54 protein-coding genes and 1 riboswitch (2 of these 55 running past the window's edge) are annotated in these 54,845 nt (G+C 68.6%); of the genes, 29 read left to right on the top strand and 25 right to left on the bottom strand.

Annotated elements, in window-relative coordinates; all coding sequences use genetic code 11:
- The 4 genes from ACS5PN_RS29965 to ACS5PN_RS29950 all read left to right on the top strand — a co-directional run.
- On the top strand, nt 1–147 hold the end of the coding sequence (locus ACS5PN_RS29965; protein WP_439467679.1) for a 5-formyltetrahydrofolate cyclo-ligase. 438 nt of this gene lie to the left of the window's left edge; only the last 147 of its 585 coding nucleotides appear in the window; the start codon falls outside the window, past its left edge; it ends in the stop codon at nt 145–147.
- A 679-nt stretch (nt 148–826) separates the two neighbouring features.
- Nucleotides 827–1,051, top strand: a complete 225-nt coding sequence (locus ACS5PN_RS29960) for a DUF1161 domain-containing protein (RefSeq protein WP_439467678.1) — start codon at nt 827–829, stop codon at nt 1,049–1,051.
- 10 nt (nt 1,052–1,061) lie between these two features.
- Nucleotides 1,062–2,378 carry a Xaa-Pro dipeptidase gene (gene pepQ / locus ACS5PN_RS29955; protein WP_439467677.1) on the top strand — a complete coding sequence of 439 codons (1,317 nt, stop codon included), beginning with the start codon at nt 1,062–1,064 and terminating at the stop codon, nt 2,376–2,378.
- Entirely contained in the window at nt 2,378–3,400 is a 1,023-nt protein-coding gene (locus ACS5PN_RS29950; protein ID WP_439467676.1) for a hypothetical protein, read from the top strand. The genes pepQ and ACS5PN_RS29950 overlap by 1 nt, the downstream gene beginning before the upstream one ends.
- On the opposite strand, the gene ACS5PN_RS29945 is transcribed toward ACS5PN_RS29950, so the two are convergent.
- A complete protein-coding gene (locus ACS5PN_RS29945; protein WP_439467675.1) occupies nt 3,380–4,369 on the bottom strand; it encodes an RNA polymerase subunit sigma-70 in 990 nt (329 codons plus the stop codon). The genes ACS5PN_RS29950 and ACS5PN_RS29945 overlap by 21 nt on opposite strands.
- Before the next feature lie 150 nt (nt 4,370–4,519).
- Here ACS5PN_RS29945 and ACS5PN_RS29940 point away from each other — a divergent pair, with 150 nt between their 5' ends.
- The gene (locus ACS5PN_RS29940) at nt 4,520–5,314 is read left to right on the top strand and encodes an SDR family NAD(P)-dependent oxidoreductase (protein WP_439467674.1); all 795 of its coding nucleotides are present in this window, start codon (nt 4,520–4,522) and stop codon (nt 5,312–5,314) included.
- Here ACS5PN_RS29940 and ACS5PN_RS29935 read toward each other — a convergent pair.
- On the bottom strand, nt 5,311–7,560 hold the full coding sequence (locus ACS5PN_RS29935) for an exo-alpha-sialidase (protein ID WP_439467673.1): 2,250 nt from the start codon (nt 7,558–7,560) through the stop codon (nt 5,311–5,313). The genes ACS5PN_RS29940 and ACS5PN_RS29935 overlap by 4 nt on opposite strands.
- Before the next feature lie 223 nt (nt 7,561–7,783).
- Here ACS5PN_RS29935 and ACS5PN_RS29930 point away from each other — a divergent pair, with 223 nt between their 5' ends.
- Nucleotides 7,784–8,308 carry a hypothetical protein gene (locus ACS5PN_RS29930; protein WP_439467672.1) on the top strand — a complete coding sequence of 175 codons (525 nt, stop codon included), beginning with the start codon at nt 7,784–7,786 and terminating at the stop codon, nt 8,306–8,308.
- 163 nt (nt 8,309–8,471) lie between these two features.
- Here ACS5PN_RS29930 and ACS5PN_RS29925 read toward each other — a convergent pair whose 3' ends face one another.
- From ACS5PN_RS29925 to ACS5PN_RS29900, 6 genes are all read right to left on the bottom strand, one after another.
- On the bottom strand, nt 8,472–8,936 hold the full coding sequence (locus tag ACS5PN_RS29925; protein WP_439467671.1) for a low molecular weight protein-tyrosine-phosphatase: 465 nt from the start codon (nt 8,934–8,936) through the stop codon (nt 8,472–8,474).
- A gap of 11 nt (nt 8,937–8,947) precedes the next feature.
- Nucleotides 8,948–11,227, bottom strand: a complete 2,280-nt coding sequence (locus tag ACS5PN_RS29920) for a TonB-dependent receptor plug domain-containing protein (protein ID WP_439467670.1) — start codon at nt 11,225–11,227, stop codon at nt 8,948–8,950.
- Nucleotides 11,228–11,300: 73 nt separating this feature from the next.
- Nucleotides 11,301–12,134, bottom strand: a complete 834-nt coding sequence (gene metF / locus ACS5PN_RS29915; RefSeq protein WP_439467669.1) for a methylenetetrahydrofolate reductase [NAD(P)H] — start codon at nt 12,132–12,134, stop codon at nt 11,301–11,303.
- Complete coding sequence (locus ACS5PN_RS29910) at nt 12,131–12,877, bottom strand: TlyA family RNA methyltransferase (RefSeq protein WP_439467668.1); 747 nt, start codon at nt 12,875–12,877, stop codon at nt 12,131–12,133. The genes metF and ACS5PN_RS29910 overlap by 4 nt, the downstream gene beginning before the upstream one ends.
- 177 nt (nt 12,878–13,054) lie before the next feature.
- Nucleotides 13,055–14,473, bottom strand: coding sequence for an adenosylhomocysteinase (ahcY, locus tag ACS5PN_RS29905; protein ID WP_439467667.1), 1,419 nt, complete (start codon nt 14,471–14,473; stop codon nt 13,055–13,057).
- A gap of 76 nt (nt 14,474–14,549) precedes the next feature.
- Nucleotides 14,550–14,626: riboswitch (S-adenosyl-L-homocysteine riboswitch) on the bottom strand.
- A gap of 8 nt (nt 14,627–14,634) precedes the next feature.
- Complete coding sequence (locus ACS5PN_RS29900; protein WP_439467666.1) at nt 14,635–15,543, bottom strand: AraC family transcriptional regulator; 909 nt, start codon at nt 15,541–15,543, stop codon at nt 14,635–14,637.
- Between the two features lie 156 nt (nt 15,544–15,699).
- Between ACS5PN_RS29900 and ACS5PN_RS29895 the strand changes: the two genes are divergently transcribed.
- Entirely contained in the window at nt 15,700–16,701 is a 1,002-nt protein-coding gene (locus ACS5PN_RS29895) for an aldo/keto reductase (RefSeq protein ID WP_439467665.1), read from the top strand.
- Here ACS5PN_RS29895 and ACS5PN_RS29890 read toward each other — a convergent pair.
- From ACS5PN_RS29890 to ACS5PN_RS29855, 8 genes are all read right to left on the bottom strand, one after another.
- Entirely contained in the window at nt 16,698–17,300 is a 603-nt protein-coding gene (locus ACS5PN_RS29890; RefSeq protein WP_439467664.1) for a LysE family translocator, read from the bottom strand. The two genes, ACS5PN_RS29895 and ACS5PN_RS29890, sit on opposite strands and share 4 nt — an antisense overlap.
- 115 nt (nt 17,301–17,415) lie before the next feature.
- On the bottom strand, nt 17,416–18,639 hold the full coding sequence (locus ACS5PN_RS29885; RefSeq protein WP_439467663.1) for an MFS transporter: 1,224 nt from the start codon (nt 18,637–18,639) through the stop codon (nt 17,416–17,418).
- A 4-nt stretch (nt 18,640–18,643) separates the two neighbouring features.
- Nucleotides 18,644–20,143 (bottom strand): hypothetical protein, encoded by a 1,500-nt coding sequence (locus ACS5PN_RS29880; RefSeq protein WP_439467662.1) that lies wholly within the window; start codon nt 20,141–20,143, stop codon nt 18,644–18,646.
- A gap of 52 nt (nt 20,144–20,195) precedes the next feature.
- Nucleotides 20,196–20,543, bottom strand: a complete 348-nt coding sequence (locus ACS5PN_RS29875) for a hypothetical protein (RefSeq protein WP_439467661.1) — start codon at nt 20,541–20,543, stop codon at nt 20,196–20,198.
- The gene (locus ACS5PN_RS29870) at nt 20,540–20,932 is read right to left on the bottom strand and encodes an Imm1 family immunity protein (protein ID WP_439467660.1); all 393 of its coding nucleotides are present in this window, start codon (nt 20,930–20,932) and stop codon (nt 20,540–20,542) included. The genes ACS5PN_RS29875 and ACS5PN_RS29870 overlap by 4 nt, the downstream gene beginning before the upstream one ends.
- Nucleotide 20,933: 1 nt before the next feature.
- On the bottom strand, nt 20,934–21,368 hold the full coding sequence (locus ACS5PN_RS29865) for a hypothetical protein (protein WP_439467659.1): 435 nt from the start codon (nt 21,366–21,368) through the stop codon (nt 20,934–20,936).
- Nucleotides 21,369–21,388: 20 nt separating this feature from the next.
- A complete protein-coding gene (locus ACS5PN_RS29860; protein ID WP_439467658.1) occupies nt 21,389–22,468 on the bottom strand; it encodes a DNA glycosylase AlkZ-like family protein in 1,080 nt (359 codons plus the stop codon).
- A 1-nt stretch (nt 22,469) separates the two neighbouring features.
- Nucleotides 22,470–24,230, bottom strand: a complete 1,761-nt coding sequence (locus ACS5PN_RS29855) for a diguanylate cyclase domain-containing protein (protein WP_439467657.1) — start codon at nt 24,228–24,230, stop codon at nt 22,470–22,472.
- A 165-nt stretch (nt 24,231–24,395) separates the two neighbouring features.
- Between ACS5PN_RS29855 and yajC the strand changes: the two genes are divergently transcribed.
- The 4 genes from yajC (at nt 24,396) to ACS5PN_RS29835 (ending at nt 30,231) form a co-directional block, all read left to right on the top strand.
- Entirely contained in the window at nt 24,396–24,719 is a 324-nt protein-coding gene (yajC, locus tag ACS5PN_RS29850; RefSeq protein WP_439467656.1) for a preprotein translocase subunit YajC, read from the top strand.
- Nucleotides 24,720–24,786: 67 nt separating this feature from the next.
- A complete protein-coding gene (gene secD / locus ACS5PN_RS29845; protein ID WP_439467655.1) occupies nt 24,787–26,670 on the top strand; it encodes a protein translocase subunit SecD in 1,884 nt (627 codons plus the stop codon).
- 12 nt (nt 26,671–26,682) lie between these two features.
- The gene (gene secF, locus ACS5PN_RS29840) at nt 26,683–27,717 is read left to right on the top strand and encodes a protein translocase subunit SecF (RefSeq protein ID WP_439467654.1); all 1,035 of its coding nucleotides are present in this window, start codon (nt 26,683–26,685) and stop codon (nt 27,715–27,717) included.
- A 45-nt stretch (nt 27,718–27,762) separates the two neighbouring features.
- On the top strand, nt 27,763–30,231 hold the full coding sequence (locus ACS5PN_RS29835) for a DUF1631 family protein (protein WP_439467653.1): 2,469 nt from the start codon (nt 27,763–27,765) through the stop codon (nt 30,229–30,231).
- A 112-nt stretch (nt 30,232–30,343) separates the two neighbouring features.
- Here ACS5PN_RS29835 and ACS5PN_RS29830 read toward each other — a convergent pair whose 3' ends face one another.
- From ACS5PN_RS29830 to ACS5PN_RS29820, 3 genes are all read right to left on the bottom strand, one after another.
- Nucleotides 30,344–30,796, bottom strand: a complete 453-nt coding sequence (locus tag ACS5PN_RS29830; protein ID WP_439467652.1) for a DUF494 family protein — start codon at nt 30,794–30,796, stop codon at nt 30,344–30,346.
- A gap of 86 nt (nt 30,797–30,882) precedes the next feature.
- Complete coding sequence (gene dprA, locus ACS5PN_RS29825; protein ID WP_439467697.1) at nt 30,883–31,971, bottom strand: DNA-processing protein DprA; 1,089 nt, start codon at nt 31,969–31,971, stop codon at nt 30,883–30,885.
- Between the two features lie 99 nt (nt 31,972–32,070).
- Nucleotides 32,071–33,231, bottom strand: a complete 1,161-nt coding sequence (locus ACS5PN_RS29820) for a LysM peptidoglycan-binding domain-containing protein (RefSeq protein WP_439467651.1) — start codon at nt 33,229–33,231, stop codon at nt 32,071–32,073.
- Between the two features lie 116 nt (nt 33,232–33,347).
- On the opposite strand from ACS5PN_RS29820, the gene def reads away from it, so the two are divergent.
- The 11 genes from def (at nt 33,348) to ACS5PN_RS29765 (ending at nt 44,126) form a co-directional block, all read left to right on the top strand.
- Nucleotides 33,348–33,884 (top strand): peptide deformylase, encoded by a 537-nt coding sequence (gene def, locus ACS5PN_RS29815; protein ID WP_439467650.1) that lies wholly within the window; start codon nt 33,348–33,350, stop codon nt 33,882–33,884.
- A gap of 5 nt (nt 33,885–33,889) precedes the next feature.
- Nucleotides 33,890–34,822 carry a methionyl-tRNA formyltransferase gene (fmt, locus tag ACS5PN_RS29810; protein WP_439467649.1) on the top strand — a complete coding sequence of 311 codons (933 nt, stop codon included), beginning with the start codon at nt 33,890–33,892 and terminating at the stop codon, nt 34,820–34,822.
- A 58-nt stretch (nt 34,823–34,880) separates the two neighbouring features.
- On the top strand, nt 34,881–35,726 hold the full coding sequence (gene htpX / locus ACS5PN_RS29805; protein ID WP_439467648.1) for a zinc metalloprotease HtpX: 846 nt from the start codon (nt 34,881–34,883) through the stop codon (nt 35,724–35,726).
- 47 nt (nt 35,727–35,773) lie between these two features.
- A complete protein-coding gene (locus tag ACS5PN_RS29800; RefSeq protein ID WP_439467647.1) occupies nt 35,774–36,148 on the top strand; it encodes a hypothetical protein in 375 nt (124 codons plus the stop codon).
- A gap of 118 nt (nt 36,149–36,266) precedes the next feature.
- Nucleotides 36,267–37,025, top strand: coding sequence for a head GIN domain-containing protein (locus tag ACS5PN_RS29795; RefSeq protein WP_439467646.1), 759 nt, complete (start codon nt 36,267–36,269; stop codon nt 37,023–37,025).
- An 88-nt stretch (nt 37,026–37,113) separates the two neighbouring features.
- Nucleotides 37,114–37,830, top strand: a complete 717-nt coding sequence (locus ACS5PN_RS29790) for an AzlC family ABC transporter permease (RefSeq protein ID WP_439467645.1) — start codon at nt 37,114–37,116, stop codon at nt 37,828–37,830.
- Entirely contained in the window at nt 37,827–38,156 is a 330-nt protein-coding gene (locus ACS5PN_RS29785; protein ID WP_439467644.1) for an AzlD domain-containing protein, read from the top strand. The genes ACS5PN_RS29790 and ACS5PN_RS29785 overlap by 4 nt, the downstream gene beginning before the upstream one ends.
- Before the next feature lie 216 nt (nt 38,157–38,372).
- Nucleotides 38,373–39,566: a phosphoglycerate kinase gene (locus ACS5PN_RS29780; RefSeq protein WP_439467643.1), complete on the top strand. Its 1,194-nt coding sequence runs from the start codon at nt 38,373–38,375 to the stop codon at nt 39,564–39,566.
- 95 nt (nt 39,567–39,661) lie between these two features.
- Nucleotides 39,662–40,918, top strand: coding sequence for a diguanylate cyclase (locus ACS5PN_RS29775; RefSeq protein WP_439467642.1), 1,257 nt, complete (start codon nt 39,662–39,664; stop codon nt 40,916–40,918).
- A 75-nt stretch (nt 40,919–40,993) separates the two neighbouring features.
- Nucleotides 40,994–43,324: an NADP-dependent malic enzyme gene (locus ACS5PN_RS29770; protein WP_439467641.1), complete on the top strand. Its 2,331-nt coding sequence runs from the start codon at nt 40,994–40,996 to the stop codon at nt 43,322–43,324.
- Nucleotides 43,325–43,376: 52 nt separating this feature from the next.
- Nucleotides 43,377–44,126, top strand: a complete 750-nt coding sequence (locus tag ACS5PN_RS29765) for a hypothetical protein (RefSeq protein WP_439467640.1) — start codon at nt 43,377–43,379, stop codon at nt 44,124–44,126.
- On the opposite strand, the gene ACS5PN_RS29760 is transcribed toward ACS5PN_RS29765, so the two are convergent.
- Nucleotides 44,123–45,055 carry a DMT family transporter gene (locus ACS5PN_RS29760; RefSeq protein ID WP_439467639.1) on the bottom strand — a complete coding sequence of 311 codons (933 nt, stop codon included), beginning with the start codon at nt 45,053–45,055 and terminating at the stop codon, nt 44,123–44,125. The genes ACS5PN_RS29765 and ACS5PN_RS29760 overlap by 4 nt on opposite strands.
- A gap of 20 nt (nt 45,056–45,075) precedes the next feature.
- Between ACS5PN_RS29760 and ACS5PN_RS29755 the strand changes: the two genes are divergently transcribed.
- The 4 genes from ACS5PN_RS29755 (at nt 45,076) to ACS5PN_RS29740 (ending at nt 48,251) form a co-directional block, all read left to right on the top strand.
- Nucleotides 45,076–45,669, top strand: a complete 594-nt coding sequence (locus tag ACS5PN_RS29755) for a helix-turn-helix domain-containing protein (protein ID WP_439467638.1) — start codon at nt 45,076–45,078, stop codon at nt 45,667–45,669.
- Nucleotides 45,670–45,685: 16 nt separating this feature from the next.
- Complete coding sequence (locus ACS5PN_RS29750; RefSeq protein WP_439467637.1) at nt 45,686–46,159, top strand: GNAT family N-acetyltransferase; 474 nt, start codon at nt 45,686–45,688, stop codon at nt 46,157–46,159.
- 69 nt (nt 46,160–46,228) lie between these two features.
- Nucleotides 46,229–47,659 carry a pyruvate kinase gene (gene pyk / locus ACS5PN_RS29745; protein ID WP_439467636.1) on the top strand — a complete coding sequence of 477 codons (1,431 nt, stop codon included), beginning with the start codon at nt 46,229–46,231 and terminating at the stop codon, nt 47,657–47,659.
- Nucleotides 47,660–47,666: 7 nt separating this feature from the next.
- Nucleotides 47,667–48,251, top strand: a complete 585-nt coding sequence (locus ACS5PN_RS29740) for a putative 2OG-Fe(II) oxygenase (protein WP_439467635.1) — start codon at nt 47,667–47,669, stop codon at nt 48,249–48,251.
- Here ACS5PN_RS29740 and ACS5PN_RS29735 read toward each other — a convergent pair.
- Nucleotides 48,245–48,667 carry a Cd(II)/Pb(II)-responsive transcriptional regulator gene (locus tag ACS5PN_RS29735; protein ID WP_439467634.1) on the bottom strand — a complete coding sequence of 141 codons (423 nt, stop codon included), beginning with the start codon at nt 48,665–48,667 and terminating at the stop codon, nt 48,245–48,247. The genes ACS5PN_RS29740 and ACS5PN_RS29735 overlap by 7 nt on opposite strands.
- Before the next feature lie 73 nt (nt 48,668–48,740).
- Here ACS5PN_RS29735 and ACS5PN_RS29730 point away from each other — a divergent pair, with 73 nt between their 5' ends.
- The gene (locus tag ACS5PN_RS29730) at nt 48,741–49,391 is read left to right on the top strand and encodes a cation transporter (protein ID WP_439467633.1); all 651 of its coding nucleotides are present in this window, start codon (nt 48,741–48,743) and stop codon (nt 49,389–49,391) included.
- On the opposite strand, the gene ACS5PN_RS29725 is transcribed toward ACS5PN_RS29730, so the two are convergent.
- Nucleotides 49,363–50,613 carry an NRAMP family divalent metal transporter gene (locus ACS5PN_RS29725; RefSeq protein WP_439467632.1) on the bottom strand — a complete coding sequence of 417 codons (1,251 nt, stop codon included), beginning with the start codon at nt 50,611–50,613 and terminating at the stop codon, nt 49,363–49,365. The genes ACS5PN_RS29730 and ACS5PN_RS29725 overlap by 29 nt on opposite strands.
- A gap of 99 nt (nt 50,614–50,712) precedes the next feature.
- Between ACS5PN_RS29725 and ACS5PN_RS29720 the strand changes: the two genes are divergently transcribed.
- The gene (locus tag ACS5PN_RS29720; protein WP_439467631.1) at nt 50,713–51,669 is read left to right on the top strand and encodes a glycosyltransferase family 2 protein; all 957 of its coding nucleotides are present in this window, start codon (nt 50,713–50,715) and stop codon (nt 51,667–51,669) included.
- A complete protein-coding gene (locus ACS5PN_RS29715; protein ID WP_439467630.1) occupies nt 51,669–52,460 on the top strand; it encodes a ChbG/HpnK family deacetylase in 792 nt (263 codons plus the stop codon). Before ACS5PN_RS29720 ends, ACS5PN_RS29715 begins: the two co-directional genes overlap by 1 nt.
- Here ACS5PN_RS29715 and ACS5PN_RS29710 read toward each other — a convergent pair.
- The 3 genes from ACS5PN_RS29710 to ACS5PN_RS29700 all read right to left on the bottom strand — a co-directional run.
- The gene (locus tag ACS5PN_RS29710; protein ID WP_439467629.1) at nt 52,447–52,815 is read right to left on the bottom strand and encodes a GtrA family protein; all 369 of its coding nucleotides are present in this window, start codon (nt 52,813–52,815) and stop codon (nt 52,447–52,449) included. The genes ACS5PN_RS29715 and ACS5PN_RS29710 overlap by 14 nt on opposite strands.
- Nucleotides 52,812–54,257: an ArnT family glycosyltransferase gene (locus ACS5PN_RS29705; protein ID WP_439467628.1), complete on the bottom strand. Its 1,446-nt coding sequence runs from the start codon at nt 54,255–54,257 to the stop codon at nt 52,812–52,814. The genes ACS5PN_RS29710 and ACS5PN_RS29705 overlap by 4 nt, the downstream gene beginning before the upstream one ends.
- Nucleotides 54,258–54,325: 68 nt before the next feature.
- On the bottom strand, nt 54,326–54,845 hold the 3' portion of the coding sequence (locus ACS5PN_RS29700) for an MBL fold metallo-hydrolase (protein ID WP_439467627.1). The gene runs 488 nt beyond the window's last position; only the last 520 of its 1,008 coding nucleotides appear in the window; its start codon lies off the right edge, out of view; it ends in the stop codon at nt 54,326–54,328.

Below are 54,845 nucleotides of genomic sequence, written 5' to 3'. Positions count from 1 at the left end.
ACCCTGGCCGAGATGCAGCCGCGGCCCGCGTCGGTTGGCATCGGATACGCGCATGGGTTTTTGCCGCTGCTGAAGCCGAGTGCGCTGGATGTGCCGCTGGATGCGATGTTGACGGAGGAGGGGGTGGTGTGGGATCGGGAGGGGTGAATGACGGTTGGCGTTGGGTTGCTTGAGCAAAGAGCGCTACTGATCGCTGCATTGCCGGGAGTCCGTCCCGGCGGCCGGGTAACTTTCTTCTGCGGGGCCAGAAGAAAGTCACCAAAGAAGAGGCCCTGAACCGCACACGAGCACCACGACGCCATGAACGGCGCGCGAAAACATCCGCTGGCATTGCGGGAAGAAGCGACCCGCTTCGCTCTCGCTGCTGTCCCTATCACCAGCACCAAATTTCGGACCACCGGTCCGCTGAACGCGCGGCTGCACGCCGAGCTCATCAGAAAACCAAAGACAGCGTCGCTCGGGCGACGCGGCTGTTTGGTATTTCTCGTGAGCCCGGCGTGCAGCCGGCGTTAACGGTGGTGAGTGGCGATCAGTGATGCCCGTCATAGGGACAGCAGCGAGAGCGCAGCGGGTCGCGTGTAGGCGCGGTCCAGTTCGAGCATCGCGAGCGCACGCCGCCGCTCGAGTGCGGATTGCATTGAGCGCTCCTCTTTTGGTGACTTTTCTCTGGCGTGTCAGAGAAAGCCGAAGGCTTCGCCAAAAGTTACCCGCCCTGCCGGGGCGGATTCCCGGCTCACTGCATCGAGTCGGAAGGACAAGCGCGAAGGCAACCGAAGGAGCCTGCCTGTCCCACAATCCACTATCTCCGTTGCCACGAGGAAATCCAATGTCCAAGCCCCTGCTGCTGATCCTTCTCAGTGCCACTTGCACCGGCGCTTTCGCCGCCTCCAAGCCCTGCGACGAACTCAAGACCGAGATTGCTGCCAAGCTCGACGCCAATGGCGTCAAGGGTTACGAGATCGCTGTCGTCGAGACCGACAAGGTTGGCGATGCCAAGGTCATCGGCAGCTGTGAAGGCGGCACGAAGAAGCTGACCTACGTGCGCAAGTGAGAGCGCGGCGATGAGCCTCTACACCGACCACCTCGCCGCGCTTCAGCAGCATGCTGAGAGCGCACTCGAGCGCACCGGCTTCGACACGCTGCTGATCGCGTCCGGCATCGAGAAGTACGCCTTTCTCGATGACCGGCCCTATCTCTTCCAGGCCAATCCGCATTTCAAGCATTGGCTGCCGCTGACCAACCACCCGCATTCCTGGCTGGCCGTGCGCCCGGGCAAGAAGCCGCGTGTCGTCTACTACCAGCCCGACGACTACTGGCATGTGCCGCCGAGCGCGCCGAGCGGCGAATGGGTGGAGGCGGTCGAGCTGGTCGTCATCCGCGAGCCCGAGGAAGCCGCTCAAGCCCTGGCCGATCTCGTCACGCCGCGCACTGCCATCGTCGCCGAGGCCGATGCGGCCCTGCCAGGTCTTGCACCCAACAACCCCGAGGCCCTGCTCAACCTGCTGCACTGGGCCCGCGGCGCCAAGAGCGCCTATGAGCTGGAGCAGATGCGCGCCGCCCAGCGCCGCGCCGTGCCGGGCCACAACGCCGCCCGCGCCGCCTTCCTGCGCGGCGAGAGCGAAGCTGGCATTCACCGCGCCTATCTGCTCGCCACCGGTCACAACGACCGCGACCTGCCGTATACCAACATCATCGGCCTCAACGAGCATGCCGCGGTGCTGCACTACCAGTACCAGGACGAGAGCGCGCCGGCCGAGATGCGCAGCTTCCTCATCGACGCCGGCGCCCAGGTCAACGGCTATGCCAGCGACATCACGCGCACCTGGGTGGCGCCGGGCCACGACGAGTTCGCGGCCCTGGTCGCGGCGATGGAGGTCGAGCAGATCGGCCTCGTCGACGAGGTGCGCGAGGGCGTGGACTACCGCGACATCCACCTCAGCACCCACCGCCGCGTCGCGCGCGTGCTGCGCAACGCCGGCATCGTGAAGATGGACGAGGAGGCCATGGTGGAGGAGGGTGTCACCAAGCCTTTCTTCCCGCATGGCGTCGGCCATCTGCTGGGCCTGCAGGTGCATGACGTCGGCGGCTTCATGGCCAGCGAGACCGGCGGCGTGGCCGACAAGCCCGAGGGCCACCGCTATCTGCGACTGACACGGCCGCTGCAGGCCGGCATGGTGGTCACCATCGAGCCTGGCCTCTACTTCATCCCCACGCTGCTGCGCCAGCTGCGCGCCTCGCCTCATGCCGCCCAGGTCGACTGGGATGTCGTGGATCGCCTGGCGCGCTATGGCGGCATCCGCATCGAGGACGACGTGGCCTGCCGCGGTGCCGGCGAGGCGCCCGAGAACCTGACGCGGGACGCGTTCGCGTCGGTGTGATGCGCGCAGCGGCCCTGCTGCTGGCGCTGGTCTGCGCCAGCGCCTGGGCCGCCGATGCCCAGCTCGATCGCGTCGAGGTCTCGGGTGAGGCGGCCACGGCACGTGAGAAGAAGACGCTGGGCCAGCTCTTCAAAGCCGAGGCGCTGTTCGAGAAGTACCGCCTGCTGGCGCCGGCCGCGGTGCTGAAGTTCAAGGTCCATGCGCGCACCCAGGCCGAGACCACGCTAGCGCTGGAGCTGGGCCTGATGGCGCCGGGCGGCCGGCAGCCGGTGGCCCTGGATGCCGAGGACCGCTTCGTCATCGACCCGGCCTGGCGCAGGCTGGACGATCGCATCGAGATCCGCAGCCGCTTGGCCGACGGTCGTGTGACCTGGCGGCCCGACATCCGCACGCCGGACGTGCCCGACGGCGAGCGGCGTCTGGGTGATTTGCGGCTGCAATGCCGCGTCGCCTTCGGCAGCGGCGTGGCACGCGGGACCGACTTCTTCGGCGGCCTGTTCGCCTTTGCCTTCGACGACTGCTGGGACCGCGACTGGAGCCCCAGCAATTTCGCCGACAAGCCGGTCTTCGCCGTGACCCTGGTGCACGGCGAGCGGCGGCTGACGATCAGCGCGCGCCTGCTCCACGGCCTGCGCGACGACGGCGGGCCCAAGTACGACTGGGGCTATTCCCTGCGCGAGCGCATGTTCCGCCTGCCCATGGGCGACAAGAGCTGGCCCGACGACACCCGCGTCGTCTTCGAGGCCATGGACGACCCGCCTGCACCACCGGATGCGAGCCTGCAGGGGCTGCAGGACAACTGGGTTCGGGCGGCGCTCGCGCTGCAAGCCGGCCTGACGCCTGCCGAGCTCGCGCAGCGTGTGGGTTGGGCCAGCGACGACACGCGCTTCGAATCAGGGCGGCGGCTGCAGCGCCATCTGCACGAGATCCAGCAGCCGGCCGGGCTCTTGAAGCTGGAGCTGGTCAGCCTCTTCGATGCCGGCGACCGGTTGATCAAGACATCATTGCGGCGCCTGAATTGAAGGCGGCAGGCCGAACCAGGGCAGCAGGCTGGCTTCGAAGCGGGTCAGTGCGCAGATGCGATCGCCGGCCAGCGTGAGGACGAACAGGCCGGCACCCAGGCGCGTGCCATCGGGCGCCGCGATGTAGGCGCCGAACGCGGGCTGCCCATTGGCCCGCGTGGGCAGGAGATGGAAGCGCCGGCCGGCGCCGAAGATGGCAGCAAAGAAGCCGGTGGCGGCTGCGAGGCCCTCGTATTCCAGCGGCATGGGCGGCATGGAAACAAAGACGTCATCGGTCAGCAAGGCCACCAGGGCGTCGAGGTCGGCGGCTTCATAGGCTTGCGCGAAGCGGGCCGCGACTTCGGCCTCGGCGGGCGAGTCGCGCGGCGGTGGCGGCTCGCGGCCCACGCCTGCCAAGCTGGCGCGCGAACGCTTCAGCGCGCTGTTCACGGCGTCCACCGTCGAGCCCAGCATCTGCGCCGCCTCGCTGGCCTGAAAGCCCAGCACCTCGCAGAGGATGAGGCTGGCCAGTTGCCGCGGTGGCAGGCGTTGCAACGCCGTGATGAAGGCCAGGGAGATGGACTGCGTCTGCTCGACGCGGGCCTGGGGCCCGGGCTGGCTGTCGGTCAGGCCGTCCAGCATGCCGTCAGGGCAGGGCTCCAGCCAGGCCACTTCGCCCAGGCGCGTCGGTTCAGGCGGCAGCACGCCAGGCACGTCCCAGGCCTTGGCCGGCCGGCGGCTCATTGTGCGCAGCGCGTTGAGGCAGCGGTGGGTGGCGATGCGGAACAGCCAGGTGCGCAGCGAGGCGCGCTCCTCGAAGCCGGCCAGGCCCTGCCAGGCGGCCAGCAGCGTGTCCTGCAGCGCGTCTTCGGCGTCCTGCAGGCTGCCCAGCATGCGGTAGCAATGCCTTTGCAGTTCGCGCCGGTAGGGCGCCACCGCCGCGCGGAAGGCCTCGCCGTCGCCGGCCCTGGCCTTGGCTATCAGTTCCATGTCTGCTTCCCGTGGTCTCTGGTCGCCTGTAGACACCGGCCGAGGGACGAACTGGGCGGTCGGGGGCGAGCGCCCATTTTGTCGACCGCGTGGGGTCTGTAGCAGGGACGGGGTGGCGCGGTGCCGCCCCGCATGACCCAGGAGCAAATCATGACGATGTTGAAGGACAAGGTGGCGGTGATCTATGGCGCGGGCGGCGCCATCGGCGGCGCAGTGGCGCGCGCGTTTGCGCGGGAGGGAGCGCGAGTGTTCGTGACCGGCCACCGGCTGTCGCCGGTACAGGCGCTGGCCGGTCAGATGGAGGCCGCGGGCGGGATGGCGCAGCCGGCGGAGGTCGATGCCCTCGACGAGCGGGCGGTGGACGGGCACCTGCAGGCCGTGGTCGGGCAGGCGGGGCGTATCGACATCTCGTTCAATGCGGCTGGCTTCTCGAATGCGAAGGCGCTCGGCGTGCCGCTGGTGGATCTCGATCTCGGCCATTTCGCATCGCCGATCAGTGACTACCTGGCCTCCTACTTCCTGACGGCGCGGCTGGCGGCTCGGCGCATGCTGCCGAACAAGTCGGGCGTCATCATGACCGTGACGGCCCTGCCCGGCCGCACCGGCACGGCGCTGAACGGCGGCTACGGCGCGGCCCAGGCCGCCAAGGATGCGCTGGCGCGTGACCTGTCCACCGAACTGGCGCCGCACGGCATCCGCGTCGTCAATCTGCGCCCGCATGGCCTGCCGGAGACGCGGGTCATGCAGGAGGCCTTCGAGCTGAAGGCCGCGCGCATGGGCATGACGTGGGCCCAGTTCCAGGCCTTCCTGGCGAACTGGAGTCACCCCAAGCGCGTCATGACGCTGGAGGAGGTGGCCAACGCGGCCGTCTTCGTCGCTTCCGACCAGGCCAGTGGCCTGATGGGCACGACGCTGAACCTGACCATGGGCGGCGTGCCCGATTAGGGTTTCGGGTCGCCGTACTGCACGCCGCGTCCGTGCGTGCCGACATAGACGCGGCCGAACACCTTGGGGTCGCCGCTGATCTGCAGGATCAGGCCCCACTGGTGGGCGTCGTCGTTGATGCGTTGCCAGCTGGCTGTGCCATCGATGGAGCGGAAGACGCCGTAACGGCCGGCCACGATGCCGACGAGGTAGAGGGCAGGCTCGCTGCTGCCGGGCGCGGCGCGGCCGAAGCCGAAGGCGTGGATCTCGCTGACGCCGGGTAGGCGCTTGAAGGCCTTGCCGTCGCGGTGATAAAGGCCGTGGAAGGCGGCCAGCCACAGATCGCCCTCGCGGCCGGGCGTGGCGTAGAGCCGGTCCTGGCCACCGCGGTCGTCGCCGCGGTTGCTGTGGTTGTTGCTGCCGGCGGCGGCGCGCACGACGGGGCCATCGGGCAGGTCCAGGGGCCTGGAGCCGAAGGTCTTCCCGCCGTCCTCGCTGGCGTAGAGCTTGTCGTCGAATAGCGCCATCGCGTGGAAGCGCCGGGAGTTCACGCGATCGGCGACGACGCGGGTGCCGGCGGGCAGGCCTTGCACTGGCGTCCACGTGTCGCCGCGGTCGTGGCTGACGTGCGGCATGCCGCCCTTGGGTGTCCACACCCAGGCCTTGCCGTCGGCCGACACGGCGATGAAACCGTCGCTGGCCTTGGCATCGGGAACGGTCACCGGCTCGAGCCAGGTGGCGCCGCCGTCCAGCGAGTAACCGAGGTTCTTTGCGCCATCGCGTGGCTTGCCAATGCGCACGACGACCTCGGGCGCCAGCTCCGCGCCGGTCACGTCATGCGTGTTGCCGAAGAAGGGCGGCTTGGGGTTGCCGGGCGCCGGTTTGTCGAGGTCGCTGTGGACGAAGCCCGAGTAGTCGCCGATGGCCGTCACCAGCGGCACGCCTTTCGTCGGGCTGTGCAGGGCCAGGGCCACGGTTTCCTCGATGCCACCGGCCATGACCTGCCAGTGCGTGGGCTCGCCTTTTTCGGCGCGGGTCAGGTCCAGCGTCTCCCAGCCGCCATAGCCGGTGGTGAAGAGGGCGTGATCCGGGTTGGCGGGATTGATCTTGACGTCGTAGAGCCAGTGCAGATGGGTGTCGGCGACATAGGGGGCGGCGGCGGCATCGAACTTGGCGGCCTTGAACAGCGGCTTCCACGTCGCGCCGCCGTCGCTGCTACGAAAGAGTTCATCGCCCGCGCCGCGGCCGGCGGTGCTGGCGAGCAGGCGCTGCGGGTTCGTCGGGTCGACGGCGACCGTGGCGTAGCCAAAGGGGTCGGTGGCGCCGGGACGCTCGGGCGTGATGTCGGTCCAGGCTTGCTTGGCGGCGTCGTAGCGCCAGACGGCGCCGTCTTTCATGCGGTGCGGGCCGGGCTCGCTGGCATAGGCGACGTAGAGGCGGCCGTCGCCCGCGAGAGCGGCCCGCATGGGGCGGTGCTGGGTGGGCGCCCCGGCTACAGCTGACCAACTCACGCCTGCATCTCGGCTGATCCAGAGGCTGGGCCGGCCGACGACCGAGACGCCCGCGTAGATGGTGCGGCTCGCCTGGCCGCGCGTGCCGCTCGCGGGGTCGAAGAGCACAAAGTTGATGCTGGCCTTGCCGTCGCTGCCGCCCCAGCTGGGCGGAGCACCGTCGGAAGCCTCGCGGCGCCAGGCCGAATCCGGGAAGGCGTCGACGCGCTGGAAGCTTTTGGCCGCATCGCCGCTGCGCCACAGGCCGGCGAGGCGGCTGGCCAGGTAGATCACGCGGCCGTCATTGGGGTCGACGGCCAGGCGCTCGCCATTGCCGCGGCCACCTTCGTTGCCACCCAGCTTGAAGGGCAGGTCGGTGCGCTGGAAGGTGTGGCCGCGGTCGTGCGAGCGCAGCACCGCGCCATTGGGCACGGCGGGGTTGGTGTAGGTCCCGCAGGCCAGATACAGCGCATCGGCGTCGTTGGGGTCGATGGCCAGGCTCTCGACACCCATCAGGTTCACGTCCTTCAGCGGCAGCCAGTCCAGCAGCGGCTGCCACGGCCCGGTGGCCGTGTCGCGGCGGTAGGCGCCGCCCATGTCGGTGCGGGCATAGGCCAGGCCTGGCACGGCAGGCTGGAAGACGATGCCATCGACAAAGCCACCGCCGACGATGGCGACGGGCTTCCAGGCATAGGGCACATCGGCGGGCGGCGCGGCCACCGCCATAGATGCAGCGGCCAGCGCCAGGGCGACCAGCCAGGGCTTGATGGGATTCATGTCTCCGGCACCATCTTCTCGTTCAAGTGCCGGCATCGTCTATTTGTTCGTTGATCGAACAAATACGGTTTACCCGAGGAAACTGGGTGTGATGCAGCGTTAGATCGGCTCGTCCCGTAGTCTTCGATGTAGGTGAATTGCGATCTCTTCAACGCGGTCACGCTCTTTGAAATCCTGGTTCACTTAGAGCGCAATGTCATCAACGAACGCGCCCGGCCCGCATATGGGAGCTGAAAAGTCACGCGATTTAGTCGAAGGCACCGATCGCCTTCTGCGCGCAATTGGACATGTAGTCGTTGCCTTTCAGCTTCTAGAACTCTGGGTTGCTGAAGCTCTTAGCGCAGCGTTGCGCATGAAATCTGTTGACGATCGGCACTTGGTTTCTGCAGCGATGAGTTACAGGCAGAAGGTCGATCTGTTGTTCGAGTTGTACGCGCGACACGGGATGCCAGCCAGTGAGTTCAATCCGGTCATTGCCAAGCGGGCAATGCTCGTTGCAGAAGAGTTCAGGAATCGAGTTGTTCACTCGGTTTGGGCCCTTCACGGCGAGGAATCAAGGCGTTGGGTTCGCACTAAAGCCAATCTTCGCGGTCGAAGCGGTTTTGATGTAGTTACCAGGCCTGCGCAGGCGGAGCTCCTTGAAGCAGCTTCCAGAGCTATGAACAACGTTCGAAATTGGGAAGAGGGCAACGAAGCAGAGTTGACCCTGGCGATCCAGGCGCTGAGTGCGCAGGAAGCCGACTTTTGAACCTGCAGGCCACTGCGTCCGATCGAGGCGTCTGCAAAGTGACTGCGGGTATGTGTTGCCCGGCAGCCAGCGGTTGGCGTCTTGAATCAACACTCGTCCAATACCTTGCCTTGGAAGCGCGCAACCGGAAAAGCGTTTCCGATTTCGATCAGGGCCAACGTGGTTAGGTCGGCTTTAACGACGCGATAAGCCCATCACAAGCGGCTTCGACCAGATCCAGCACCTCCTCGAACCCTGCCTCCCCGCCGTAGTACGGGTCCGGCACATGGTGCTTGCCCGCCTGCGGCGCGTAGTCCATCAGCAGCTTGAGCCGATGGCGCTGCGACGGCGGGCACAGGCGCTCCGCGTTGGCGAGGTTGTCGTCATCCATGGCCAGCACCAGGTCGAAGCGAGTGAAGTCTTCGGCCAGCAGCTTGCGAGCACGCAGCGCGCTGAGGTCGTAACCCCGCTTCAGCGCATGCTCCTGGCTGCGCTCATCCGGCGGCGCGCCAACGTGATAGCCGTGGGTGCCGGCCGAATCGACCTCGATGTCGAGGCCAGCCGCCTTCAGCCTGGCGCGCATGACGCCCTCGGCCGTGGGGCTGCGGCAGATATTGCCCATGCAGAAGAACAGGATGCGGCGTGTCATGGCCGCATTGTCTAGAACCTCATGTCCGCCCGCAGCGAGATCACGCGGAAGGTGGTGTTGCGCGACCAGGTATCGGTCAACAGGTTGTGGCTGGTGATGGGGTCGACATAGGTCGCCTCGGACGTGACCTGGGCATCGCGTGGCAGCAGGTTGGCCAGGGACAGGCGCCAGTTGATGCCGTCGCGCACCGAGCCGCTGGCCCAGGACAGATAGGCGTCGAACTGACGGCGCGAGGTCTCCTCGCGCCTCAGGTTCTCGGTCTGCTGCACGCGCGTGGCCGGCACATAGTTGAAGTTGAAGCCGCTGCCGAAGTTCTGGCCCCAGGCCTTCCAGCGGTGGTCCAGGCCGAAGTTGAGGCTGCCGCGCGGCTGCTGGTCCAGCCGGTTGTCGGGGCCCGGGATGCCCTTGACCTTGCTGTCGAAGACGGCGATGTTGAAGCGTAGCAGCAGCTGCTGCCACTCGGGCGGGGCCTCCTCCCAGACCTCGTCCAGGCGCGCCTTGACCTCGAACTCCATGCCCATGGTGCGCGCGCCTTCGAGGTTGCGCGGGCGGCTCACCCAGCGCTGCGACGTGTTGTCCCAGGGCACGGTCTCCAGGTCGATGCGGCTGCGGATCAGGCCCTTGATGTCGCGCACGAAGGCGCTGCCCGACACGATGCCGCCGGTGGGCAGCCAATGCTCCAGGCTGAGGTCGACGCCGGTGGCCAGTTCGGGCCTGAGGTCGGGGTTGCCGGCGCGGTCGGCATAGGTGGGCAGGTTGGGACCGCTGGGGTAGGTGGTGTTGATGGTCGGCCGCGCAATCAGGTCGTTGAGGTTGGGTGAGCGGTAGCTGCGCGTCAGGCTCAAGCGCACCTGGTCCTTGGGGAAGGCCTCGGGCTTCCACAGCAGGTGGAAGAGGGGCGAGGTGACCTGAGAGACGTTGCGCGTGTCGGGCAACAGGCCGGCGGCGTCGGACTGGGTCTCGATGCGCTCGTAGCGGATGCCGGCATAGACCGACCAGATCTTGCTCGGGCTCCATTCGTCTTGCGTGTAGCCGGCGATGCGCTGGCTGCTCGAGCCCAGGGTGTCGCCGAACTTCTGCAGCCCGGGCGACTCCACCCCGTCGATCAGCGTGCGGCGCACCTGGGTGCGCTGGCTCTGCTCATGCTCGACGCCGCTCACCCATTGGTGCTCCTTGGCCGTCTTCAGGCTCCACTTGGCGCCCAGGCTGGTCTGGTCGTCGGTGGTGACGTTGTGGTCGTCCTGCTCGCGCTCGTAGTCGATGCCGATGTCCTTCAGGCTCTCGTGGCGCTGGCTGTTGCTCGTGCTCTTGAAGCCGCCGCGGCCGACCTTGAAGTCCCAGGTTTCGAGGGCCGTGGGCCGGTAGCTGGCCGACAGGTTGACGCGCAGGTTGTGCATGCGCCCGTCGGACTCGCCATGCACGTCGCGAAAGCGCGTGAAGCCCACCGCGTTGTTCTGGCTCGAGCCCTCGTTCTGCGACAGCGCGAAGAAGGGCGCGAGGTTGAAGCTCAGCGTGTCGCTGAACTTCCAGCGCAGGCGGCCGTTGCCGTTGAGGTTGGTGCTGCGGCCCACGCTCTGGCCCTGCTGCACGGTCTCGTTGATGACCTCGCCGGTGTCGGTGTCGACGACGCGGTTGTGCGAGTCGATGTTGTTGAAGCGCCGGTGGATGCCGCCGTTGGTGGACATCGCGCCGACGAACTCGTCGCCGTTCGGGCCGCCCCATTTCAGGTTGCGCGTCCAGCTGAAGTCGGCCTGCGGCTCGCCGCGGTCGCGGCCGACGGTGAAGCGCAGCTCGTTGTTGGACCTCTGCAGCGGCTCGCGCAGGATGATGTTGATGGTGCCGGCAATGGCCCGCGCGCCGGTCTCGGCGGTGGGGGCACGGTAGATCTCGATGCGCTCGACCTGATCGGGCGGCAGGTCCTCCACGGCAAAGCCGGCGGGGGCGCGCTCGCCGTCGACGAGGATCTGCGTGAAGCCGCTGCCCAGACCACGCATGCGGATGTCGCCGCCGCGGCCCGGGCGGCCGCCGATGGTGACGCCAGGCAGGCGGCGCAGCACGTCGCCCAGCACCGTGTCGCCATAGCGGTCCAGGTCCTCGCGCTCGATGACGATCTTGCTGGCCGTGCTGTTGCGGCGGCGGCTGTTGGCGGTGGGGCCGCCGTTGACCTCGACGCGGTCGAGCTTGTTGGCGGCGGCCGTGCTGGCGGCCGGGGCGGGGGGCTTGGGCGCTGTCTGGGCCGCGCACAGGGCGCTGGCACACAGCAATGCCAGCGCGAGGACGAGGCGGTTCATGGTGGCCGGCATTCTGAAGGCCGACCCCGTCGAATGGCCGTGTCAAGCGCTCATTTACACAAGCGCAACCTCGTCAGCGGCCCAGCTCCAGGCGCTTGCAGAGTTCCAGCGTCAGCGCGCTCTGGTTCAGCGTGTAGAAGTGGATGCCCGGTGCGCCGCCGGCTATGAGGCGCTCGCACAGCCGCGCGATGACGTCCAGTCCGAAAGCGCGGATGCTGGCGGCGTCGTCCATGAAGCCTTCCATCTTCATCTGCACCCAGCGCGGGATGTCGATGCCGTCGCGCTGGGCGAACTGGGCGATGCGGCCATAGTTGTGGAACGGCATGATGCCCGGCACGATGGGCTGGGTGACGCCCAGCTTGCGGGCCTCGTCGACGAAGTGGAAGTAGGCGTCGGCGTTGAAGAAGAACTGCGTGATGGCACCGTCGGCGCCGGCGCGCATCTTGTCGACAAAGTGCTGCAGGTCGCGCGCCGCATAGCGCTGCTGCGGGTGCACCTCGGGGTAGGCGGCCACCTCGATATGCCAGTCGGGCCCCTGGGTCTCGCGGATGAAGCGGACCAACTCGGAGGCATAGCGGAACTCGCCGGCCGTGGCCGTGCCGCTGGGCAGGTCGCCGCGCAGGGCCACCACACGGTGGATGTTCTGGGCGCGGTAGGTGGCCAGGATCTCGGCGATGTTCTCGCGCGTGGAGCCCACGCAGCTCAGATGCGGCGCAGCCTCGAAGCCGGCCGCGGCGATGTCCATCACCGCGCCCAGGGTCTTGTCGCGCGTGGAGCCGCCGGCGCCATAGGTGACGCTGAAGTATTGGGGCGACAGCGCCCCCAGGTCCTGGACGACGGTCTTGAGCTTCTCGACGCCGACCGGCGTGTTGGGCGGGAAAAATTCAAACGAAACAGCGGTGCTCATCGGGAGGCCCACAAGAAGAATTCGCGGTTGCCATCACCGCCGGTGATGGGGCTGTCGAAGTAGTCCAGCACCTTGAGGCCGAGGGCCGTGCAGGCCAGGCGCACGCGGGCTTCCAGTCGCGGGTAGTCGGCCTCGTCCTTGACGAGACCGCCCTTGCCCAGGGCTTGTGGCCCCAGTTCGAACTGCGGCTTGATGAGCACGAGCAGATGGCCGTGCACTTCAAGCCAGGGCAGCAACTCCGGGAGGCTGCCGATCATGGAAATGAAACTCAGGTCGCCGACGATGAGGGTGAAGCCCCCCGTCGGCTGGTGCTGGCGCAGCACGTCCAGCTCGCGCACATGCACGCCTTCCAGCGCCGTCACGCGCGGGTCGGCCTGCAGCTTGGCATGCAGTTGGCCGTGGCCGACGTCCACGCCGACCACATGGCGGGCGCCATGGGCCAGCAGACAGTCGGTGAAGCCGCCCGTGCTCTGGCCGACATCCAGCACCGTGTGGGTGCTGACGTCGAAACCCACGCGCGCCAGCGCACCCTCCAGCTTGAGCCCGCCGCGCGACACATAGCGCAGCTCCGCGTCGTCGGTGACGCGCAGCTGGGCCGTCTCGGGCAGGTCCTCGCCGGCCTTCTTCAGCACGGCCCAGCCGGTGGGCGAGGCCCATTCGGCGGCGCCGTTGCTGATCAGGCGCTGCGCGACCGAGCGGGTCGGCGCAAGGCCTTGGGCGACGAGGAGCTGGTCAGCTCTCATGGACGCCAACGCTGCGCGAGCAGCGCACGAAACCTGCGGGCCGAGCGCCGGGCCGCTCCCTAGCCGGCCCGCCGTGGGCGATGTGCTCGCGGCTCGACGCCGCGAGCATCGCCGTCCCCTCGGGGGACCGGCCAGGCGCGCCTGCGTTCAGCAGAGCGGGAGTGGACGAGGGGCTCATCAGTACCTGTAGGTGTCGGGCTTGTACGGACCGGCCTTGTTCACGCCGATGTAGGCAGCCTGCTCCTCGGTCAGCTCGGTCAGCTGCGCATTCAGCGTGGTCAGTTGCAGGCGGGCGACCTTCTCGTCCAGGTGCTTGGGCAGCACATAGACCTGGCCGATGGCGTAGTTGTCCTTGTGCGCGTACAGCTCGATCTGGGCGATGGTCTGGTTGGCGAAGGACGAGCTCATCACATAGCTCGGGTGGCCCGTGCCGCAGCCCAGGTTCACCAGGCGGCCCTTGGCCAGCAGGATGATGCGCTTGCCGTCCGGGAAGATGACGTGGTCGACCTGGGGCTTGATCTCTTCCCACTCGTACTGCTCGAGGGCCGCGACTTCGATCTCGTTGTCGAAGTGGCCGATGTTGCAGACGATGGCGTTGTTCTTCATTGCCAGCATGTGCTCGTGGCGGATGACGTTCTTGTTGCCCGTCGTCGTCACGAAGATGTCGGCCTTGTCCTGGGCGAACTCCATGGTCACGACGCGATAGCCTTCCATCGCGGCCTGCAGGGCGCAGATGGGGTCGATCTCGGTGACCCAGACCTGGGCCGACAGCGCGCGCAGGGCCTGGGCCGAGCCCTTGCCCACGTCGCCATAGCCGGCCACGACGGCGATCTTGCCGGCGACCATCACGTCGGTGGCGCGCTTGATGCCGTCCACCAGCGATTCACGGCAGCCGTAGAGGTTGTCGAACTTGCTCTTGGTGACCGAGTCGTTGACGTTGATGGCGCGGAACAGCAGCGTGCCCTTGGCCGACATTTCCTTCAGGCGGTGCACGCCCGTGGTCGTCTCCTCCGTCACGCCGATGATCTCGGCGCTCTTGCGGGTGTACCAGGTGCCGTCTTCGGCGACCTTCTTCTTGATGGCCGCGAACAGGATGCGCTCTTCCTCGCTGCCGGGGTTGGCCAGCACGGACAGGTCCTTCTCGGCCTTCTGACCCAGGTGCATCAGCAGCGTCGCGTCGCCGCCGTCGTCCAGGATCATGTTGGGGCCTTCGCCCGCCTCGCCCTGCTCAGCGAATTCGAAGATGCGGTGGGTGTAGTCCCAGTAGTCTTCCAGCGTCTCGCCCTTGTAGGCGAACACGGGGGTGCCGACGGCGGCCAGCGCGGCAGCAGCGTGGTCCTGGGTCGAGAAGATGTTGCACGACGCCCAGCGCACTTCGGCGCCCAGGGCTTGCAGGGTCTCGACCAGCACGGCCGTCTGGATGGTCATGTGCAGGGAGCCGGTGACGCGGGCACCCTTGAGCGGCTGCGAGGCGGCGTATTCCTTGCGGATGGCCATCAGTGCCGGCATCTCGTGCTCGGCGATCTTGATTTCCTTGCGACCCCAGTCGGCCAGCGACAGGTCCTTGACGATATGGGCGGGAAGATTGGCGGTCATGCGGGCTCCTTCAAGCGAATGAAGCCGCTGGCCATGGACACACGGGGAGTTCGATCTCACCCAGGCACGGTTGGCCAGCGGGTGAGCGCAGTTGCAGGGGTAATTCCGAGCCTGGCCTCAAAAGGTGCTGAGGTTGCAACGCTCCTCGGAAGACGCGCATTCTAGGCGGGAGTGCCGGAGACCGTGCGCAATCCCGCAATGTCTTCACGCGGCGGCGCGCCAAAAAGTCGGCGGTATTCACGGCTGAACTGCGAAGGGCTCTCGTAGCCCACGCGGTGGGCGGCGCTGGCGGCATCCAGGCCATCGCCCAGCATCAGACGGCGCGCCTGCTGCAGGCGCAATGTTTTCTGGAACTGCAGCGGCGACAGGGCCGTCAGCTGCTTGAAGCGCAGATGCAGCGTCGACGGGCTCATGTGCGCCAGGGCTGCCAGCTCGTCGATGGACAGCGGCTCGGCGAAGCGAAGTGTCAGCTGCTCGATGACACGGTTGAGGCGGCGCGCCACGCCGTCACCCTGGACGAGGTTGCGCAGCCGCGGCCCCAGCGGCCCGGTCAACACACGGTAGAGGATCTCGCGCTGCACCAGGGGCGCCAGCGTCTTCAGGTCCTGCGGGCTGTGCAGCAGCTGCAGCAGGCGCAGGGCGGCGTCCAGCAGCGGCGCGGTGACGGGCGCGACATGCAGGCCAGCATCGCCCTTATCGGGCCGTGTCTCGCCGTCCAGCAGCAGTTCGGCCAGCGCCTGGGTTTCGCAGCTCAGGCGCAGGCAGACATAGGGCCTGGCTGGGCTGGCTTCCAGCACCTGGCCGCGCGGCAGCATGGTCATGGGTACGACCAGGCACTGCATGGCGTCGTAGTGGACGACGCGATCGCCCAGCTGGGCCTTCTTGCGCCCCTGCAGCACCAGCACCAGGCCGGGCTCGTAGACCGCCGGCACGGGCAGGGCCGGCGCGCTGGCGCGAATCAAGCGCAGCCAGGGCAGGGCGGTGGCATGCAGGCCGTCGCCGGGCGCGCGGGCCAGGGCTGCGGCGATGGTGCGCTCGCGCAGGGCTTGCAGTTCGTCATCAGTGGGCATGTGGGCGATTGTGCAAACGCTTCGTGTGGCCCGGCGCGCCCTGGGGCTTTGACTCGGAGGATCAGGCAATCAAGCGCCAGCTTTGTGCTGGGCGATCAGCGTGGGGATTCCTAAGCTCTCGCCATCCCGTTGATGATCCCTTCAAGGAGTTCCACCATGACGCATTCGACCCTTCCTCGCCGCCGCCTCGGCGCTGCCGGCCCCGAAGTCTCGGCCCTGGGCCTGGGCTGCATGGGCATGTCCGATTTCTACGGCCCGGCGGACGATGCCCAGTCGCTGGCCGTGCTGAACCATGCCCTCGATATCGGCATCAACTTTCTCGACACGGCCGACATGTATGGCGTGGGCGCCAACGAGAAGCTGCTGTCGCGACTGCTCGCCGCGCGCCGTGGCGAGGTGATCATCGCGACCAAGTTCGGCAATGTGCGCGCGCCGGACGGCACCATGCTGCGCATCGATGGCAGCCCGGCCTATGTGCGCGAGGCCTGCGACGCCAGCCTGCAGCGCCTGGGTGTCGACCACATCGACCTCTACTACCAGCATCGCGTCGACAAGGCCGTGCCCATCGAGGAGACGGTGGGTGCCATGGCCGAACTGGTCCAGGCCGGCAAGATCAGGCATCTCGGCCTGTCCGAGGCCTCGGCCGCCACCATCCGCCGTGCGCATGCCGTGCACCCCATTGCCGCCGTGCAGACCGAATACTCGCTGTGGAGCCGCGATGTCGAGGCCGAGGTCCTGCCGACCTGTCGCGAGCTGGGCATCGCGCTGGTGCCCTACAGCCCGCTGGGCCGCGGCTTCCTGACCGGCGCCATCCGCTCGGCCGAGCAACTGGCACCCGACGACCGCCGCCGCATCCATCCACGCTTCCAGGGCGAGAACCTGGACCACAACCTGGCCCTGGCCGATGCGCTGTCGGCGCTGGCGACCGAATGGAGCTACACGCCCGCCCAGCTCGCGCTGGCCTGGCTGCTCGACCAGGGCGAGGACATCGTGCCCATCCCCGGCACGCGCAGCGCCAAGCGGCTGGACGAGAACGCGCTGGCCTCGCACATCCGCTTCGATGCCGGGCGGCGCGCGCGCATCGAGGCGCTGCTGGCGGCCCACGCGGTGGCCGGCACGCGCTACCCGGCGGCGCAGATGAGCGCGCTCAACGTCTAGGTGCGCAGCGCCAAGAGCAGTGCGGTGGCCAGCGTCGCGAGCGCCAGCGCGCCGTTGACGAGGCGCCGCGCCGTCTCCGACCGCGACAGGCGCGTCACCAGCGAGCCCATCAGCGCATAGGCCGCCAGGCAGGGCAGGGTGAAGGCCATGAAGGCCAGGGCCACAACCGCCGAGCCGATGGCATCGGCACTGGGCGCGAACTGCAGCAGCGTGAAGGCGCACATCCACCACAGCTTGGGGTTGGCCAACTGCAGCAGGGCCGCGGCGGCGCAGCGCATGGGCCGCTGCGAAGTGGACAGCGCCCAGCTGCTGCCCAGCATGCCCAGGCCCAGCCAGGCCAGGTAGAGGGCGCCGAGATAGCCGAGGGTGGCGCGCAGGGCCGGGCTGCCCGCCATCAGCGAAGCGACGCCCAGCGCGCAGATCGCGAACAGAACGGCGCAGCCCAGGTAGATGCCGGCCAGCGCCGGCAGGGTGCGCTGGAAACCGAAGGCCAGGCCCGACTGGGCCAGCAGCAGGTTGTTGGGGCCGGGCGTGCCCGAGGTGACGAGGGCGAAGCTGGCTATCGAGGCGAGGGGCAGCGCGGTGAGGGCGATCGACATGGCAAGGGTCTCCTGTTCATGTCGTCATTCTTCAAACCCGGCGGCTTTTGCGCCTGGGTCCGCGGTCCCAGGGGCGGCCTCAATTCAGGCGCTGCGGGCAGGACCGGTGTCCCGTTCAGGCCGTCGTGCTGCGGTAGGCCCAGAAGCGCGGCAGCAGGAAGCCGGTGGCGATGACACCGATGAGGCAGATCAAGCCGCCCATCCAGATCGCCGCCGACACGCCCCAGGCATCGGCCATGAAGCCGGCCCGCGCATTGCCCACCAGCGGGCCGGTCAGATAGCTGATCATCTCGATGCCGGCCAGGCGGCCGCGCAGTGTGTTGGGGATGGTCTCGTTCCAGATCGTGCCGCGGAACACGCCGCTGACCATGTCGGCAGCGCCGGCGATGGCCAGGCAGGCGAGGCCCAGCACCAGGCCGGGCGAAAAGCCGAGAGCGACGATGCCGAGGGCCCAGACGGCCGCCGCGATGACGACGGCGCGGCCATGGCGGCTGACCTTGCCCGTCCAGCCGCTGAACAGGCCGATGAGCAAAGCGCCCACCGACATCGCCGACAGCAGCCAGCCCACCGACTCGGTACGCCCGTCCGCCGCCGCCATGGCCGGGAACAGCGCCACCGGGAAGGCAAAGGCCATCGCGACGATGTCGACGATATAAGTGCCCATCAGCTCGGGGCGCGCCCAGGCAAAGCGCAGGCCCTCGGCGAGGTCGGCCAGCAGGTGTGGGCGTTCGCCCGGTGCATCGACCGTGCCGATGGCTTCGCGCGGAATGCGGGCGATGAAGAACAGCGCCGCGATGAAGGTGACAAAGTCGAAGACATAGGCGCCGACCGCGCCCCACTTGGCCAGCAGGATGCCCGCCAGCGCCGGCCCGGCCACCATGCCGACCGTGCCACGCACCGAGGACAGGGCCGCGACGGCCGCGAATTCCTCGGGCTTGGCGAGCTTCTGCGTCAGCGCCTCCAGCGCCGGGCGGTGGAAGCCGCTGGCACCCTGCAGCACGGCCACCAGCGCATAGATGGCCAACACGCTGGGCGCGGCGCTGAGCGCATTCATCAGCAGGCCGGCCAGGCACAGGGCCATCAGCGTCTCGGAGCCGATCAACAGCCGCTTGCGGTCGACGCGGTCGGCCACGGCGCCGCCGAGCAGTCCGCAGACGACGACCGGGATCAGTTGCACCAGGCCGAGCAGGCCGACCTGGGCGTTGGAGTGGGTCAACTCATAGAGCTGCCAGGGCACGGCCACATAGCTGACCATGGTGCCCAGGCCGGAGATGAACTGGCTGGCGAAGAGGCGGCGAAAGGCGGTGTTGCGGCGCAGCGGCCCGATATCAAGAAACATTCAGTCAGTGCGTCTGGCTTTCGAAGCGAGCGAAGCGCGCTTCCAGGTCCCATTGCAAACGGGCCTTGGTGTTGGCGGTGAGGAAGTCGCGGCAGCGTGCGCTCTTCGCTTCGCCGCCGGGGCGCTCGCCCGTGCAGGCCGCGTGGAGACGGCCGCTGCCGGTGTCGGCCACCAAGGCCTGGCCCTCGACAAAGCCGTAGTGGAGGGCATTGCGCGACAGTTGCTTGAAGTCACGGTAGGTCAGCTGCGGATAGGTGGCCGCGGCGCGCTGGTACTCGTTCGTCAGGTCGATGCGGAACACGCCCTCGTCGTCGGCCGACAGGGCCGTGGGCACGCCGAACTGGCGGTAGAGCATCCAGGGATGCTGGTCGCCCTTGAGGTCGTGCACGATGGCATTGCTGGTCAGGTTGATCTCGACGGCGATGCCGCGTTTGGCCATGTCGCGCAGCGTGTCCAGCGCGCCGGTCTCCAGGCCGATGGCCTCGCCGTGGCCGATGCGACGCGCGCCGGCGATGTCCAGGGCCTGGCGGATGTGGTCCTTGAAGTCCTCGGGCGGCACCAGGCCGAAGCCGAACTCGCCGGCATGCAGGCTGACCTTGACCTCGGGATAGAGCTTGCCGAGCGAGCCGATGACGCTCATCTGCTCCTTGTAGTGGCGCAGCGTGCTCGGGTCGTCCTCGGGCGCAACGAGATTCAGCCCGACATAGCGCGGGTCGGCCTTCACCAGCAAAAACGCCAGCGCGATCTGGGCATTGACCTGCTCAGGCGGGAAGGTGCGGATGACCTGGGCCAGATAGCGCAGGGCCACGCCGCAGCCCGGCTCGGCATTGGCCTGGTTGCAATGCGACAGCTCGCGCCAGCGCTTCTCGATGCGGTCCAGTTCGGCGCGGGTGTCGGCGACGATCTTCTGCAGGGCCGGGTGGGCGGCCCAATCCTTGGCGGAACGGCCGGCGCGGAAGGCCCCGGGTTCGGCTGCCGCGATCGCGCGCGCCTTGTCCATGCCCCAGGACTGCAGCAGCTCCAGGTAGACCGTGTTCTCGGCGCCGCGGCGGTTGGTGGCCTCGCGCAGCATGTCGCCTTCGCGGCCCAGGGTGCCGGGGATGAAACGGCCGAAGGTGTCGAAGACCTGGTCGTGGCCGGACTTGGCACCGCGCTCGTAGTTGCGCGTCGAATAGGCGTCGACGAGCTGGCGGTAGTTGACCGCATCGGCCGCGTAGTCCTTCATCGGCGGCCGCGACGTGTCGCAGGGCGGGAAGCTGATCTGCCCGGTGACAGGCGCCACGCATTTGCCGTCGTCGGCCGACCACTGGATGATGTTCTCGGCATAGATGCTGCCGTCCAGATGGTTGTGCAGGTCGCCGCCCTTGGGGAACTGGGCCATGAACTGGCGCAGCAGCCAGGGGCTGGTGCGCAGCTTCTGGAAGGCCGCGGCGGTGCTGGCTTCGTCGGCGTGGGCGAGGGGGCTCAGGGCGAGGGCGAGCAGCAGGGGGGCGAGACGACGCATGGGTGCGATTCCGGCGGTGGTCGTGATGGCCGGATCGTAGGCTGGAGTCCGGCTACTCGATGCCCCTCGCCACCTCGGGATCCCAGCTGTCGTCTGGGGCGTTGAAACGAAACAAGAGCGTGATGCCACGGTCCAAGGCCGCGCCGCCTCCTGCGACGGCAGCCGGCAATCGCTGCCGGACGATGTCCATTAGCGCTTCAGTGGACATGGCCTGGAACTTGGCGAATTCGCGAAATTCGGGGTGGCAGCCGAACACTATGCTGCCGCGAACACAGCCATCTGCATCGATGAGGTGGACGTCGATCGCGTGACCCCAGGGGCGATCGCTGCGCTTCAGGGTTGCGGTCAGTGGGTAGCCATCGACTTGGATGGATAGCTCGGTGGGCAGCGGCGCGCTCACAGCTCTGCCCAGCGAATGCAAGACGGTCGCTCTGGCGAAAGCAGGAACTCCTTTGCCGCCGCCAACTCGGCTTCGGCCGAGACCAGCGTGTATTCAGGCATGTCGAAGTCATCCGCTTCGCAGCCACCCGCCTGCAGAAAGCGTGTCGTGCCCTCGCCAGCAGCGGGATCCGGGTTCAGCGACTGCCAGCCCGGGTGAGCGGGCTCGGGGAAGTAGTGGGTGCAAGCCAGAGAACCATTGACCAGCACGGACAGCCAAGGGTAGGGCTGATCGTGGGAGAGATGGAAGGCTGCATGGGCGCCTTGCTTGCAGGCCTGGAAAGCCGACTCAAGCTCCGCTTCGCTGCGGATCTGCAGGCAGTGCTTGGGAGCGATCGTGTCGGCGTTCACGTCAGCGCTTCTCGTTCCAGTCGGCGCCGAGCATGGCATTGAGCGTCGCGCTGACGGAGGTATCGAAGGCGCCGGCCTGACCCGCGAGATAGGCCTGCTTCCAGATGTCGTAGCCCTCCTGAAAGGCGGGAATGGCAGTCGACTGGGATAGCTGCCGGGTGATGCTGGACTGAAGGGCTACCTCCTTGAAGGGCAGGTGCGGGATGTCGGTGATGGCGTTGGCCTTGACCGGGTTCCTCATGCGGATGCCGTCCACCCGGATGTGCACGACAGCGCCGAGATCCTTGTAGTTCTCGACCTTGAGGATGGTCAGCGTCGAGCCGGCTTCGCCAGCGCGCGTCTTGTAGGCCCAGACCTGGCCGGGCCGGAGTTCGGCTGCGGCAGCGAGGCTGCAGCTGAACAGCAGGGCAAGAGCGGTTGGCAGTAGGGCGGCCATACGGAGCATGCTCAGCGCCGTCATGCTTCCAGGCCCAGGAAGGCATTCAGGCGTTGAATCTCCTCTTCCAACGCCCCCTTGAACCCCGCATCCCGCGGCGCCTTGCCGCTCACATAGCCGCACTCGACCTTCAGTGCGCCACCCTTGACGCTGGCATTGGCCCAGCCGATGACTTGATCCCGCCACAGCAGCGGCAGCGCGTAATGGCCACGCACGCGCTTGGCGGCCGGTGTGTAGGCCTCGAAGCGGTAGGCCCAGCTCCACAGCAGCTCGAAGCGGCGGCGGTCCCAGACGACGGGGTCGAAGGGAGCGAGCAGCCGCACCTGCGAGGGAATGCGCCAGCCGCGCGTCGGGTCTTCGTCGGCCGGCCAGTACCAGTCCACGCCGTCGACCTTGGCATGGGCCAGCCGCGCCTTGGCGCGGGCGATGGTGGCCGGGGCTAGCTCGCGCCACTGGTGGGCGCCATGGAAGAGCATGCGGATGACCAGCGACAGGCTGGCAGCGGGGAGCGGCGCGTATTTTTGCACCAGCACGTCGGCCATCGCATCCATGGCGGCTTGCGGGTCGGGGTGGGCTTCCCAGGTCGGCCCCAGCCGGTAGACGCGCGTGCCGCTGTCGCGCCGCACGACGTCCAGATGGCCGCGGTAATGCAGGCCGTCCAGCAGTTCGGTGGACAGCCGGCTGTTGCCGCCGAACCAGTTCTTCACCGGTCCGTGGCCCAGGGCCGCGTCGACCTCGGCGGGGTGCGCCTCCCCCAGGCGTTCGACCTCGGCCAGCACGGCGTTGGCCAGCTTCCAGCGCGGCTTGTCCCAGACGCGGCGCGCGGTGCGTGGGTGCATCAGCGCGCGCAGCTCGGGCGTGACGAAGCCGTAGTTGATGAAGAAGTCTTCCTGCAGGTTCAGGCGCGGGTAGCGGCGCTCCAGGTCGCCGGCCTGGTAGCCCTTGACGCGATGGCGCAGCGTCAGGTCCTGGGCGCGGGCGGGGGCGCGCAGCGGGTCGGCCTGCACGAAGCCGCCGAGCTTCTCGACGGCCTTGACCAGGGTGGTGGGCGTGAACAGGCTGCGCGCAACGGCATGGCGGCGCAGCGCCGCGAGATCCATGTCAGAACCTGGAGACATCGGCGGGCGGGGGCTGCTTGCGAGCAAACATGTCGGCATCGGCATGCCTGAGCAGGCTCTCGGTGTCCTGGCCGTCGTCGGGGTAGAGGGCGATGCCGAAGCTGGCGCCGACCCGGAAGTCAGCCGGTGCCAGGCCCGCCAGGCTCTCCAGCGGCGCGCGCATGGCGGCTTCCAGGTGGTCGCGGGCAGCTTCGGCGTCGGCACGGTTCTCGACCGAGTCCAGCAGCAGCACGAACTCATCGCCGGCATAGCGGGCCACGATGTCGCCGATGCGCACACCGGCACGCAGGCGCTGGCCGACCTCCTTCAGCACGGCGTCGCCGACGCCATGGCCGAAGCGCTTGTTGACCTCCTTGACGCGTTCGAGGTCGACGAACATGACGGCGAAGGGCCAGCGGTCGCCGCGGCGGCGCTGCTGCAGGATGCGGTCCTCGATGCGGCGCAGGATGGCGCTGCGGTTGGACAGGCCGGTGAGCTGGTCGGTCAGCAGGCGGCGCTGCATGTCGGCAAAGCTGCGCGCCAGTTCGCCCAGCTCGTCGGTGCGGTGCACCTCGGGCGGTTCGTCCAGCACGCCGTCGCCGACGCGGCGGGCCGCCTCGGCCAGTTCGCGCAGCTCGCGCGTGACGATGCCCAGCACGGCCCAGCCCAGGCCCAGGGCGATGACGACGCCCAGTCCGGCCAGGGCCGCGGCCTGCACGAAGTTGCGCTGCACGCCGGCCAGGAAGTCGGCCCGCGGCACGGCGACGATGATGAGCCAGTTCAGGCCCAAAGCCGGCTCGACGCGGGCGTAGCCGAGCTGCACGATGCGGCCGTCGGCGTCGCTGAAGCTGTCGGTGCGGGCTGCCGTGCCCAGGTTGTCGGCGCCAGCCGCGGTGCGCTGCTTGACGGCTTCGAAGGCGGCCGCGACCAGGGCGTCCGAGCTCTGGGCCGCGTTCAGCCTTTCATGCTGGCCGACACCGATGGTCTTCATGTGCGCGCCGCGTGACACGCCGACGAGCTGCCCATCGCCTTCCACGACGATGGCGACGGCGTTCTCCGTCAGCGACACGCGCTGCAGCAGGGCGTTGACCTGCTTCAGCGGCAGGTCGGTGGCGGCCACGCCCTCGGGCTCGCCGACGTCGTTGCCGACGCGCTTGGTGCGCGTCGTGACGAGGTCCAGGGTCTTGAAGTCGATATAGACCGGCGTCCAGCTGAGGGCGGAGGGGTTGGCCAGAGCGGCCTGGTACCAGGGGCGCTCGCGCGGCTCGAAGACCTTGTCCTCGACGACGGGCGAGCGCAGGTCGCCGGTGATGCCGCTGAGGCGGTAGATGGTGCGCGGCCCGGTCTCGGCCGTGCGCACGCGCAGCTCGGCTTCCAGTTCGGAGAAGCGCCACAGGCCCAGGAAATGGCCGTGGCGGTCGCCGTAGTAGACATAGTTGTTGGGGTCGCGGTGCACCGAGGTGGCCAGCCAGAAGCGGGTGCGCAGGGTGTCCAGCTCCTTGGGCAGGCTGTCCGGCGCCGGCAGGCCGGTCGGGAAGGCGGCCTCCAGCACGGCGTCGGCACCGCCGACATGGCGCTCCAGGGCCACCGAGATGCGGCTGACCGCCTCGACCAGGAGCTGGCTGGACAGGTTGTCCACCGTGTCGCGCCCGGCGCGCCAGGACAGGCCGCCCACCAGCAGCACCAGGGCCAGCACCAGCACGACATAGGGCAGCGTCAACAGGCTGCGCAGGCTCAGTCGGTCGGTCAGGGTCCTGATCGGCAAGGCGGGAGCTCCGAAAGATGAGGAGAAGGATGCGGCGGCGGCAGGTTAGCAGGGGTGGGCACCGCGGCGTAGTGCCTGGCGCCCGTCATCGGGGCGTTTGGCGCGCCGCACTAGAATTCAAGGTTGCCCTGCGGTTTTTGCGGCCGCCCACCCAAGGAATCCACTGTGTTCATCTCCAACGCCTACGCCCAGGCCGCCGCCCCGGCCGCCAGCCCCGAATCCGGCCTGCTCGGCATGCTGCCCCTGGTGCTGATGTTCGTCGTGCTCTATTTCGTCATGATCCGGCCGCAGATGAAGCGCCAGAAGGAACACAAGGCCATGATCGAAGCGGTGCAGAAGGGCGACGAGATCGTCACCGCCGGCGGCATCATCGGCAAGGTCAGCAAGCTGGGTGACAACTTCATCCACCTGGAAGTCGCCAACGGCGTCGAGCTGCAGATCCAGCGCAGCGCCGTCACCCAGGTTCTCCCTAAGGGCAGCTTGAAGTAATCGGCCACGCGCCCACTTGCCCATTCCGCCGGGCCTCCCCGTCCGGGCGCTGACCAAGGAAGTCTCCATGAACCGCTATCCGCTCTGGAAGTACGCGATCCTGCTCGTCGCGCTGCTGATCGGCACGTTGTACACGTTGCCCAATCTGTTCCCCGACGCACCGGCCGTGCAGGTGTCCTCGGCCAAGGTCACCGTCAAGATCGATACGGCCCTGCAGGGCCGCATCGAGACCGCGCTCAAGGAAGCCGGTATCCAGGCGGACTATGTGCAGTTCGACGGCAACTCCATCAAGGCGCGTTTCGGCGACACCGACACCCAGCTCAAGGCCAAGGACGCCGTCAACAAGGCGCTCAACCCCGACGCCGCAGAGCCCAGCTATATCGTCGCGCTGAACCTGCTGTCGCGCTCGCCGCAATGGCTGTCCAGCCTGCATGCCAATCCCATGTATCTGGGCCTGGACCTGCGCGGTGGCGTGCACTTCCTGATGCAGGTCGACATGAAGGCGGCCCTGACCAAGAAGGCCGACGCACTGGCCGGTGACGCGCGCTCCATGCTGCGCGACAAGAACATCCGCCACGCCGGCATCAGCCGCGAAGGCAACACGGTCGTCATCGCCTTCCGCGACGCCGAGCAGCGCACCGCCGCGACCGACCTGCTGAAGAACCAGCTGCCCGACGTCATCTGGACGCCCTCGGGCGCGGGCACCGAACTGCAGCTGGCCGGCAGCCTGGCGCCCAAGGCCCAGCTCGCCGTGCAGGATGCGGCCGTCAAGCAGAACATCACGACGCTGCACAACCGCGTCAACGAACTCGGCGTCTCCGAGCCCGTCATCCAGCAGCAGGGCGCCGACCGCGTCGTCGTGCAGCTGCCCGGCGTGCAGGACTCGGCCCGGGCCGAAAAGATCATCGGCCGCACCGCCACGCTGGAACTGCGCATGGTGGACGACGGCACCGAGGCGCTGGAAGCCCTGCGCGGCAACGGCCCCGTGCCCTTCGGCACCGAGCGCTATATCGACCGCGGCTTCGGCCCCATCATCGTCAAGAAGCAGGTGGTGCTGACCGGCGACGCCCTCATCGACGCCCAGACCGGCTTCGACGAGAACCACCAGCCCTCCGTCGACCTGACGCTGGATGCCAAGGGCTCGCGCATCTTCAAGGACCTGACGCGCGAGAACGTCGGCAAGCGCATGGCCATCATCCTGTTCGAAAAGGGCAAGGGCGAGGTCGTGACGGCACCGGTCATCCGCAGCGAGATCCCGAACGGTCGCGTCAAGATCTCGGGCGCCATGACGACGCAGGACGCCAACGACACGGCCCTGCTGCTGCGCGCCGGCTCGCTGGCCGCGCCGATGGAAATCATCGAGTCGCGCACCATCGGCCCGAGCCTGGGCAAGGAAAACATCGACAAGGGCATTGCCAGCGTGAAGTGGGGCTTCGCCGCCGTGGCCGGCTTCATGTGCGTCTACTACCTGCTGTTCGGCGTGTTCTCGTCGCTGGCCCTGGGCTTCAACCTACTGCTGCTGATCGCGGCCCTGTCGCTGATGCAGGCCACGCTGAGCCTGCCGGGCATCGCGGCCATCGCGCTGGTGCTGGGCATGGCCATCGACTCCAACGTGCTGATCAACGAGCGCGTGCGGGAGGAGCTGCGCGGCGGCGAGTCGCCCCAGCAGGCCATCCGACTCGGCTATGAACGCGCCTGGGCCACCATCCTGGACTCCAACGTGACGACGCTGATCGCCGGCGTGGCGCTGCTGGTGTTCGGCTCCGGCCCCATCAAGGGCTTTGCCGTCGTGCACTGCCTGGGCATCCTGACCTCGATGTTCTCGTCCGTCGTGTTCTCGCGCGGCCTCGTGAACCTCTGGTACGGCCGCCAGAAGAAGCTCAAGAGCGTGTCCATCGGCCAGGTCTGGAAGCCTGAAGCTGAGGCCACCGACGTCGCCGCGAAAGCCTGAGGAAGCTGGAACATGGAACTCTTTCGCATCAAGCGCGACCTGCCGCTGATGAAGCATGCGTTGATCTTCAACGCCATCTCCTTCATCACCTTCGCGGCCGCGGTGTTCTTCCTGATCACCCGCCCCCTGCATTTCTCCATCGAATTCACCGGCGGCACCGTCATCGAGGTGGCCTACCCGCAGGCGGCCGAGATCGAGAAGACCCGCGCCATCATCGAGAAGATGGGCTATGGCGAAGTCCAGGTGCAGAACTTCGGTTCTTCCCGTGACGTCATGATCCGCCTGCCGGTGCGTGCCGGCGAGAAGCAGACCGAGGTGGTCGGCAAGGTCTTCGGCGAGCTGTGCGTGGCCGAAGCCGGCTCGGTCAGTGAACACCAGGAAGTGACGGCCCAGGGCGAGCAGGTCAGCAAGCAGATCTGCAAGAAGCCCGATGGCGCTGAGCCGATCAAGCTGTCGCGCTCCGAGGTGGTCGGCCCGGCCGTCGGCGCCGAACTGGCCCAGGACGCCGCCAAGGCCCTGGCCGTGACGGTGGCCGGCATCATGATCTACCTGGCCATCCGCTTCGAATGGAAGTTCGCGCTGGCCGGCATCATCGCCAACCTGCACGACGTGGTCATCATCCTGGGCTTCTTCGCCTTCTTCCAGTGGGAGTTCTCGCTGGCGGTGCTGGCGGCGGTGCTGGCGGTGCTGGGCTATTCGGTCAACGAGTCGGTCGTCATCTTCGACCGGGTGCGCGAGGCTTTCCGCAAGTTCCGCAAGATGAACACCCACGAGGTCATCGACCACGCCATCACCTCGACGATGAGCCGCACCATCATCACCCACGGCTGTACCCAGCTGATGGTGGTGTCCATGCTGCTGTTCGGCGGCCCGACGCTGCACTACTTCGCCGTCGCGCTGACCATCGGCATCCTGTTCGGCATCTATTCCTCGGTGTTCGTGGCCGCTGCCATCGCGATGTGGCTGGGTGTCAAGCGGGAGGATCTGGTCAAGGTCGCCGTGAATCGTGACGACCCCAACGATCCGAACTCCGGAGCCGTCGTGTAGAGTGATCGCAACCATTCACTCCAGCCGCGCAGCCCACACCCGTCCATGACCGCCGCTCGTAACCAGGCCCTGGCGACCCAGGCGCGGCGCGTCTATCTGGAAGCCCTGGTGCGCGGCATGACGCCGCTGATTGCCGCTGTCGGCCAGGGCGCCGCCCATTTGCTGGCCCAGGGAGCGCCGCACGCCATCATGATGGCCCGGCGCGACGCGGTGCAGGCCTGGCAGAAGCTGGGACCCAACTGGCAGATGGCCGTGGTGGCGGCCTTGCGCCATGCGGCCGTGCATGGCGTCTCCGACAACGCCCGCGAGCACGACTCGACGGTGCCGTCCCATTCGCTGAAGATGAGCCTGGTCGACGACTCGACCATCGAGCGCGAAATCACCAGCTCCCGCCTGGCCCTGGTCATGATGGACCGGGCCACCTGGGAGTTCACCGACCTGCGCACCCGCATGCAGGCCCTCGAGGCCCACGACGACCTGGAGCCGCTGGACCTGCTGCGCGCCCACGTCGTCGCCCGCCTCGCGCTGGACGCCTGGACCCGCAGCGGGCTGGACGCCAACATCTGGCAGCTGCTGCACCACGAGCTGCACGAGGAGTTCGCCCAGCTCATCAGCGAGGCCTACCACGAGACCAACCGCTGGCTGATCGCCCAGAAGGTGCTGCCCGAGGTCGACCTGCGTCCTTTCATCCGCCGCACTGCCCAGGCTGCCGCCGCGGCCACCGCTGCCGCAACGGGCGTGCCGGCGCCACCGCCACCGCCGGTGTCGCCCGGGCCCGGCCTCGCGCCCACGTCCGGTCCGATGCCCATGTCACCGAGCTCGACGGCACGCAGCAAGGCCAGCAGCCAGGCCGACGAGGTCATGGCCCAGTTGCAGCGGGTGCTGGCCCGCCACGTGCCCGGCTTCCCGGTCACCAAGAGCCAGGTGCCGGCCCGGCCTGGTGCCGGCAAGCCCAGCCTCGCCGATGCGACGCCCAGCCATCCCGGCGCGCTGAGCGGTGGTGGGGGATCTGAGATTGCTGCCGGCGGCGCGCGTCCGTCCCTGGCCGATGCCCCGTCCGCCGCTGCCGCGGTCGCCTCCCCGCGGCTGATGGGCGCCATCAAGCACGCCCAGGAATCCCTGCAGCGCCGCCCGGGTGCGAGCGGCGTCGACACCAGCGGCAACGGCGGCCCCATCAGCGCCCCGCGCGCGCTGGAGGAGATCGGGGCGCGCAACCAGGCCTTCAAGCAGGTCCTGAAACAGGCGGCCAGCAACCCGGCCGAGCGCGCCACCATCGAGATCGTTGCGATGATGTTCCAGAGCATCCTGACCGAGGAGCGCATCCCGGCCACGGTGCGGGTCTGGTTCGCGCGCCTGCAGATGCCGGTGCTGCGCGTCGCGGTCTCCGAGCCCGATTTCTTCGCCGCTGCCGACCACCCTGCGCGTCGTCTCATCGACCGCATGGGCGCCTGCGTGATGGGCTTCAACACCGTCCACAACACCGGCCCCGGCGCCGAGCGCGCCAGCAGCGACGCGCTGGAGCGCGAGATCAAGCGCGTCGTGCAGGTCGTCGAGGCCTACCCGGATACCGGCCGGCGCGTCTTCGCGACGGTGCTGACCGAGTTCGAGAAGTTCCTCGACCACTACTTCGAGAACGAGAACCAGGCCTCCAAGCGTGGCGTGTCGCTGGCCCAGCAGGTCGAGCAGCGCGAGACCCTGGCCATCCAGTACACCATCGAGCTGCGCAAGATGCTGTCCGAGGTGCCGGTGCAGGATGGCGTGCGCGACTTCCTCTTCCACGTCTGGGCCGATGTGCTGGCCGTGACGGCGGTGCGCGCGGGTGCCCAGTCCGACGTCACCAAGTCCATGAAGCGCGCCGCGGCCGACCTGATCTGGAGCGCCAGTTCCAAGGCCTCGCGCGAGGAGCGGGCCGAGGTCATTCGCCGCCTGCCGCCGCTGCTCAAGACCCTGCGCGACGGCATGAGTCATGCCGGCCTGCCGACCGACAAGCAGGACGAGCATGTGCGCCAGCTCAACAACGCGCTGGCCGCCGCCTTCACGGCCAAGACGGCTGCCATCCCGCGCGAGCGCCTGGATGAGTTGATGGACCAGCTCGAGACGCTGGAAGCCATGCTGCCCGAGGACATCGAAGGCGGCGACAGCCATGTCGACGAGATGCTGGTGCGCGACCTGTCCGGCCACGAGTCCGAGGGCATGGAAGTCGTTGCCGAGGGCGGCTCGGCGCCGACGCCGGCCATGGTGGCCTGGGCCCGCGAACTGCAGGTGGGCGGCTGGTTCATGCTGGACTACCGCGGTCGCAACGAGCAGGTGCAGCTGGCCTGGCGCGGCCTGCGCAAGCAGCTCGCCCTCTTCGTCACGCCCAAGGGCCGCGGCGTGCTCTTCTCGCTGAACCGCATGGCGGCCTTCCTGCAGGCCGGCCTGCTGCTGCCGGCCCAGGACGAGGCCCTGACCGTGCAGGCCACGCGCAAGGCGCTGGCCAAGCTGGATGCGGACCCGGCGCAGCTTCTGAAGTGATTGCGGGTCAGACCTGGGCGCGCAGCGCACTGCTCTGACCCCAACTGATCCTGAAACTGATTTCGGAATTGAAAACGGCGCCTGAGGCGCCGTTTCTGTTTGTGATCCTGGATCAGTGGATCAGCCGGTCTTCCGGTGCGACGAAGAGTTCGTCCAGGATCAGTGCATCGGGTTCCTCACCCAGGCTCCAGAACACCATCAGCACGATGATCTTCAGGTCTTCCAGGTCCATGGGAGCGCCGGAGATGGCCATGGCGCGATCGATGACCATCTCGCGCATGGGGCCGGGCAGCACGCCGGCCGATTCGAGGAAGCTGATGAAGCCGATGGAGGCTTCGCCCAGGTGCTCGATCTCTGCGGGCGAGTAGACCCGCATCGCGTGCGCGCTCTGCTCACCCCGGTAGGACTCGCCCGACGCGGCCAGGCCGTCCAGCCAGGAGAGGGCCTCCTGGATTTCGTCGTTCTCGAAGCCCACCGCCGTCAGCTTGCGCGCGAGCTGCGCATGGTCGGGGCAGGCGTCCGGGCGCCAATAGGTCTCGTAGAGATAAACCAGGACATCGAACATCGTGAGGGGATGATAGCCCAGGGTCTGGCGGGCCCCGGACGCGAATAACCCCTCGGATCGGGCTCTGATATCCGCGGTTAAGCTCGCTATCCCGCCCTGCGGCGCTGGAAAAGCTGGCCTGCCAGCCGGGCCACCTGGCCGTCGAGTTCCAGCTCCAGCAAGGCCGCGCTCAGCTCGGCCGCCGGCCAGCCGCAGCGGGCCATCAGGGCATCCAGGCTGACCGGGTCGAAGCCCATCGCGTCCAGCAGGGCCTGCTGTTCGTGCGGTGTCTCGTCAATCTCCGCTTTCGCGACGAGGGTGCCCAGGGGCGGCAGTTCTTCCAGCACGTCCTCGGCCGATTCGACCAGCTTGGCGCCCTGGCGGATCAGCGCATGGCAGCCGCGCGCCTGCGGCGAGTGGATGGAGCCCGGGATGGCAAACACCTCGCGGCCGGCCTCGGCGGCCTGGCGGGCCGTGATCAGCGAGCCCGACTGCACGGCCGCTTCAACGACCAGGCAGCCCTGCGTCAGGCCGGCAATGATGCGGTTGCGTTTCGGGAAGTTGGCCTGGGTGATGGGCGTGCCCAGTGAGTATTCACTGACGATGAGGCCGTTGCTGGCCAGCAGCCGGGCCGCCAGACCTTCGTTGCGGCGCGGATAGACCTGGTCCAGGCCGGTGCCGACGACGGCGATGGTGGCGCCGCCCGCGTCCAGGGCGCCCTCGTGCGCAGCTGCGTCCACGCCCAGGGCCAGGCCGGAAACGATGGTGTAGCCGGCCTGCGCCAGCGAGCGGGCGAAGGCGCGGGCGTTGTCGCCGCCCTGGGCGGTCGGGTTGCGGCTGCCGACGACAGCGATGGACGGTGTGCCCAGCAGTTCGCGCCGGCCCTGCAGCCACAGCAGCAGCGGTGGGTCGGCCGTGGCCAGCAGGCGGGGCGGATAGTCGGCCTCGCCGAGTACGAGCAGGTCATGGCCAGGCTGCTGCAGCCAGGCGCCGGCCTGGGCTGTCAATTCGGCGAGATGCTCGGGCGGGCGGTTGAAGGCTTCGCGCTGCTTGCCCGACAGGGCCTGATCCAGGGCTGCGGCGGGCAGTTCGAAGACAGCCTGCGGGCTGCCCGCCATGGCCAGCAGGCGCCGGGCGGCGGCCGGGCCGAGGCTTTCGGTCAGCCTCAGCCAAGCCGCCAGCTCGGCGCTCTCCAGCATGTCAGTGGATTGCGGGCCGAGCGCCGGGCCGTTCCCCAGCCGGCTCGCCCTGGCGATGTGCTTGCCAAGGTACTCCTTGGACGAGGGGCGCCATCTTCAGGGCTGGGTGAAGCGGTCGCCCGGCCGGACAGGTTCCTTGACCGAGATGATCAGCGCATAGGACACGCGCTCGTAGACCTCGAAGACGAACAGCACGCCATGGCGCTCGTCGGGCAGCTTGATGTTTTCAGCCTTCTCTTGGGTCTTGTCCACGACGGCGTCCCCATCACGCCACAGCGCGAACACATGGCCGCGCTCGACGCCGTCGCGCTTGCCGCGGTTCAGGGCGACGATCTGGTTCTGGCCGGCATTGATGGCCTCGCCATAGATGGACACGATTTGACCCGCGAGGGCCTTGTCCGGCGCGTGAGGCACATAGCGATCGAGGTTGCGCGAGGGTGCAGGCGCCAGGCGGTCGCCGACGCCGACCTCCTGCTTGATCTGCTTGATGGACACGGTGGCCGGCACGATCTGCGTCTTGCCGTCGGGCCCGGCGCGCTCTTCGCCGAGGCGTGTCAGCTCGGCCATGCCGACGTAGGGCGCCTCGTAGCCGAGCACTTCCTTGGTGGCCGGATCGGTCAGCGGGCGGGCATTGCGGAAGACGCGGAAGTCGGTGCCGCTGCCGAAGTCGCCGCGGGCGTAGGCGAGGTCGCCCTGGCCGAGCAGCACGTGGCCCTCCTGTGCCGCGACGATGCGCGGCGCCGTCGCCAGCGCGTCGGTCTCGAAGACGACGGCGTCGGTCAGGAAGGGCTGGATCAGGTGCATCGGGATGCTCGCGATGGGGCTGGCGTCCAGGGCCGAGATGCGCATCTGCGGGCGCAGCTTGACGACACCGTTGTTGCTCCCGCCCACGTTCTGGCCCATCTGCAGGCGGGCGCGGCCGTCGACCTTGACCAGCATCAGCACCTGGCCGGGGTAGATCAGGTGGGGGTTGCGGATCTGGTCACGGTTCATGCCCCAGAGCTCGGGCCAGCGCCACGGGCTCTTCAGGAACAGGGCCGAGATGTCCCACAGGGTGTCGCCGGCCTTGACCACATGCTGGTCGGGCGCGTTGGGGGACAGCTCGGACAGCGGTATGCCGGCACTGGCGACCTGCTCGGCCACGTGGCGCTGTTCGGCCGTGATGGGCAGGTGGCTGGCTTGGGCCCAGGCTGAGCTTGTCGCAAGGGTCAGGCAGGCCACAAGGACAGAAATTTGGGCGGGGCGGGCAGCGGGCATCGGGAGCGGTCTCCGAAGGGATTGCCGGATCGGCGAAAATCCAGGCGATTCTGCCCGCAATCACCGGGGGCAACCAACAAACGCTAGCGCTCGTTTGCGAGTGCTTACAAGGCGCCATGGCTCAACTCCACATCCTTCGCTATCCCGATCCGCGCCTGCACACCGTCGCCAAACCCGTGGCCGCCGTGGACGAACGCATCCGCCAGCTCGTCGATGACATGCTGGAAACCATGTATGACGCCGATGGTGTCGGCCTGGCCGCGACCCAGGTGGACGTGCACGAGCGCGTCATCGTCATCGATACGTCGCAGGATCGCGACACTCCGCGCGTGCTGATCAACCCCGAATTGGTGAAAACCAGCGATCGCATGGTCGACGGCGAGGAAGGTTGCCTGTCCGTCCCGCAGATCTACGACAAGGTGCCCCGCCACGCCGAGGTCACCGTGCGCGCCACCAACCGCGATGGCGAGGTCTATGAATTCGACGCCGATGGCCTGCTGGCCGTCTGCGTGCAGCACGAGATGGACCATCTGATGGGCAAAGTCTTCGTCGAATACCTGAGCCCGCTCAAGCGCGACCGCATCAAGACCAAGATGGTCAAGAAGGCGCGCGAAGAGGAAGCAGAAGCCAAGAAGCGCAACCAGCGCCTCTGATCGCCATGCGCGTTGTCTTTGCCGGCACGCCGGAATTCGCGGCCGTCGCGCTGGACGCCATCCTGGCGGCCGGCTTCACGGTGCCCCTGGTGCTGACCCAGCCCGACCGCCCGGCCGGGCGCGGCATGAAGCTGCAGGCCTCGGCCGTCAAGCAGCGCGCCGTGGCCGCTGGCTTGCCCGTCGCCCAGCCCCAGGGCCTGAAGCTGGACGGCAAATACGCCGTCGATGCCGCTGCGGCGCGCGAAGCCCTGCTGGCCGCGGACGCGGACGTCATGGTCGTCGCCGCCTATGGCCTGATCCTGCCGCAATGGGTGCTGGACACCCCCCGGCGCGGTTGCCTGAACATCCACGCCTCGCTGCTGCCGCGCTGGCGCGGCGCGGCGCCCATCCACCGCGCCATCGAGGCGGGCGACGCCGAGACCGGCATCACCATCATGCAGATGGACGCGGGCCTGGATACCGGCGACATGCTGCTGGTCGGCCGCGAGACCATCCGTGGCGACGACACCACGGCCGTCCTGCACGACCGGCTGGCCGCTCAAGGCGGCCGGCTCATCGTCGAGGCCTTGCAGGCCGCCGGCCTGGTGCGCACGCCGCAGCCGGCCGAGGGTGTTACCTACGCTCACAAGATCGAGAAGGCCGAGAGCACCATCGACTGGAAGCAGCCGGCTGCCGAGATCGAGCGCCGCCTGCGCGCCTTCGATCCCTTCCCGGGCGGCGTCGCGACGCTGGCGGGTGAGGCGGTCAAGGTCTGGCGGGCCGAGGTTGTCGAAGGCAGTGGCACGCCGGGTGAAGTCATTGCCCCCGGCCCGGTCGTCGCCTGCGGCCAGGGAGCCCTGAAGCTCACCGAGTTGCAACGCGCCGGCGGCAAGCGTGGGCCCGCGGCGGCCTTCCTGCAGGCCCGGCCCATTGCCGTCGGCGAACGCTTCGACGCTTGAAGTGCAGCCGACATGGCACCATCTGCCACGTCACCTGTCACTCTGAAAGCGTACTGAGATGTTCAACCTCGTGAAGACCGCCGTCCTGATGGCAGCCATCACGGCGCTGTTCATGGTCATCGGCGCCTTCATCGGCGGCCAGACGGGCATGCTGATTGCGCTGCTGGTGGCCGCCGGCATGAACTTCTTCGCCTACTGGTTCTCGGCCGACATGGTGCTGCGCATGTACAACGCCCAGCAGGTCGACGAGAGCTCGGCACCGCAGTTCTACGGCATGGTGCGTGAGTTGGCCCAGCGGGCCGGCCTGCCCATGCCCAAGGTCTACCTGATCCAGGAAGACGCTCCCAACGCCTTTGCCACCGGCCGCAACCCCGAGCATGCCGCGGTCGCCGCGACGACAGGCATCCTGCGCGTGCTGTCCGAGCGCGAACTGCGTGGCGTCATGGCCCACGAGCTGGCCCATGTGGCCCACCGCGACATCCTGATCAGCACGGTCAGTGCGACCATGGCCGGCGCCATCTCCATGCTGGCCAATTTCGCGGCCTTCTTTGGCGGCCGCGACGAGAGCGGCCGCCCGACCAACCCGCTGGCCGGCATCGCCATCGCCTTCCTGGCCCCCATCGCCGCCGGCCTGATCCAGATGGCCATCAGCCGCGCCCGCGAGTTCGAGGCCGACCGCGGCGGCGCCGAGATCTGTGGCGACCCCGCCGCCCTGGCTTCGGCCCTGGACAAGATCCACCGGGTCGCCCAGGGCATCCCCCTCGCGCCAGCCGAGGCCCACCCCGAGACGGCGCAGATGATGATCATGAATCCGCTGTCCGGCGGCGGCTGGCGCGGCTGGTTCTCCACCCACCCGCCGACCGAGGAACGCGTCACGCGGCTGCTCGCCATGGTGAAGCGCTGAGCCGCCATGACCTCAAGTTGGCGCCACCCCGGCCGATAGCTGAGCCCATGAAGCGCCTTCTTCTAGCCCTGCCCCTGCTCGCCGCCCTGTCCGCCTGCGAGCAGCTGGGCATCGACGACCCCGTGAAGGTGGCCGCCGCCAAGGAGGCCGAGGGCAAGGCCATCGGCAGCGCCTGCCGGCACGCGATGCGCGCCATCGAGGACTGCTATGTGCTGAACCCCCGGGCCCAAAAGGCCGCCGTCTACGCCGGCTGGCGCGAGATGGACGAGTACATGCGCGAGAACAAGCTCGAAGGCGTCACGCCCGTTGTGCCGCGCCCGGGCTCGGTCAAGCCCAAGGACGACGAGGCCGACGCCAAGCCGGCCGAGAAACCCGCTGAAAAAGCGCCCGAAAAGGCGCCGGAGAAGGCCAAAGGCCACTGACGGCTGGCGCGCCCAGCCGCATTTCAGGCCTCCGATCCTGCGCATCGTCACCTGCCCCGGGCGGCGGGTTCGGCGGCTCGGCACCATGGGAACCATCACAACCCCGATGGAGCCCGCGATGAACACCTCCCGCCGCCTTTTTGCCCTCAGCCTCGTCGCCGCCGCCACCGTCTGCAGCACGGCCCAGGCCTGGAGCTGGAGCAGCAACAGCGAACGCATCAACGGCAATGGCGACATCGCCACCGAGGCCCGCGATACCGGCGCCTTCGATGCCGTGGCCACCGCCGGTGGCTTCAACATCGTCATCCGCCAGGGCAATGGCACCAAGGTCGAGGTCAAGGCCGACCGCAACCTGCTGCCCTATATCGAGACCAAGGTCGTCGAAGGCGGCAAGGGTCGCACCCTGCAGGTCGAGCCCAAGAAGGGCTTCAACATCAACACCTCCACCAACCCCAGCCTGACCATCGAGATGCCGGCCCTGCGCGCCGTGTCGGTGGCCGGCTCCGGCACCATCAAGGTCGAGGCCATGAAGACGGCCGGTGTCGACGCGTCCATCGCCGGCTCGGGCGACATCCGCTTCACCGGGCTGGACGCCGAGCGCCTGGGCATGAAGGTCAGCGGCAGCGGCGACATCGTCGCGGCCGGCCGCTGCGCCAACGCCCAGGTGACCATTGCCGGCAGCGGTGACGTGAAGGCGGCCGACCTGGTGGCCGAGGAGGTCAAGGTCAGCATCGCCGGCAGCGGCGACGCCCAGGTCAACGCGACCAAGCGCCTGAACGTCACCATCGCCGGCAGCGGCGACGTGAAGTACGCCGGCTCGCCGGAGATCAACTCCAACGTCGCCGGCAGCGGCAAGGTCCGCCGCATCGGGCAGTAAACGGGCCACCCTGGCTTCGCCACCGGGGCCCGCAGGCTCAAAGGCTGGCGAAGTCAGGGGAAACCCGTCCGGCACCGACAATGGCGGCATGAGCTGGACCTCCAGGCTGCGCGCGCTTGCAGCCGACCCCGATTTCCGCCAAGGCGCGCGCGACATGGCCTCCCCTTCGCTGGGGCTGGCCGCCTGGGGCCTGGTGACCGGCGTCACGATGGTGAAGAGCGGCCTCAGCCTGCCGCTGGCCATGGGCATGTCCCTGCTGGTGTTCGCCGGCAGCGCCCAGCTGACGGCCCTGCCGCTGATTGCCGCCGGCGCGCCGCTGTGGGTGCTGCTGGCCACGGCCTTCTGCGTCAACCTGCGCTTCGTCATCTTCAGCGCGCAGTGGCGCAACTACTTCGCCCACCTGCCGCGGGCCCGTCGCCTGACGCTGACCTACTTCGCAGCCGACCTGAACTTCGTCTACTTCGTGAAGCGCTACCCCGACCCGGTGCCGTTGCCCGAACAGCGGCGCTACTTCTGGGGCGGCGTGGCCGTGAACTGGCCGACCTGGCAGGTCTGCTCCTTCACCGGCATCCTGCTGGCCGATCGCATCCCGACCCACTGGGGCATCGACTTCGCCGGCGTCATGGCCTTGCTGGGCCTGTCCTATTCGCTGCTGACCGAGAAGCTGTTGTGGTGGGTGGCGATCACGGCGGGCGCGGTGTCAATCGCGACCTATTCCCTGCCCCTCAAGCTCAACATCCTGTGCGCCATCGTGGCCGCGGGGTGTGTGGGCTGGTGGCTGGATGCGCGAAAGGCCGCGAAATGAGCGAACCCATGATCTGGATCGCGCTGTTCGGCCTGGGCGCCATCACCGTGCTGACGCGGGGCTTCTTCATGATCGGCGACAAGCCCCTGCCCGTCCCCGACTGGTTGCGCGAGCTGCTCAAGGTCGCCCCGCTGGCCGCGCTGATGGCCGTTGTGGCGCCCGCGATCTTCATGACGCACGACCATGTCATCACGACCTGGCAGGACGCACGCTGGCCCGCGGCGGTGGCCGCCACGGCCTACTACTTCTGGCGCAAGGGCATCTTGGGCACCATCCTGGTGGGCATGGCGGTGATGCTCCCACTCAAGCTCGGACTCGGTTGGTAACAATTTGCCCCGCGCCCAGTTTTGCCGCGCTGAACGCGGGCGAAAACTGGTCGGTCCCCCGAGGGGACACGCTGCTTGCGGCATTGAGCCCCAAGCACATCGCCTGCGGGCCGGCTTGGGGCGGCCCGGCGCCGGTCCGCGGTTTCAACGCAGTTCGGCTGAGAGCAGGGGCGAGAATCGGGGAAGTTTTCCCGTCATCCACTGCTCCGTCCCACCATGAACGTCATCCGCTTCTCCGACCTGATCGCCGCCGGCAAGGTCTCTGGCCAACGCGTCTTCATCCGCGCCGACCTCAACGTGCCGCAGGACGACAACGGCAAGATCACCGAGGACACCCGCATCCGCGCCTCGCTGCCCGCCATCCAGATGGCCCTGGATGCCGGCGCCGCCGTCATGGTCACCTCCCACCTGGGCCGCCCGACCGAGGGCGAGTTCAAGCCCGAGGACTCGCTGGCCCCGGTGGCCGAGCGCATGGCCGAGCTGCTGGGCCGCCCGGTGCCGCTGCAGCGCGACTGGGTCGACACCGTCTCCGTCGCCCCGGGTCAGCTGGTGCTGCTGGAGAACTGCCGCCTGAACAAGGGTGAGAAGAAGTGCAACGAGGAGCTGTCGAAGAAGCTGGCCGCCTTGTGCGACATCTTCGTGCACGACGCTTTCGGCACCGCCCACCGCGCCGAGGCAACGACCTATGGCATCGCCAAGTACGCCAAGATCGCCTGCGCCGGCCCGCTGCTGGCCGCCGAGATCGACGCGATCACCAAGGCCCTGGCCAACCCGCGCCGCCCGCTGGTGGCCATCGTCGCCGGCTCCAAGGTGTCGACCAAGCTGACCATCCTGCAGAGCCTGGCGAGCAAGGTCGACGGCCTCATCGTCGGCGGCGGCATCGCCAACACCTTCATGCTGGCCGCCGGCCTGAAGATCGGCAAGTCGCTGGCCGAGCCCGACTTGGTCGACCAAGCCAAGGCCGTCATGGACGCCATGGCCGCGCGCGGCGCGGAGGTGCCCATCCCCGAGGACGTCGTGACGGCCAAGACCTTTGCCGCCGGCGCGACAGCCTCCGTCAAGGCAGCCACCGATGTCGAGGACGATGACCTCATCCTCGACATCGGCCCCAAGACCGCCGCCAAGCTGGCCGACAAGCTCAAGTCCGCCGGCACCATCGTCTGGAACGGTCCGGTCGGCGTGTTCGAGTTCCCGGCTTTCGCGCAGGGCACCGAGACCATTGCCCGCGCCATCGCCGAGAGCGTCGCCTTCAGCATCGCCGGTGGTGGTGACACGCTGGCGGCCATTGCCAAGTACGGCATCGAGAAGGACGTCGGCTACATCTCCACCGGCGGCGGCGCCTTCCTGGAAGTGCTGGAAGGCAAGACCCTGCCGGCCTTCGAGATCCTGGCCAAGCGCGCGGCGGCCTGACGGAGGACCGGCGACCTGCCAGTCGCCGGTCACGATTTCACGTTCACGGGCGGTCGTCCTGATCGCCTGGCGCCACCGGCCTCCACAATGGCCGGATGGTCCTACGCTGGCTGCTCGCTCTGCTCGTCTTCACGACGCTGCTGGGGCTATATGCCAACGAATACTGGATGACCCGCCATCTGGCGCTCGACGGGCGCGGGGCTGGGCAGCATCTCGAGATCGTCGACGACCGCAGCAGTGGCGGCAAGAGCGAAGCCAGGCTGGAGGCGCCCGCCGGCGGTCCGGTGGGCATGCGCTGCGACATCCGCGCCGGCTATGAGTGGCCCTACTGTGAGTTGCAGATCGAGATCAAGGGTCGGGCGCTGGACCTGCGCTCTTTCAGCCACATCCGTCTGTCGCTGCACGCCGAGGGCCCGTCGCTGGACCATGCTGCCGCCCAGGTGCGCGTCTTCCTGCGCAACGCCAATCCGGCCTATTCCAAGCCCGGCGATGCCGAGAGCCTCAAGCCCCAGGAGGTCACCTTCGCGCCCAGCGCCCAGGCCCGGCCGGTGGAGCTGCGGCTGTCCCAGTTCGCCGTCAGCTCCTGGTGGGCCCAGACCCACCAGCTGCCGGTGGCGCTGGTGGGGCCGGAGATGGACAGCATCCGCGTCATCAGCTTCAGCACCAGTGGCCAGGTGGCGCCGGGCCAGCACCTGATTCGCGTGGACCACGCCGAACTGGTCGGCGACTGGGTCGCGCCCGAGACCTTCCGCCTCGGCCTGGTCGGCCTGTGGATGTTCAGCCTGCTCGGCTACCTGGTGTGGGAGAGCCGGGCGGTGCATGGTCGGCTGCGCATGTCGATGAAACGTTCGCGGGCCCTGGAGAAGATGGCCCTGCGCGACCCGCTGACCCGCGTCGCCAACCGCGATGGCCTGAACCGCGCGCTGGAGCTGCTGCTGCAGGTGCAGGGCGACATGAGTTTTCCGCTGTCGGTTGTCTTCGTCGATGCCGACCACTTCAAGCGCGTCAACGACGAGCATGGCCACGAGGTCGGCGACCAGGTGCTGGTGCTGCTGGCCCGCACCCTGCGCGCCAACCTGCCGCGTGACGACCTGCTGGCGCGTTGGGGCGGCGAGGAATTCGTCATCGTCATGCCGCAGACACCGGCCGAGGAAGCCATGGCGGTGGCCGAGCGGCTGCGCCAGGTGCTGGCGCGCACCGAATGGCCGGCCGGCCTGAAGGTGACGGCCAGCTGGGGGGTGGCCCAGGCGACGGTTGCGGCCGATGTCGACATGGCCCTGCGCGAGGCCGACCAGGCCATGTACCGGGCCAAGCACGAGGGTCGCGACCGCGTGATATCGGCTTCGGCATAGATTGCCAAAAAACCTGCATCGGCAGGTCATGAAACGCGGCGTAACCTACAGGGTTCCCCCTGGAGACTCGCCCTCATGGAAAAGAACAACGCTCCCTACACGGACAAACTCGCGCCTGCCGAAGCCGCACTGCGCGAGGCGGCCCTCGAGTACCACCGCAGCCCGACGCGCGGCAAGATTTCGGTCACGCCGACCAAGGCCCTTTCCAACCAGCGCGACCTGTCGCTGGCCTACTCGCCGGGCGTGGCCTATCCCTGCTTGGACATCGAGCGCGACCCGTCGCTGGCGGCCGACTTCACCTCGCGCGGCAACCTCGTCGGCGTCATCACCAACGGCACGGCCGTGCTGGGCCTGGGCGACATCGGCCCGCTGGCCGCCAAGCCGGTCATGGAAGGCAAGGGCTGCCTGTTCAAGAAGTTCGCCGGCATCGACGTCTTCGACATCGAGCTGGCCGAGCGTGACCCGGACAAGCTGATCGAGATCATTGCCGCGATGGAGCCGACGCTGGGCGGCATCAACCTCGAGGACATCAAGGCGCCCGAGTGCTTCTACATCGAGCGCGAACTGTCCAAGCGCATGAACATCCCGGTCTTCCACGACGACCAGCACGGCACGGCCATCATCTCGTCGGCGGCCCTGCTGAACGGCCTGGAGCTGGTGGGCAAGGACATCGCCACTGTCAAGGTCGCGGTGTCGGGCGCGGGGGCCGCGGCCATCGCCTGCCTGGACGTCATGGTGGGCCTGGGCGTCAAGCGCGAGAACGTCTTCGTCTGCGATTCGCGCGGCGTCATCCAGAGCGAGCGCGAGGATGCCAAGGCCGGCAAGCTGGACGAGTCCAAGCAGCGCTATTGCCAGATCAGCACGGCCCGCACGCTGGCCGACGTCGTCGACGGCGCCGACGTCTTCCTCGGCTGCTCGGCGGCCGGTGTGTTGACGGCCGACATGGTCAAGACCATGGGCACGCAGCCCATCATCCTGGCCCTGGCCAATCCCGAACCGGAGATCCGCCCCGAGCTGGCCAAGGCCGTGCGGCCGGACTGCATCGTGGCGACGGGCCGTTCGGACTATCCTAACCAGGTCAACAACGTCCTCTGCTTCCCCTACATCTTCCGCGGCGCGCTGGACTGCGGCGCCACCAAGATCACCGAGGGCATGAAGCTGGCCTGCGTGCGCGAGATCGCCGCCCTGGCCAAGGCCGAGACCAGCGATGAGGTGGCCGCGGCCTATGCCGGCCAGGAGCTGGCCTTCGGCCCCGACTACCTGATCCCCAAGCCCTTCGACGCGCGGCTGATCCTGCGCATCGCGCCGGCTGTCGCGGCGGCTGCCGCGGCCGATGGCGTCGCCACGCGCCCGGTGGAAGACCTTGCCGCCTACCGCCACTCCCTGGAGCGCTTCGTCTACCAGACGGGCATGTTCATGCGCCCGGTGTTTGCCGCCGCTAAGGCCGCGCCCGCCCGCGTCATCTATGCCGAAGGTGAGGACGAGCGCGTGCTGCGCGCCGTGCAGGTGGCGCTGGACGAAGGCCTGTGCAAGCCGACGCTGATCGGCCGGCCGGAAGTGCTGGCCTCGCGCATCCAGCGCGCCGGCCTGCGCCTGAAGCTGGGCGACGATGTCGCCGTCATCGACCCCGAGGACGACCCGCGCTTCCGCCAGTACTGGGAGGCCTACTACGCCCGCATGAAGCGCAACGGCTTCACGCCGGAGATGGCCAAGTCGGCCGTGCGCCGCTCCAACACGGCCATCGGCGCGCTGGCCATCGAGCTGGGCGATGCCGACGCGATGATCTGCGGCATGGTCGGCCGCTTCGACCGCCACCTGGAGCAGGTCAAGGATCTCATCGGCCTGGCGCCAGGCGCCCGCCAGTTCGCGGCGATGAATGCGCTGATCCTGGAGCAGATGACGCTCTTCATCACCGACACCTTCGTCAACGACGATCCGAACGCCGAAGAGTTGGCCGACATCGCCGCGATGGCTTCCGACGAGGTCAGCCGCTTCGGCCTGCCGCCCAAGCTGGCCTTCGTCAGCCATTCGATGTTCGGCTCTTCCACACGCCCGTCGGCCGTCAAGATGCGCCGTGCTCACGAGCTGTTCGCTGCGGCCCATCCCGACATCGAATGCGATGGCGAGATGCATGGTGACGCCGCCCTGTCCGAGAGCGTGCGCCAGGCCTTCCTGCCGGACAGCAAGCTCACGGGTGCGGCCAACCTGCTGGTGCTGCCGACGCTGGACGCCGCCAACATCCTGTTCAATGTGCTGAAGATCAGCGCCAGCCATGGCGTGACGGTCGGCCCCATCCTGTTGGGCGCGGCCAGGCCGGTGCACATCCTGACGCCGTCGGCCACGGTGCGTCGCATCGTCAACATGACGGCCCTGGCCGTCGCCGAGGCCAACGGGGTACGCCGCTGAAGCCGGGGGGCGCGGGGTTTGCAGCCGGCGAGCGTCCGGATACCCTGCAAGCGTGAAATCGAGCGTCCACCCCTTTCGCCGCCTGCTGCTGGCCTCGCTGGCCGCCGGTGCGGCGGCCCGGGCCGATGCGGCCGATCTGGTGCTGTACTACGAAGAACGGCCGCCGCTGATGAGTCGCCAGGACCAGCAACTGACGGGCGTCCAGGGTGCGCCCGCCATGGCCGTGCTGCAGCGCGCCGGCATCGCGGTGGATCTGCGCGAGGCGCCGGTGGCCCGCCAGGTCGCCATGATCACCCGCAATGCCGAACCGGCCTGCGCCCTGGGCCTGTACCGCACCGCGGAGCGCGAGAAGCTCGGCAAGTATTCGCGCCTGCCGGTCTACAGCAGCCCGCCGCAGAGCCTGATGATCCGCAAGGATGGCCGGCTCAGGGATGTACACCGCTTCGCCGGTGTCGTGCAGTCGCCGGCCAACACGCTGGTGCTGCGCCTGGGCTATTCCTACGGGGCCGAGACGGACAGGGCCCTGACAGAGGGCAGCGCCAAGATCATCCGCTCGTCCGATCACAGCCTGGCGCGGGCCCGCGCCGTGCTGCTGGGCATGGCGGACGCGACGCTGTTCACCGAGGAGGAAGGCGAGGCGCTGATCAGGCAGTTGGGCGACGCCGGAGCCGCCCTGGAGCTGCGCCGCCTGCCCGATGCACCACCCGGCGAAGGGCGTTTCTTCTTCTGCAGCAAGGCCACGCCGGACCGGCAGATGAAGGCCATCGACGAGGCGATGGCGTCGCCTCGCGCCATGCCCTAGCCGGGTGAGTTGCTGTCCAGCGACTGGCGGGCCGGCCAGAAGACGGCCGCACCGAACTGCGCCAGCGCCACGCCGGCCAGGATGATTCCCGCCGCCAGGATCTTGTGCAGAGAAAACGCCTCGCCGCCCCAGGCCCAGGCCGTGATGCCGGCGATCAGCGGCATCAGATAGATCAGTGGCGCCGTGCGGGCCACGCCGCGCTTCTCGTTGGCCCAACCCCAGGCCAGCCAGCCCAGGAAGCCGCCGCCAATGACCTGCCAGGCCAGGCCCGGCCAGATCCACGCCGGCTGGGCCGGCCAGTCCATGGCCAGCAGGGCCGGCGAGCACCACAACAGCATGGGCAGGGTGCAGATCAGGCTGCCATAGCCCAGCACCGTCACGCCGCCGTGGTGCTGGATCAGCGGCTTGCTCGCCACCGTGTAGTAGCTGAACAGGGCGGCGGCGACCAGCAGGGTCAGGTCGCCCAGGCCGGCCTGCCAGTCCGCGGCCAGCAGCTTGTCCGACGTGAACAGCAGGGCGCCGGTGGCGGCCATGGCCACGCCGGCCACCTGACCGCGCGACAGCGTCTCGATGCCGCTGAAGCGCAGGATGAGCAGCGTGAACACCGGGCCGCAGGCCAGCAGCACGCTGGCGCTGAAGGCCGTCGAGCCCTGCATGCCATAGGCCGACAGCAGCAGGTGCAGGCCCTGGCCGATCAGCGTCAGCCGCACCAGCGGCCAGATCTCGCCGCGGTCCAGCCGCGGCCAGCGCAGACCGAAGCGCCAGCACAGCAGGGTGATGGCGCAGAAGGGCATCAGCAGATAGCGCAGGCCCAGAAAGCCGGCCGGGCCGACCTGGGTGAACAAGGCCTTGGACAGCGGGAAGTTCAGGCCCCAGGTCAGCACGACGGCGAGTGCGGCGATCAGCGGGGCGGTGTGTCTGTCCTTCATATCGGCTAGCATATTCTCATATGAGAGAAGAATTCTCCAATGTGAGCGAAGAAGGCCAGTTCGAGCGCCAACTGGCTGAACGCCTGGCCGCGCTGCGGACCCAGGCGGGCTGGTCACTGGACGAGCTGGCCACGCGAAGCGGCGTCAGCCGCGCCACGCTCTCCCGGCTGGAGCGCGCCGAGACCAGCCCCACGGCGACCCTGCTGTCGCGCTTGGCCCGCGCCCACGGTCTGCCGTTGAGCCGCCTGCTGGCCGAGGCCGAGACCCTGCCGGTGCGCTTGCTACGCGCCGCCGACCAGCCGCGCTGGCACGACCAGCAAAGCGGCTTCGAGCGCCTGATGCGCTGCCCGCCGCTGGCCGGCTTCGCCACCGAAGTCATCGAGGGGCGTCTCGCCGCCGGCGCCGAACTGGTCTACGACGAGCCCACCGTCTCGCGCCTGGAGCACCACCTCTGCCTGCTCGACGGCAGCCTGCGCCTGACGCTGCAGGGCCAGGTCTTTGAACTGGTCGCCGGCGACTCCATCAGCTTCCGCTGCCTGGGTCGCACCGTCTTCACCAACCCCGGGCTCGAGTCAGCGCGCTATCTGCTCGCGATGACGGTGGCCGCCCTGTAACTGGAATCGAACCACCATGACCGCCGACCTGCCCGTTCGCCTCGCCCCGCTCGACCCCGGCCACCCCGACGCACAGCGCCTCATGGCCTTGTCCGAGGCCTATATGAGCGCCCTGTATCCGAGCGAAAGCAACCATTTCGAGCCGGCCGATGGCCTGCGTCCGCCGGGCGGCAGCTTCCATGGCCTGTGGCGCGGCGAACGACTGGTCGGCTGCGGCGGCGTCAAGGTCTTCGAGGCCGACGGCTATGGGGAGATCAAGCGTCTTTTCGTGCTGGACAGCGAGCGCGGCCGTGGCGTCGCGCGGCAGCTGATGGCTCGGTTAGAGGCCGACCTGGTCGAGCGTGGTCTGCGCATCGCGCGGCTGGAAACCGGCATCCACCAGCCCGAAGCCCTGGCCCTGTACCGGCGCCTGGGCTATGTCGACCGCGAGCCCTTCGGCGGTTACGCCCCGGACCCGCTGAGCGTCTTCATGGAGAAGTCGCTGCCCTGAAACGCGGCGAAACTTGGGCGGGGCTGCGCGGACCATAATTCCGCGCCACCAGATAAGTTGAGACAAGCCATGACCCGCGCCACCAAGATCGTCGCCACCCTCGGCCCCGCCTCCAACACGCCGGAGGTGCTGGAAAAGATGATCCGCGCCGGCGTCGACGTCGTGCGGCTGAACTTCTCCCACGGCAAGGCCCAGGACCACATCGACCGGGCCACCATGGTCCGCGCCGCGGCCGAGCGCGTCGGCAAATCGGTGGCCATCATGGCCGACCTGCAGGGCCCCAAGATCCGCGTCGGGAAGTTCGAGAACGGCAAGATCGAGCTCATCCCCGGCGCCCCCTTCATCCTCGACGCCGACCGCACCGAGCTCGGCAATCAGGACATTGCCAGTCTGGACTACAAGGAACTGCCGCGCGACGTGAAGCCGGGCGACACCCTGCTGCTCAACGACGGGCTGCTGGTGCTGACCGTCGATCATGTGCGCGGCGCCCAGGTCCACACCACGGTCAAGCTGGGCGGTGAGCTGTCCAACAACAAGGGCATCAACAAGCAGGGCGGCGGCCTGACGGCGCCGGCCCTGACGGCCAAGGACATGGAGGACATCAAGACCGCGATGTCTTTCCAGTGTGAATACCTGGCGGTGAGCTTCCCCAAGAACGCCACCGACATGGAGATGGCCCGCCAGCTGGCCAATGTGGCCGGTGAACCCTGGCGCCACAAGCCGGCCATGATCGCCAAGATCGAGCGCTACGAGGCCATCCCCCACCTCGAGGCCATCCTGAAGGCCAGCGACGGCATCATGGTGGCGCGCGGCGACCTGGCCGTGGAAGTCGGCAACGCCGCCGTGCCGGCGCTGCAAAAGCGCATGATCAAGATGGCGCGCGAGCTGGACAAGGTGTCCATCACGGCCACGCAGATGATGGAGTCGATGATCGTCAACCCGGTGCCGACGCGCGCCGAGGTCAGCGACGTGGCCAATGCGGTGCTGGACGGCACCGACGCGGTCATGCTGTCCGCCGAGACCGCCGCCGGCAAATATCCCATCGAGACGGTCGAGCAGATGGCCAATATCGCGCTGGAGGCCGAGCGCGCGGAGTTCGTCAGCCTGGACACCGACTTCGCCGGCCGCCAGTTCGGCCGCATCGACCAGTCCATCGCCATGGGCGCGCTGTTCACCGCCTACCACCTCGGCTGCAAGGCCATCCTGGCCTTGACCGAGTCCGGTTCGACGGCGCTGTGGATGAGCCGCCACCGCATCCAGGTGCCCATCTTCGGCCTGACGACCCAGGCCGTCAGCCAGCGCAAGATGGCGCTGTACCGCAATGTGCTGCCGCTGTTGATGGCCAAGTTCGACGACCGCGACCAGGCCCTGGCCGCCGCCGAGAAGATCCTGGTCGACCGCGGCGTGCTGATGCCCGGCGACACCTATGCCATCACCTGCGGCGAGCCCATGGGCTATCCGGGCGGCACCAACATGCTGAAGGTCTGTCGCGTCGGCTGAAGAGCCGATGGACATCAAGGTCCTGTTCCCGACCCTGGTCGCCGTCAGCCAGGCTGACGCGGCCACGATGGCCGCCATCGAAGCCGAAGTGCTGGCCCAGGAAGGCCGTATCAAGTCGCTGCTGAAGCCAGCCTGGGGTGACCAGGTCTGGTCCTCCTTCGAGGCCGAGCAGCATCTCTTCGTCGCGGCCGGCCTGCACAGGCTGCGCGAATTCGTCGAGACCGGCATCCTCGAATTCGTCGCCCGCACGCGCGAGTCGGCTGGCCCCATGGCCTTTGTCGGCGAGTACTCGCAGAGCTGGATCAACGTGACGGCGCGCCACGGCTACCAGGAGCGCCACAACCATGAGCGCGAGGCCGTCGGCCTGCCCATCAGCGGCGCCTTCTACTTCCGCACCAGTGGCCGCGACGGCGACCTGTCCATCATGCCGGTGGACATGCAGACCAGGCTCTTCGACCCCGAGGTCATCGCGCCGGCGGTGGGGAGGCTGGTGCTGTTCCGCTCCGAGGTCTTCCACCGCGTCGGCGCCAATCTGACCGACTCGGACCGCGTGTCCTTCAGCTTCAACTACCTGTTGCGGCCGGCTCAGTGACTGTGGCCGACATGGCTCTTGGCCGGTAGTTCCGCGCCGGGCTCGGCCAGGCCCTCGAGGATGGCGCAGGCCGGCTCGTCGCCCTTGCAGCGGGCGCGCAGGGCGCGCAACTCCTTCTCCAGTTCCTGCAGGGCGGCGATGCGCGCGGCGACGTGGCCGATGTGCTCGTCCAGCAGGGCATGCGCCTCGCCGCCATGCTCCCCGCCTTGCAGGGCCAGCAGGGCGCGCACCTCGGCCAGGTTCATGTCCAGGGACCGGCAGCGGCGGATGAAATGCAGGCGCTCGGCATCCGGCGGGCCGTAGACGCGGTAGCCGGCGTCGGTGCGCGGTGGCGCGTCGAGCAGGCCCTCGCGCTCGTAGTGGCGGATGGTGTCGACCGGCGTCGCGGTCAGGCGGCTGAGTTCCCCGATACGCATCTCACCATTCTCGGCTTGACTCTGGAGTGGCTCCAGGGTTTGCAATGGCGGCCTGCGCTACCCAAGGTCTTGCATGAGCCACGCCTGTCATCACCACTCCCACGATCACGACCACTCGCACCACCACGCCACCGGCAACTCGCCCGCCTACCGCCGCGTGCTCTGGGTTGCCCTGGTGCTGAACGCGGCCATGGCCGTGGTCGAGCTGACGGCCGGCTCGGTCGCCGGCTCGCTGGCCCTGTGGGCCGACTCGGCCGACTTCATCGCCGACGCGGCCAACTACGCCATCTCCCTGGCCGTGCTGGCCTCCAGCCTGACGCTGCGCGCCCGGGTCGCCTGGGTCAAGGGCGCAGCCATGGGCTTGATCGGCGTGGCCGTGCTGGCGCGGGCCGGCTGGGCCGCCCTGCACGGCGAACCGCCGCAGGCCTTCACCATGGGCGCCGTTGGCGTGGCGGCCCTGGCCGTCAACGTCGTCGTCGCGCTGATGCTCTACGCCTGGCGAGAGGGCGATGCCAATATGCGCGCCGTCTGGCTGTGCAGCCGCAACGATGCCCTGGGCAATATCGCCGTCGTCGCCGCGGCGGGCGCGGTGGCCTGGACGGGCTCGGCCTGGCCCGACCTCGGCGTGGCCGCGGTGATGGCCGTGCTCGCCCTGTCCAGCGCCCGCGTCGTCATGCGCCACGCGCGGGACGAGCTCAGGCAATCGCCAGCGCCAGCACCGTGAGGGCCATGGCCGCCGTCGCGGCCCAGCCCATCACGCGCAGCTTGCGGCCGATGACGTGGGGGCCCATGACGGCCGGCCGCGTTGCCAGCAGCATCATGGCGGCCATGATGGGCACGGCCGTGATGCCATTGAACACCGCCGCCCAGAACAGCTGCTTGACCGGGTCCAGCGGCGCAAAGCACAGGGCCACGCCGCCCAGCGTGGCGATGGCGATCACGCCATAGAAGCCGCGGCCCTCGCCGCGCTCCAGCTTCAGATTGAGGCTGTCGCGCCAGCCCATGACCTCGGCCACCGCATAGCCCGCCGAGCCGGCCAGCACGGGCACGGCGAGCAGGCCGGTGCCGATGATGCCCAGGCTGAAGAGCAGGGCGGCATGCTCGCCAGCGATGGGCTTCAGGGCCTGGACGGCCTGGGCCGAGGTCTGGATGTCGTGCACGCCGTGAGCGTTCAGCGTCGCGGCCGTGGCCAGCATGATGCAGAAGGCGATGCCGTTGGAGAAACCCATGCCGACATGGGTGTCCAGCTTGATGCGGCGCAGATGGCCGTGCACCTGTTCCCGGGACAGGGTCTTGCCGGCGCTGCCGCCGTTCAGGTCCTCGACTTCCTGGCTGGCCTGCCAGAAGAAGAGATAGGGGCTGATGGTGGTGCCGAACAGGGCGACGACCATCAGCAGGGTGTCGCGGTTCCAGTGCAATTGCGGATGCAGCGTGCGCATCAGCACCTGGCCCCAGTCCAGGCCCAGCACCGCCACCACGCCGACATAGGCCAGCAGGGCCAGCGTCAGCCACTTCAGCCAGCGCACATAGCTCTCGTAGCAGAGGAAGACCTGCATCAACACGCTGGCGATGCCGAAGCCCAGCGCGAAGAGCTGTGCCGGTCCGCCCACCAGCAGGTGCACGGCGGCGCCCATGGCCGCGATGTCCGCGGCGATGTTCAGCGTGTTGGCCGCCAGCAGCAGGGTGACAAAGAACAGCAGCACCGGCCGCGGAAATGCCTGTTTCATGTTGGCGGCCAGGCCCTGGCCCGACACATAGCCGATGCGGGCGCTGACGATCTGGATGGCCGTCATCAGCGGCAGCGTGAAGATCAGGCTCCACAGCATGCCGTAGCCGAACTGCGCGCCGGCCTGGGAATAGGTCGCGATGCCGCTGGGGTCGTCGTCCGCCGCGCCGGTGATGAGACCGGGGCCGAGTTGCCGCAAGGCTTTGCGCAGTGATGTCATGGCGGCATTGGGCATTTGGTGTGCCTGAAATCCGATGAGGAAAGCCTGCCGTCAGTCCCGGGCAAGCGGTCTGTCATACGGGTTAACCAGAATCGCACCATGCCTGCCGCGACCCGTCTCCCCGGCGCCAGCCTTGACGTGGTTCTGCCAGCGTTCAACGAGGCCGCCAACCTGCCCGCGCTGTTCACTCAGCTCGGCCTGCTCCTGGGTCGCCTGACGCCGCAGTGGCGCATCGTCCTCGTCGACGACGGCAGCAGCGACGATACCGCCGCCGTCGCGCTGGCCGCGCGCGCCGCGGGCCTGCCCTTGCGCTACGTCAAGCTGTCGCGCAATTTCGGCAAGGAGGCCGCTCTGACCGCCGGCCTGGCCCTGGCCGATGCCGACCGTGTGCTGCTGATGGATGCCGACGGCCAGCATGCCCCCGAGCTCATCGCGGCCATGCACGAGGCCTGGCTGCGCGGCGCCGACATGGTCTGCGCCGTGCGTGCCAACCGCGATGAAGAGGGGCCGCTGAAGCGCTTCGGCACGCGGCTCTTCTACCGCTTCGTCAACGCCTTCACCCAGCTGCACATCCCGCCGGATGCGGGCGACTTCCGCCTGCTGGACCGGCGCGTGGTCACGGCGCTGAACTCCCTGCCCGAGCGCAACCGCTTCATGAAGGGTCTCTACGCCTGGGTCGGCTACCGCACCGAGTTCCTGCCCTACACGCCGCGGCCGCGTGCCAGCGGCCGCAGCCATTTCTCGATCAGCCGGCTGCTGCATCTGGCCTTCACCGGCGTGACCGCCTTCAGCAACCTGCCGCTGCGCATCTGGAGCGCCCTGGGCGGCGTCATCGCCGTCGGCGCCCTGGCCTATGGCGCCTGGCTGGTCGCCGAGCACCTGCTTTATGGTCACCCCATCCCGGGTTGGCCCACCGTCGTCGTCGGCCTGATGTTCTTCAGCGGCGTGCAGCTGCTGTCCATCGGCATCATCGGCGAGTACGTCGGCCGCATCTTCGACGAGGTCAAGCAGCGTCCGGTCTACCTGGTCGCGCTGGACACGGGCAACCCGTCCTGATGCAGCCGCAGCGCCGGTTGACCGTCTGCGCCGACGACTACGGCCTCGGCCCCGCCGTGGACCGCGGCATCCTGGCGCTGGCCGAGCAGCGCCGCATCAATGCGCTGAGCTGCCTCGTCACGCCGCCGCGCTGGAGCGTCGCCGGTCCGGCCCTGCGCGACAGCAGCGTCGCGACCGGCCTGCACTTCAACCTGACCGAAGGCGTGCCGCTGAGCTCGGCGTTGCGTGAGCATTGGCCGCATTTCCCGAGGCTGGGAACGCTGATGACGCAGGCCTTTCTCGGCCGCCTGCCTGCGGCCCTGGCCGATGAATTCCAGGCCCAGTTGCAGCGCTTCGTCACCAGCGTCGGCCGCGCCCCTCATTTCATCGATGGTCACCAGCATGTGCATGCCCTGCCCGGCGTGCGTCCCATCGTGCTGGCCGCCGCGCAAAGCCTGGGCCTGCCGCTGCGCAACACGGGTCGTGTGCTCGGCCCCGGCTTCGCCTTCAAGCGCCGCGTCATCGAGGCCTGCGGCGGTCGCGCCCTGGCCGCCCAGATGCGGGCGCGCCGTGTGCGCGGCATGCCGGCGCTGCTCGGGGTCTATGGCTTCAACCCGCATGCCGACTACCGCGCCCTGATGCGCGGCTGGCTGCGCGAGGCGCCGGACCGGGCCCTGCTGTTCTGCCACCCGGCGCACGGCGAGCCCGAGCCGGGCGACGCCATCGCCGCGGCGCGGCTGAACGAGATGGCCTATCTGGCCGGCCCCGGGTTCGCGGCCGACCTCGCCGAGTTCGGCATCAGCCTGGCCTGAAGGTCCAGGCACGGTTGGCTGCAAAGCCGGCCAACATGACGACGAAGGTCGCGGCGGTCTGCGCCAGCAGATAGTGCAGCCCGGCCAGCACGCCCGCAGCCACCAGCCCCATGCCCAGCAGCGCGCCGGCGCCGGCCGTCACATGGAAGCGGCACCAGGCCGGCCACCACGGCCCCTGGTGGCTGAAGGTGTAGCGCCGATTGGCCCAGAAGGCGACCTGGGCGCCAAGCAGGGCACCTGCGCCCGAGGCCAGCCAGGCCGGCCAGCCCGCGGCTTCGACGGTCACGGCCAGCAGCGCGTAGTGGGCCGCCGTCGCGGCGGCGCCGACCGCCGCATAGCGCAGCAGCCGCTTCATGGGCAGGCCGCCGCCGGCGGCAGTTCAAACAGCGTCGCGCTGCGGCCGCTGAAAACGGCCCGTGCTCCGGGCAGGGCGGCGGCCGGCGGTGCAACCAGCCACAGGCGGCCGGGCCGGCAGCGCTCCTGCGCCAGCCGCGCAGGCGTCCACAGCACGGCCTCGCCGTGGGCGGGGTCGAAGCGCGCCGCGTCCATCAGCTCGCGCTGCCAGTTGTCACCGCCTTGGCTGCGCAGGGCGTCCCAGTCGGCCAGCACGGCAGGGGGCTGTGCGAGACGGGCCTGCAGGCGCAGGTCGAAGAAGGGCTCGTCGGTGACCAGCACGCGGTCGCCGGGTGCGAGGCGGGCCTGCAGGGCGGCGCCGACATCGGCATGGTCGGGCTTGCCCCAGCGCACGAGGGCGGGCACGGCGGCCACGCAGATCAGCGCGCTGACCATCCATGCCGCGCGCGCCCCGCGGCGATCGCGCCAGGCCTCAAACAGCAGCAGGGCCAGCGGCAGCAGCGCCGGCAGCACATAGCCGACCAGCTTGGAGCGCGGCAGCGAGAAGAAAACGATGATGACGGCGACCCACCACGCGTCGAAGCTGATGCGTCGCAGCGCCCCGGCCAGGCGCAGGCTGGCCGGCAGCGTGCCCAACGGCAGCACGGCGATGAAGAACCACCAGGGCTGCACATTGTTGAAGTGGGTGCCGGTGTAGCGGCGGAAATGCTGCTCGACGATGAAGTAGTCGAAGAAGCCGGCATAGCGCTGTTGCATGGCCAGCAGCCAGGGCAGGGCGAGAGCCGCGAACACCGCCAGCGCCAGCGGATGGAGTGCAAAGCGCAGCGCGGCCCAGCGACGGTTCCACAGCAGCCAGGGGAGCACGACCAATCCCGGCAGCACGATACCGATCAGCCCCTTGGACAGCAGGGCCAGGGCCATCGCAGCCCAGGCCGTGCACAGCCAGGCCAGGCTGTGCCGCGCGGGCGCCAGCGCGCGCCGCGCGGCGACGATGGCCAGCGAGATCCAGCCCGCCACCAGCATGTCGTGGTTGGCGTACTGGCCGGCCAGGTAGAACAGCGGCAGCACGGCCAGCGTGGCGAGGGCCTGGCGAGCGGCGTCCGGCCCCAAGCGGGCGCGGGCCTCGATCCACAGCGCCAGGCCCAGCACCCAGGCGCCGATCAGGGGTGCGGCGCGCAGGGCCAGTGGCGTGGGGCCGAGCAGCTGCATGGCCACGATGTCCAGCCAGTACATCAGCGGTGGCTTGTGGAAATAGGGCAGGCCGTAGAGGGTGGGCGTCAGCCAGTCGCCGCTGCGCAGCATCTCGTAGGCGACGCCGCCGTAGCGGCCCTCGTCGGGCAGGGCGACGGGCCGCCAGCTGGCCAGGGCGACCAGCCACAGGGCCAGCAATGCAAGAGGCCACCCGGCAGGCAGGCGACGAAGAAACGACGGGAACGCAGACATGCCACCAGCCTAGGCGGCCACCGTGACGGCGCTTGACGCCGAGCTTGTGCCGGGCTTGCGGGTAAGCGTCAGCGCCGGCGCGGAATGCGCCGCGTGCCGCCAACGGCCAGCGTGAAGAACGCGTCCTCGGCCATGCCGAGGTCGGCACGCTGGCGTTCCAGCTGCCGCGGCGGCTCGTCCAGCGATTCGTCGGTCAGCTCGAAGGTGCCCCAGTGCACGCCCAGCGACCGCTGGGCGCCCAGGTCGGCGTGGATCTTCAGCGCCTCTTCGACATTGACATGTTGGCTCTGCATGAACCAGCGCGGCTCGTAGGCGCCGATGGGGATGAGCGCGATGTCGAAGCCGCCGGCGCGCTGGCGCTCGGCGAAGCGCTCGCGGATGTCGCTGAAGTCGCGCGAATAGCCGGTGTCGCCGGCGAAGAAGAGCTGGCAGTCGGGCGCGAACACGGCGAAGCCGCCCCACAGCGTCTTCATGCGGTCGTTCAGGCCACGGGCCGACCAGTGCTGGGCCGGCACGAGGAAGATCTCCAGCTCACCGAGGCGTTCGGACTGCCACCAGTCGAGCTCGACGACGCGGGCGATGCCACGG

The organism is Roseateles sp. NT4 (assembly GCF_051857475.1).
Lineage (GTDB): Bacteria > Pseudomonadota > Gammaproteobacteria > Burkholderiales > Burkholderiaceae_C > Pelomonas.
This window is presented reverse-complemented; position numbering and strand designations above follow the sequence as displayed.

Coding starts and splice junctions, on each gene's coding strand:
- ACS5PN_RS29820 (WP_439467651.1), bottom strand. CDS start 33,231: ATGCCCGCTGCCCGCCCCGCCCAAATTTCTGTCCTTGTGGCCTGCCTG.
- secD (WP_439467655.1), top strand. CDS start 24,787: ATGAACCGCTATCCGCTCTGGAAGTACGCGATCCTGCTCGTCGCGCTG.
- ACS5PN_RS29730 (WP_439467633.1), top strand. CDS start 48,741: ATGAGCCACGCCTGTCATCACCACTCCCACGATCACGACCACTCGCAC.
- ACS5PN_RS29785 (WP_439467644.1), top strand. CDS start 37,827: ATGAGCGAACCCATGATCTGGATCGCGCTGTTCGGCCTGGGCGCCATC.
- ACS5PN_RS29800 (WP_439467647.1), top strand. CDS start 35,774: ATGAAGCGCCTTCTTCTAGCCCTGCCCCTGCTCGCCGCCCTGTCCGCC.
- ACS5PN_RS29755 (WP_439467638.1), top strand. CDS start 45,076: ATGAGAGAAGAATTCTCCAATGTGAGCGAAGAAGGCCAGTTCGAGCGC.
- ACS5PN_RS29715 (WP_439467630.1), top strand. CDS start 51,669: ATGCAGCCGCAGCGCCGGTTGACCGTCTGCGCCGACGACTACGGCCTC.
- ACS5PN_RS29895 (WP_439467665.1), top strand. CDS start 15,700: ATGACGCATTCGACCCTTCCTCGCCGCCGCCTCGGCGCTGCCGGCCCC.
- secF (WP_439467654.1), top strand. CDS start 26,683: ATGGAACTCTTTCGCATCAAGCGCGACCTGCCGCTGATGAAGCATGCG.
- ACS5PN_RS29780 (WP_439467643.1), top strand. CDS start 38,373: ATGAACGTCATCCGCTTCTCCGACCTGATCGCCGCCGGCAAGGTCTCT.
- ACS5PN_RS29945 (WP_439467675.1), bottom strand. CDS start 4,369: ATGGAACTGATAGCCAAGGCCAGGGCCGGCGACGGCGAGGCCTTCCGC.
- metF (WP_439467669.1), bottom strand. CDS start 12,134: ATGAGCACCGCTGTTTCGTTTGAATTTTTCCCGCCCAACACGCCGGTC.
- ACS5PN_RS29725 (WP_439467632.1), bottom strand. CDS start 50,613: ATGACATCACTGCGCAAAGCCTTGCGGCAACTCGGCCCCGGTCTCATC.
- ACS5PN_RS29860 (WP_439467658.1), bottom strand. CDS start 22,468: ATGGATCTCGCGGCGCTGCGCCGCCATGCCGTTGCGCGCAGCCTGTTC.
- ACS5PN_RS29740 (WP_439467635.1), top strand. CDS start 47,667: ATGGACATCAAGGTCCTGTTCCCGACCCTGGTCGCCGTCAGCCAGGCT.
- ACS5PN_RS29930 (WP_439467672.1), top strand. CDS start 7,784: ATGGGAGCTGAAAAGTCACGCGATTTAGTCGAAGGCACCGATCGCCTT.
- ACS5PN_RS29770 (WP_439467641.1), top strand. CDS start 40,994: ATGGAAAAGAACAACGCTCCCTACACGGACAAACTCGCGCCTGCCGAA.
- ACS5PN_RS29950 (WP_439467676.1), top strand. CDS start 2,378: ATGCGCGCAGCGGCCCTGCTGCTGGCGCTGGTCTGCGCCAGCGCCTGG.
- ACS5PN_RS29910 (WP_439467668.1), bottom strand. CDS start 12,877: ATGAGAGCTGACCAGCTCCTCGTCGCCCAAGGCCTTGCGCCGACCCGC.
- pepQ (WP_439467677.1), top strand. CDS start 1,062: ATGAGCCTCTACACCGACCACCTCGCCGCGCTTCAGCAGCATGCTGAG.
- ACS5PN_RS29750 (WP_439467637.1), top strand. CDS start 45,686: ATGACCGCCGACCTGCCCGTTCGCCTCGCCCCGCTCGACCCCGGCCAC.
- ACS5PN_RS29775 (WP_439467642.1), top strand. CDS start 39,662: ATGGTCCTACGCTGGCTGCTCGCTCTGCTCGTCTTCACGACGCTGCTG.
- def (WP_439467650.1), top strand. CDS start 33,348: ATGGCTCAACTCCACATCCTTCGCTATCCCGATCCGCGCCTGCACACC.
- ACS5PN_RS29890 (WP_439467664.1), bottom strand. CDS start 17,300: ATGTCGATCGCCCTCACCGCGCTGCCCCTCGCCTCGATAGCCAGCTTC.
- ACS5PN_RS29790 (WP_439467645.1), top strand. CDS start 37,114: ATGAGCTGGACCTCCAGGCTGCGCGCGCTTGCAGCCGACCCCGATTTC.
- ACS5PN_RS29935 (WP_439467673.1), bottom strand. CDS start 7,560: ATGAATCCCATCAAGCCCTGGCTGGTCGCCCTGGCGCTGGCCGCTGCA.
- ACS5PN_RS29925 (WP_439467671.1), bottom strand. CDS start 8,936: ATGACACGCCGCATCCTGTTCTTCTGCATGGGCAATATCTGCCGCAGC.
- htpX (WP_439467648.1), top strand. CDS start 34,881: ATGTTCAACCTCGTGAAGACCGCCGTCCTGATGGCAGCCATCACGGCG.
- ACS5PN_RS29920 (WP_439467670.1), bottom strand. CDS start 11,227: ATGAACCGCCTCGTCCTCGCGCTGGCATTGCTGTGTGCCAGCGCCCTG.
- fmt (WP_439467649.1), top strand. CDS start 33,890: ATGCGCGTTGTCTTTGCCGGCACGCCGGAATTCGCGGCCGTCGCGCTG.
- ACS5PN_RS29885 (WP_439467663.1), bottom strand. CDS start 18,639: ATGTTTCTTGATATCGGGCCGCTGCGCCGCAACACCGCCTTTCGCCGC.
- pyk (WP_439467636.1), top strand. CDS start 46,229: ATGACCCGCGCCACCAAGATCGTCGCCACCCTCGGCCCCGCCTCCAAC.
- ACS5PN_RS29705 (WP_439467628.1), bottom strand. CDS start 54,257: ATGTCTGCGTTCCCGTCGTTTCTTCGTCGCCTGCCTGCCGGGTGGCCT.
- ACS5PN_RS29720 (WP_439467631.1), top strand. CDS start 50,713: ATGCCTGCCGCGACCCGTCTCCCCGGCGCCAGCCTTGACGTGGTTCTG.
- ACS5PN_RS29960 (WP_439467678.1), top strand. CDS start 827: ATGTCCAAGCCCCTGCTGCTGATCCTTCTCAGTGCCACTTGCACCGGC.
- ACS5PN_RS29735 (WP_439467634.1), bottom strand. CDS start 48,667: ATGCGTATCGGGGAACTCAGCCGCCTGACCGCGACGCCGGTCGACACC.
- ACS5PN_RS29880 (WP_439467662.1), bottom strand. CDS start 20,143: ATGCGTCGTCTCGCCCCCCTGCTGCTCGCCCTCGCCCTGAGCCCCCTC.
- ACS5PN_RS29865 (WP_439467659.1), bottom strand. CDS start 21,368: ATGGCCGCCCTACTGCCAACCGCTCTTGCCCTGCTGTTCAGCTGCAGC.
- ACS5PN_RS29710 (WP_439467629.1), bottom strand. CDS start 52,815: ATGAAGCGGCTGCTGCGCTATGCGGCGGTCGGCGCCGCCGCGACGGCG.
- ACS5PN_RS29795 (WP_439467646.1), top strand. CDS start 36,267: ATGAACACCTCCCGCCGCCTTTTTGCCCTCAGCCTCGTCGCCGCCGCC.
- ahcY (WP_439467667.1), bottom strand. CDS start 14,473: ATGACCGCCAATCTTCCCGCCCATATCGTCAAGGACCTGTCGCTGGCC.
- ACS5PN_RS29760 (WP_439467639.1), bottom strand. CDS start 45,055: ATGAAGGACAGACACACCGCCCCGCTGATCGCCGCACTCGCCGTCGTG.
- ACS5PN_RS29900 (WP_439467666.1), bottom strand. CDS start 15,543: ATGCCCACTGATGACGAACTGCAAGCCCTGCGCGAGCGCACCATCGCC.
- ACS5PN_RS29830 (WP_439467652.1), bottom strand. CDS start 30,796: ATGTTCGATGTCCTGGTTTATCTCTACGAGACCTATTGGCGCCCGGAC.
- ACS5PN_RS29940 (WP_439467674.1), top strand. CDS start 4,520: ATGACGATGTTGAAGGACAAGGTGGCGGTGATCTATGGCGCGGGCGGC.
- ACS5PN_RS29835 (WP_439467653.1), top strand. CDS start 27,763: ATGACCGCCGCTCGTAACCAGGCCCTGGCGACCCAGGCGCGGCGCGTC.